This is a genomic window from uncultured Alistipes sp. (genome assembly GCF_902388705.1).
Lineage (GTDB): Bacteria > Bacteroidota > Bacteroidia > Bacteroidales > Rikenellaceae > Alistipes.
The window spans coordinates 1-57,671 of the sequence record NZ_CABMQJ010000010.1 but is presented as its reverse complement, the minus strand read 5'-3'; the positions used below and the strand labels follow the sequence as shown (position 1 = coordinate 57,671).

The 57,671-nt window shown below is 57.2% G+C and carries 30 protein-coding genes and 1 tRNA gene (1 of these 31 running past the window's edge); 17 read left to right on the top strand and 14 right to left on the bottom strand.

The features are described 5' to 3' along the window. Together QZT71_RS05145 and QZT71_RS05140 are read right to left on the bottom strand one after the other, a co-directional pair. Positions 1-1,755, bottom strand: partial view of a RagB/SusD family nutrient uptake outer membrane protein gene (locus QZT71_RS05145; RefSeq protein ID WP_295913405.1) — the 5' portion only. Its footprint begins 39 nt before the window's first position; the window shows 1,755 of its 1,794 coding nt (coding positions 1-1,755); its start codon is at positions 1,753-1,755; its stop codon lies off the left edge, out of view. Positions 1,756-1,767: 12 nt separating this feature from the next. Continuing rightward, the gene (locus QZT71_RS05140) at positions 1,768-5,010 is read right to left on the bottom strand and encodes a TonB-dependent receptor (RefSeq protein ID WP_295913403.1); all 3,243 of its coding nucleotides are present in this window, start codon (positions 5,008-5,010) and stop codon (positions 1,768-1,770) included. 335 nt (positions 5,011-5,345) lie between these two features. Between QZT71_RS05140 and QZT71_RS05135 the strand changes: the two genes are divergently transcribed. After that, positions 5,346-6,278, top strand: coding sequence for an endonuclease/exonuclease/phosphatase family protein (locus tag QZT71_RS05135; protein WP_295913401.1), 933 nt, complete (start codon positions 5,346-5,348; stop codon positions 6,276-6,278). A 21-nt stretch (positions 6,279-6,299) separates the two neighbouring features. Beyond that, a complete protein-coding gene (locus QZT71_RS05130; protein ID WP_295913399.1) occupies positions 6,300-7,157 on the top strand; it encodes an endonuclease/exonuclease/phosphatase family protein in 858 nt (285 codons plus the stop codon). 201 nt (positions 7,158-7,358) lie between these two features. On the opposite strand, the gene QZT71_RS05125 is transcribed toward QZT71_RS05130, so the two are convergent. The 4 genes from QZT71_RS05125 to QZT71_RS05110 all read right to left on the bottom strand — a co-directional run bounded on the left by QZT71_RS05125 (position 7,359) and on the right by QZT71_RS05110 (position 13,755). Further along, on the bottom strand, positions 7,359-8,141 hold the full coding sequence (locus tag QZT71_RS05125; protein ID WP_295913397.1) for a glycerophosphodiester phosphodiesterase family protein: 783 nt from the start codon (positions 8,139-8,141) through the stop codon (positions 7,359-7,361). A gap of 71 nt (positions 8,142-8,212) precedes the next feature. Then, the gene (locus QZT71_RS05120; RefSeq protein WP_295913395.1) at positions 8,213-9,682 is read right to left on the bottom strand and encodes an MFS transporter; all 1,470 of its coding nucleotides are present in this window, start codon (positions 9,680-9,682) and stop codon (positions 8,213-8,215) included. Between the two features lie 14 nt (positions 9,683-9,696). Next, the gene (locus QZT71_RS05115) at positions 9,697-11,037 is read right to left on the bottom strand and encodes a sn-glycerol-1-phosphate dehydrogenase (RefSeq protein WP_295913392.1); all 1,341 of its coding nucleotides are present in this window, start codon (positions 11,035-11,037) and stop codon (positions 9,697-9,699) included. Between the two features lie 93 nt (positions 11,038-11,130). Then, the gene (locus tag QZT71_RS05110; RefSeq protein ID WP_295913390.1) at positions 11,131-13,755 is read right to left on the bottom strand and encodes a fibronectin type III domain-containing protein; all 2,625 of its coding nucleotides are present in this window, start codon (positions 13,753-13,755) and stop codon (positions 11,131-11,133) included. Between the two features lie 494 nt (positions 13,756-14,249). Here QZT71_RS05110 and QZT71_RS05105 point away from each other — a divergent pair, with 494 nt between their 5' ends. Genes QZT71_RS05105 through QZT71_RS05095 form a run of 3 tightly spaced genes read left to right on the top strand, consistent with a single transcriptional unit; the run spans position 14,250 to position 20,433 of the window. Further along, a complete protein-coding gene (locus tag QZT71_RS05105; RefSeq protein ID WP_295913388.1) occupies positions 14,250-17,537 on the top strand; it encodes a TonB-dependent receptor in 3,288 nt (1,095 codons plus the stop codon). 11 nt (positions 17,538-17,548) lie between these two features. Further along, positions 17,549-19,333, top strand: coding sequence for a RagB/SusD family nutrient uptake outer membrane protein (locus tag QZT71_RS05100; RefSeq protein ID WP_295913385.1), 1,785 nt, complete (start codon positions 17,549-17,551; stop codon positions 19,331-19,333). An 11-nt stretch (positions 19,334-19,344) separates the two neighbouring features. Next, complete coding sequence (locus QZT71_RS05095) at positions 19,345-20,433, top strand: hypothetical protein (protein ID WP_295913384.1); 1,089 nt, start codon at positions 19,345-19,347, stop codon at positions 20,431-20,433. 66 nt (positions 20,434-20,499) lie between these two features. On the opposite strand, the gene QZT71_RS05090 is transcribed toward QZT71_RS05095, so the two are convergent. Together QZT71_RS05090 and QZT71_RS05085 are read right to left on the bottom strand one after the other, a co-directional pair. After that, on the bottom strand, positions 20,500-21,867 hold the full coding sequence (locus QZT71_RS05090) for a hypothetical protein (protein ID WP_295913382.1): 1,368 nt from the start codon (positions 21,865-21,867) through the stop codon (positions 20,500-20,502). Between the two features lie 204 nt (positions 21,868-22,071). Further along, positions 22,072-22,836: a DeoR/GlpR family DNA-binding transcription regulator gene (locus QZT71_RS05085; RefSeq protein WP_295913380.1), complete on the bottom strand. Its 765-nt coding sequence runs from the start codon at positions 22,834-22,836 to the stop codon at positions 22,072-22,074. Between the two features lie 244 nt (positions 22,837-23,080). Here QZT71_RS05085 and QZT71_RS05080 point away from each other — a divergent pair, with 244 nt between their 5' ends. From QZT71_RS05080 to QZT71_RS05055, 6 genes are all read left to right on the top strand, one after another. Continuing rightward, entirely contained in the window at positions 23,081-23,782 is a 702-nt protein-coding gene (locus QZT71_RS05080; protein ID WP_295913378.1) for an L-ribulose-5-phosphate 4-epimerase, read from the top strand. A gap of 562 nt (positions 23,783-24,344) precedes the next feature. Beyond that, the gene (locus tag QZT71_RS05075; protein ID WP_295913376.1) at positions 24,345-27,938 is read left to right on the top strand and encodes a glycoside hydrolase family 38 C-terminal domain-containing protein; all 3,594 of its coding nucleotides are present in this window, start codon (positions 24,345-24,347) and stop codon (positions 27,936-27,938) included. Between the two features lie 276 nt (positions 27,939-28,214). Continuing rightward, entirely contained in the window at positions 28,215-30,356 is a 2,142-nt protein-coding gene (locus QZT71_RS05070) for a hypothetical protein (protein ID WP_295913374.1), read from the top strand. A 34-nt stretch (positions 30,357-30,390) separates the two neighbouring features. Further along, the gene (locus QZT71_RS05065; RefSeq protein WP_295913372.1) at positions 30,391-33,564 is read left to right on the top strand and encodes a glycosyl hydrolase; all 3,174 of its coding nucleotides are present in this window, start codon (positions 30,391-30,393) and stop codon (positions 33,562-33,564) included. Continuing rightward, positions 33,561-35,579, top strand: a complete 2,019-nt coding sequence (locus QZT71_RS05060) for a beta-L-arabinofuranosidase domain-containing protein (RefSeq protein WP_295913370.1) — start codon at positions 33,561-33,563, stop codon at positions 35,577-35,579. The genes QZT71_RS05065 and QZT71_RS05060 overlap by 4 nt, the downstream gene beginning before the upstream one ends. Before the next feature lie 35 nt (positions 35,580-35,614). Beyond that, positions 35,615-38,884, top strand: a complete 3,270-nt coding sequence (locus tag QZT71_RS05055; RefSeq protein WP_295913368.1) for a glycosyl hydrolase — start codon at positions 35,615-35,617, stop codon at positions 38,882-38,884. 106 nt (positions 38,885-38,990) lie between these two features. Here QZT71_RS05055 and QZT71_RS05050 read toward each other — a convergent pair whose 3' ends face one another. Beyond that, positions 38,991-39,398 carry a hypothetical protein gene (locus QZT71_RS05050; protein ID WP_295913366.1) on the bottom strand — a complete coding sequence of 136 codons (408 nt, stop codon included), beginning with the start codon at positions 39,396-39,398 and terminating at the stop codon, positions 38,991-38,993. Between the two features lie 12 nt (positions 39,399-39,410). Beyond that, the gene (locus tag QZT71_RS05045; protein ID WP_295913364.1) at positions 39,411-42,230 is read right to left on the bottom strand and encodes a M6 family metalloprotease domain-containing protein; all 2,820 of its coding nucleotides are present in this window, start codon (positions 42,228-42,230) and stop codon (positions 39,411-39,413) included. Positions 42,231-42,608: 378 nt separating this feature from the next. Here QZT71_RS05045 and QZT71_RS05040 point away from each other — a divergent pair, with 378 nt between their 5' ends. Genes QZT71_RS05040 through QZT71_RS05025 form a run of 4 tightly spaced genes read left to right on the top strand, consistent with a single transcriptional unit; the run spans position 42,609 to position 49,829 of the window. Then, complete coding sequence (locus tag QZT71_RS05040) at positions 42,609-45,923, top strand: TonB-dependent receptor (RefSeq protein WP_295913361.1); 3,315 nt, start codon at positions 42,609-42,611, stop codon at positions 45,921-45,923. Between the two features lie 22 nt (positions 45,924-45,945). Beyond that, complete coding sequence (locus QZT71_RS05035; protein WP_295913359.1) at positions 45,946-47,886, top strand: RagB/SusD family nutrient uptake outer membrane protein; 1,941 nt, start codon at positions 45,946-45,948, stop codon at positions 47,884-47,886. Between the two features lie 22 nt (positions 47,887-47,908). After that, entirely contained in the window at positions 47,909-49,114 is a 1,206-nt protein-coding gene (locus QZT71_RS05030; RefSeq protein WP_295913356.1) for a DUF4959 domain-containing protein, read from the top strand. A 28-nt stretch (positions 49,115-49,142) separates the two neighbouring features. Further along, positions 49,143-49,829 carry a DUF4998 domain-containing protein gene (locus QZT71_RS05025; protein WP_295913350.1) on the top strand — a complete coding sequence of 229 codons (687 nt, stop codon included), beginning with the start codon at positions 49,143-49,145 and terminating at the stop codon, positions 49,827-49,829. Between the two features lie 337 nt (positions 49,830-50,166). Here QZT71_RS05025 and QZT71_RS05020 read toward each other — a convergent pair whose 3' ends face one another. Beyond that, a complete protein-coding gene (locus QZT71_RS05020) occupies positions 50,167-52,110 on the bottom strand; it encodes a glycoside hydrolase family 97 protein (protein ID WP_295913348.1) in 1,944 nt (647 codons plus the stop codon). Between the two features lie 435 nt (positions 52,111-52,545). On the opposite strand from QZT71_RS05020, the gene QZT71_RS05015 reads away from it, so the two are divergent. Both QZT71_RS05015 and QZT71_RS05010 read left to right on the top strand, forming a co-directional pair. Next, a complete protein-coding gene (locus tag QZT71_RS05015) occupies positions 52,546-54,480 on the top strand; it encodes a beta-L-arabinofuranosidase domain-containing protein (RefSeq protein ID WP_295913346.1) in 1,935 nt (644 codons plus the stop codon). 503 nt (positions 54,481-54,983) lie between these two features. After that, entirely contained in the window at positions 54,984-55,706 is a 723-nt protein-coding gene (locus QZT71_RS05010; protein ID WP_295913343.1) for an AraC family transcriptional regulator, read from the top strand. A gap of 42 nt (positions 55,707-55,748) precedes the next feature. Here QZT71_RS05010 and rhaM read toward each other — a convergent pair whose 3' ends face one another. From rhaM to QZT71_RS04995, 3 genes are all read right to left on the bottom strand, one after another. Continuing rightward, positions 55,749-56,063 (bottom strand): L-rhamnose mutarotase, encoded by a 315-nt coding sequence (gene rhaM / locus QZT71_RS05005; RefSeq protein WP_295913339.1) that lies wholly within the window; start codon positions 56,061-56,063, stop codon positions 55,749-55,751. A gap of 188 nt (positions 56,064-56,251) precedes the next feature. Beyond that, positions 56,252-56,333: transfer RNA gene (locus tag QZT71_RS05000), tRNA-Leu, on the bottom strand. A gap of 69 nt (positions 56,334-56,402) precedes the next feature. Continuing rightward, complete coding sequence (locus QZT71_RS04995) at positions 56,403-57,017, bottom strand: signal peptidase II (RefSeq protein WP_295913335.1); 615 nt, start codon at positions 57,015-57,017, stop codon at positions 56,403-56,405. Between the last annotated feature and the right edge of the window lie 654 nt (positions 57,018-57,671).

Below are 57,671 nucleotides of genomic sequence, written 5' to 3'. Positions count from 1 at the left end.
GCGAACCTGCGACGGAATCGGGTAGAGGTACATGTTGTCGTTCCAGGTGCGCGAGGTTTCGTTGTAGAACATTACGTATCCGTTGTTCGGGTCGTCGGTGAGCTGTTTCACGCTCTGGGCGCCGGTCAGGAATACGGCGATTCCCTTGTGCGGGCCCGAATACTTGGTGTCGGTCGTGAAGTAAGCGTCGTCCGTGCCGTCGCCGTTCATGTCCAGCGGCGTGTCCAGTGCCGGAATGTACGTTCCCGTCCACTCTGCATCCTGCCACAGGCTGCCGCAGGCCCAGCGTTTGAGGTCGATCAGGCGCATTCCCTCGAGGCAGAGCTCGATTGCGCGGTCGCGGCGTATCTCGAGAAGCACGGGGTCGGTAATATCCGGGTAGTAGGTCTTTTGCAGGTAGGAGTCCACGGTCGTGGGTTTGGCGTCGAGCGCCCCGCCCGTGATGCCTGCGCGGCGGCGCAGTTCGCCGATCGTCGCTTTCCAGTCCGCATCGGTCAGCGTCCCGAGTTCGGCTTTGGCCTCGGCGTAGTTGAGCAGCACCTCGGCGTAGCGGAAGATCGGAATGTCGTTGTCGTTGGTGCGGCCGTCGTCGTAGGATACGTCGTCCATGACGTATTTGGTGAACTGGTAGCCCGTCAGGGTATGTCCGGTGAAGTTTGCCGACGTCGGTACGTAGTTGCCTTTCGAGTCCTTGCGGGTGTAGTCGTATCCGCGGATGGTCTGGTTCAGGCGCAGGTCGCGGCCGGTGGTTTCCTCGATGAAGTTCTTGTACGTCCCGTCGGCTTTTTTCTCGTTGTAGAACGTGCCGTCGATGTTGAGGTACGTCTTGGCGAAAGGCCGCGTCATGCAGAGGTGCGGCCCGTAGGTCGAAGAGTTGAGGTACCAGTTCTGTTCGCCCAGCTGGAGCACTTTGTCGAGCGATACGGCCAGCATCACCTCTTCGGTCACCGTGTTGTCGCTGATGAACAAGTCGCGGTAGGCGCCGCGGCCGTTGGCGTAGGCCGTTCCCGTGTGGATTTTGTAGGGGCCGTCGTCCATGACCGTTTTCGCCGCTTCGGCTGCCTGCCGGAAAAGCTCGTCGGCCGGGATGGTGCACCCCTTGACATAGTCCGTGTTCGCATGGTACTTGCGCCACGAGGCCTCGAACAGGCAGACGCGCGACTTGAACAGCAGCGGCGTCCATTTGTTGACGGTGTTCGAGTTGCCTGTAATGCCGCTCGTGGTGATATTCGCATAGGCGTAGTCGAGGTCTTCGATCATCTTCGTGATGATCACGTCGCGCGTATCCCGTCCGGCGTAGAGGCGCGGGTCTTCCGGCTCGAGCGGCTCGTCGATCCACGGCACCTCGCCGTAGGTTACGAGTTTGTCGAAATAGAAGTAGGCCCGGAAGAATTTCGCGATGCCCGTGTAGTTGTTGCGAATGGTTTCGCTGACCCCTGCGTCGGTGTTGTACTTGATGAAATAGTTGACGTTGCGCAGGTCGCCCCAGCTCCAGCTGGTCGAGGTTTCGGTGGTATAGGCGCCCGCCTCGTAGGTGCCGATGGAGTTCTTTGCCCCGTAGTCGGAGGTAAGGTCTTTTTTGAACGCATTGTCGTAATTCGGCAGTTTGTTGTAGAACGAATATACGTAGTTCTTCATACCTGTTTCCGACCCGAAGATCATTTTGCGGTCGGCCGTCGCCTGCTGGTTCTCGGTCAGGTCGCACGATGCGAGGAGCAGGGCCGCGGCAGTGATTATATAGCGTATTTTTTTCATGGTTGGTGCGTATTAGAAAGTGACATTCAGGCCGAGGCTGTAGGTTTTCATGCTCGGGTAGTTGTAACCGTCGCCGGTCGTGGTGATTTCGGCGTCGTTTCCGTAGATGTTGGCAACGTCGATGTCCCGGGTGTGACGGTACATGGGCGACCATGTCCAGAGGTTCTCACCCGAGAAAAAGACGCTCACTTTCTTCAGTCCGATTTTCTTGAGCCATTTCGCCGGCAGGTTGTAGCCGATTTGCAGGTTCTTCAGGCGGATGTACGACACATCCTGCAGGTAGCGCGTGTTGGCGTTGCTGCCGCCTTTGTAGAACGGTGCGTAGTAGCCGGTGTAACGCGGCAGGTAGGCGTTCGGGTTGTCCTCGGTCCAGTAGTTGCCCTCCTGCCAGCGCGGCATCTGCGCATAGGGACGGTTGTACTGGCCCCAGATGAACGACGACTCGTTGGCCGGGTACCAGTCCTGCTTGCCGACGCCCTGGAAGAAGATGTTGAAGAAAATGTTGTTCCAGTCGGCGCTGAAGCTGATGCTGTAGATGTAGCGCGGCTCGGTGTTGCCGATGATGCGGCGGTCGCCGGGGTCGTCGGCCGTGTTTGCGCCGCGGTCGATATAGCCGTTGCCGTTCAGGTCTTCGAACTTGATGTCGCCCGGATAGAGTTTGTATTTCTTGTCGGTCTGCATCAGCGGGTTGTAGTATTTCTGGCCGTTCTCCTTGGCTTTGGCTTCGGCGGCGTTGATGGCAGCCTCGTCCTGCCACAGCCCGTGCGACGTGAAGCCCCAGATTTCACCGATTGTCATGCCTTCGTAGTAACTGGGCGCATTCGAAGTGCCGAGGTTTTTCGTCGAGTTGTTGTACTTGTCGATTTTCGATTTGTAGTCGACCAGTGTGGCGCGGATGCTGTAGTTGAACGGTTTGCGGGCCAGTTTGAATTGGTCGCGCCATTCGATTGAGATTTCATAGCCTTTGGTGGTCATTTCGGCGTAGTTGCCCTTGGGCGAAGATGCGCCGTAGACGTCGGGCAGCGTCGGGCCCACGGTGTACATGTCCTCGGTCTTGCGGTTGTACCAGTCGGCGGTGATGTTCAGCCGGTTGTTGAAGAATCCGAGATCGATGCCCACGTCGATTGTCTTCGACGTCTCCCAGGTCAGGTTGTCCGGAATAGGGCTCGGGACATCCGTGTAGCGGACTTTGGTGCCGTTGATGATGCGGCCGTTCGAGAACGAGAATACCTCGTCGTAGGTGTAGGCCGACACGTTGCTGTTGCCGAGCGAACCGTACGATCCGCGGAGCTTGATGTTCGAAATCCATTTGGGGTCGACCTTGAACCAGTGCTCGGAAGTCATGCGCCAGCCTGCCGATACCGAGGGGAAGAACGCCCAGCGTTCGTTCGACGGGAACTTCGAAGAACCGTCGTAGCGTCCGTTGACTTCCAGCAGGTAGCGGTTGTCGTAGATGTAGTTCAGGCGGAAAAACGTGCCAACCGAACGCCATTTTGTCCAGGCGCCGGTGATGCTGCGGTTGTCCGTACCCATCGCGAGGTTGATGTTGTCGACCGTTTCGGTCAGCAGCTCGTCGTTGTAGGCATAGAGGTTCTTCATCTTCGACTCCTCGTAGTTGTAGCCGACCATCGCCTTGAGGTAATGCTTCTGGGCGAACGTATTTTCATACTCGGCATACTCGTTCGTCGAGAGGTAAATCGTATTCTGGCTCAACTCCGAGATGTAGGATTGGGTGCCGGCCAGCGTTTCCTCGACGCCCGCGATCTTCGAGAACGGCGTACGCACGCGTTTGATGGTGCGGTAGTAGTTCTTGTTGCGGTAGGTGAAGTCGCCGTTTATGCGCAGTTTGTTGTTGAAGAAGGTAGCCTGCGCGCCGATCGTATTGTTCACGTAGTCGTTGATATAGGTGCGCCGGCTGTTGCCGTAGAGCAGGTCGCCCACGGAATAGACGGCCGACATGGTCATCGTGCCGTCGGGGTTCCATATCGGCGACGAGGGGTGTCCTTCGTCGGCGATGTTGCGCCATATGTTGCCGTTGCCCTCCGAATAGGTCACCGGGTTGTAGTATTTGTTGCGGCTGATGTCGAAGTTGTTGGTAATCTTGAGCCACGGTTTGATTTGGTAGCCGATTTTCAGGCGCGTGTTTAGCATCTTGTACTCGTCGGTGTTGTGCGGGCTGTCGTACAGGCCGCCGTAACCGTAGTAGCGTCCCGAGAGGTAGTAGTCGAACTTACCCTCGGAGCCCGATACCGACACGTTGTGCGTCTGGGCGAAGACGTAATCCTTGTAAATCATGCCGATGTAGTCGGTCTTGTCGTTGAAGTAGACCCAGCGCCCTTTGGTCGTGCCCCACTCTCCGTTGCTGACGACCGTGCCGAGCTGCCCGTTCTCCTTGCGGGTCTTGTACTCGGCGAGCCATGCGGTCGAGAACTGCTGCGACTTGTTGATGCCCGAGGGATTCGAGTGGTTGTAGTTGTAGTAGGCGTTGTAGAAGTGTTCCGACCAGGTGTAGCCGTCGGATTCGTAGTCGGGAACGCTCGTCGGCACCTGGAACGAGAAGTTGGCCGAATAATTGACCGTGGTCTGGCCTTTCTTCGCGCTCTTGGTGGTGATGAGCACCACGCCGTAGGGAGCGCGTGAACCGTAAATCGCGGACGACGCGGCATCTTTGAGCACCGACACCGACTCGATGTCGTCGGGGTTGAGCATCGCAGCATCGCCCTCGACGCCGTCGATGAGCACGAGTGCGCTGCCGCCCTGCCCGATGGAGGTCGTGCCGCGGATGTTGAACGATGCCGAGCGGTTCGGTTTTCCGTCGGTGAGTTTGAGATTGAGGTTGGGGATTTGTCCCTGCAGCATTTGCGCTACGTTGGAATTGGGACGTCCGGCGAATACTTCGCTGGTGACTTGTTCCACGGCGCCGGTGAGGTTGGCTTTCTTCTGTGTGCCGTAACCTACGACGATGACTTCGTCGAGGGCCGTGGCCTCTTCCTGCAGAACGATGTCGACGGTTGTCCGGTTGCTGATAGCAACCTCCTGGGGCTTGTAGCCGATGAATGAGAACTGGAGAACGGCGTTGTCGGCCGCATTGATCGAATAGTTACCGTTTGCGCCGGTAACGGCGCCTGTTTGTGTGCCTTTGACTACGACGGAAACTCCGGCCAGCGGAATCTGCTGGTTGTCGGTTACCGTGCCGGTGACGGGGCGCTTCCCCCCCCCTCCTGGGCCTGGGCTAACGTTGTTACCGTCAGGCACATCAGGCAGACGAAAATTTGTAAGTGTTTCATCATGAATCAAGTGGTTTTAAGTGGTTTTTTGTTGGGCGGTCATTTGGTGGTTCGCTACTTGTTTTTCTCCATAGGCAGACTGGTTTTGATGGTTAATGCGGATCCGTTCCGGACCCTGATTAACACAAATATATATTTTTTTTATCAGAATGTATCGAAGTTTTTAAGAAAATATATATCTTTAAATCGAAATTTCGAAGCAAAAGGTGGTGTTTTCGTAATTTCGAGTCGTAATATACGGCTTTCAACGCATTCCGACGGGCGGTCAGTGCAACCGGGTATTCCCACTAAAATCCTACTACAATGAAATCACGAATTTTTATTGCAGCAGCCTGCCTGCTGTGCAATGCTGCTGCCTGCTCGTCGTCGAATAACAACTCCGGAACCGAACCCAAACCCGGGAACGGCGGCGGGACAATCCATGAAACCGTTTTGCAGAAATACCCCGAAGCGGGGGAGGTGAAGGTGATGAGCTTCAACGTGCGCTACGGCTCCGCAAGCGAAACGAATCCCGCCAACAATTGGGATTTTCGCAAGACGGCCTGTGTGGATTTGATAAAAGACCAGAAACCGACGGTCGTCGGATTTCAGGAGGCGGTTTATAATACGCAATGGCTCTATTTCAAAGCGCAACTTGCCGACGCGTACGACGGATTCGGCGTCGGACGCGACGACGGGGCGCAGAAAGGCGAGTGCATGGGTATCCTTTTCCGCAAGGCCGATGTCGAGAAAATCGACGGCGGCACGTTCTGGCTCTCGGAAACCCCCGACAAGCCCTCGAAAGCGATTGGTTGGGGCGCAGGCCATTACCGGTCGGCCACATGGGGCCTCTTCCGGCTGAAAGCCACGGGCAGGCGGTTCTGCTATATCAATACCCACCTCGACCTGGTCGCCGGGGCCCGTGCGAAAAGCATGGAGCTGATTCTGGCCCGCTTCGCGCAGTACAATCCCGACGGACATCCGCAATTGCTGACGGCCGACTTCAACACCACGTCCGGCGATGCGATTTTCGCGGAATTGAAAAAGAGCATGGGGCTCGCCCGCGACGATGCGCCCGAGGGGCATACCGACTTTAACGGCACCTACAACGGCTGGGGTGCGAAAACGGGTATCATCGACCATGTGTTTTACACGAAAACGCTGGCGGTAAAGGAGTACCACACCGTTACCGAAAGCTACGGTTCGGTCGCCTACGTGTCCGACCACTATCCGATTTATGCAATCATCGAACTTTAAACATCAAAAACAAGACTTACCATGAAAAAGAACCTCTTTTTATTGATATGTTCGCTGACGCTGCTGCCGCTGGCCGGCTGCGCGCGGCAAAATTCCGGAAAGGGAAACCGTATCCGGGTGATTTCCTATAACGTCCGTATGAGCGGGCAGCCCAAAGTCGACCTCGACAATTTCTGGGACAACCGCAAACAGGCCTCCGTCGACATGGTCGAGAAGGAGCAGCCGACCGTTATGGGCATTCAGGAGGGGTGCCCCGACCAGATTGCGTTCCTCGACGCCAATCTGCCGCACTACAAACGCATCGGCGTCGGACGCGACGACGGCAAGGCCGGGGGCGAAATGATGGCGATTTATTACGACACGAACAAGGTCGAAGTAGGGGAGAACGGTACGTTCTGGCTCTCGGAAACGCCCGGTGAGGTGTCGCGCGGCTGGGACGGGGCTTGCAGGCGTACGTGCACCTGGGGCATTTTTACGGTGAAAGCCACCGGCAAAAAGTTCTGTTTCTTCAACACCCATCTCGACCATAAAGGCAAGCAGGCGCGCGCCGAAGGGCTGAAACTCATCGTGGCGAAAATGGCCGAACTCGTGCCCGCGGGAATGCCGGTGTTCCTGTCGGCCGACTTCAATTCGGAAACGGGCAATCCCATTTTCGACCCGCTGAAAGCGGTGATGAAAGATGCCCGCGAAACTGCCCGGAAAACAGACCGGGGCACGACTTTCAACGGATTCGGGAAACGCGAAGGGCAGGTCGTGGTGATCGACCATATCTTCTACGACAATGCCCGTGCCGACCGTTTCGCCGTCCTGCGCGGCGATTACGGCGCACCCTATATTTCGGATCATTATCCCATCGTCCTGGACGCCCGGCTGGAATAGCAGGCGCAGCCGGAACCGCTCGGCAGGCGGATGCGTCCGTGTTTTGGCGGGCATGCGCTGCGTGTGAAATGCTATCCCCCGCAATCGCCGGATTGCGGGGGATAGTTGTGTACGGGGATGTGCCTGCGGCACCGGGACAAATCCGGGCCGTCTGGATTATACCCCGGCCTGTGCCGGGTGCGGAGCCTTCCCCGCGCGGGGCTACGGCCTGTATTTCCGGATTACCTCTTTCGCCATGACGGGATCGTCGGAAGAGACGAAGTCGACGTTGTGGCGGATTCCCCACTCGATGATATCGGGTTGGTTGGTCATCCAGAGCGTGACCTCCAGGCCCAGTTCATGGGCCCGCACGATCCACTCGGGACGGTTCATCAGGATATTCAGGTTGTAGGAGAGCCCGGCGTATCCCTGTGCCTTGAGCTGGTCGGGCGTCAAATCGCCGTTGACGTAAATGACCTTCGCGCCGGGTTGCAGCCGCATCAGCTCGCGGCAGACATGCTGGCTGAACGACAGGTATTCGGTGTGTCCGGCCACGCCTGTTTCGCGCACGAGCGCGACGATTGCCGCGACGGCTTCCGTTTCCCGTTTGGGGGTGGCGTGCTTCTTGATTTCGAGGACGAGCCTGGTGTTTTCGTCCTGCTGCCCCTGCCGCAGGAACTCGCGCAGGGTCGGAATCGGCTGGCCGTTCTGCACGCGGTGGACGGCGATATCCCGGTAGTTGCTCTTTTGCACATGGAGGTGTTCCTTGCCTGCCTTGTCCTCGAGCCAGGGGCCGTGGAAAACGATCAGCGAGTCGTCGGCCGTGAGGTTGACGTCGAATTCCACGCCGTAAACTCCGAGTTTCTGTGCGTTCCGCAGGCTCGATACCGTGTTTTCCGCCGAGCCTTTTTTCGCGTGGTATCCGCGGTGGGCGACCACTTTGGTCTGGGCTGTCGCTGTGAAAACACAGGCTATGGCAGCCAACGTACATAAAATCTGTTTCATAATTCGGTTATTGGGTTGTGTTTCATGTGTCAATTTACTGAAAAACGGTTGTATCCCGTACCGGCCGGCGCTTATTTTTCCGGGGTTTCCTGCGTCTGCCCGTAGCCGTCGGCCCCGGCATTCCACATCAAAAGCAGGATGCCCATGCCGACGAGCGCCATGACTATCATGACGATGTAGGCGTAGCTCCATCCGAAATGCTGGGCGACGAACCCGAATCCGATGCCCGACACGATTGTGCTCAAGTAGCCGAACAGGCTTTTGAATCCGTTGGCCGTCGCGGCTGCCTTTTTGGTGGCCTGGTTTGCGGCTGCGATGCCTATGAGCGCCTGTGGGCCGTAGATGCAGAAGCCTGCGGCACAGAGGACGACGAAGAATACCCATACGGGGGTCGTCGGGGGCAACTGCCAGAAGAGGGCGATGAAAACAGCCGTGGCGAGCATGCAGAAAACGCATGTCCGGTGTGCCCGCCCCTTGAGCCAGCGGTCGGTGGCCCATCCGGCGAAGAGCATCCCGACGGTTCCGGCGATTTCGAACATGGCGACCAGCCAGCCGGCATTGGTCATGCTCACGCCTTTCGACTGGCTCAACAGGGACGGCCCCCAGTCGAGGACGGCGAAACGAACCGTGTAGACAAAGAAATTGGCGAAGGCCAGTATCCACATGATGGGGTTTCGGAAGACCTGCTTGCGGATGAACGCCTTTGCCTCGGCTGCCTGCGCCTGTTTGCTCGCAGCGGCTTTCGAGGCGGTTTCCGTGCCCTCCAGCTCGGACAGGCCGACCGACGAGGGTGTGTCGCGCAGGGTCATGAAGAGGGCGACGGAGCCGATGAATGCGATTCCGGCCGGAATCCAGAAGCACCAGCGCCATGCGCCGACGTGTGCCGCCGAAGTCATTACGCGCTGCATGCCTTCGGCATCGTCGGGCGAGATGTGCAGGTTGGCGGCGATAGCCGCCACCACGTCCGCATTGCCGCTCATGTCGGTGCCCATGTGGCTCATGATGTATCCGCAGAGGATGATTACGGCGCCTGCGCCAACGGTGTGCGACGTGTTCCAGATCGACATTTTGGTAGCCAGTTCGCGCGGCGGAATCCAGTGTGTCAGCAGCCGCGCGCAGGGCGGGAAGCCCGCTCCCTGCAGCAGCCCGTTCAGCACCCACATGATTCCCATGAAGAGAATCAGGTAGTTGGTGAACGGCACGCCCTGGTGCACGCCCGTTATCCAGTAGGAAACATCCTCGCCGAATCCGAAGGCGAAATTGGCCAGTGCACACAGCAACAGGCCGATCGACATGTAGTAGCGGGCGTTCTTGCGGTCGGCGAACATGCCGTTGATGAGCTGTGAGCATCCGTAAACCAGTCCGTGGAGTGTCAGGAAGATTCCCAGTCCGGTTTTCGAGATGCCGAGGTCGGCCTCCATGCCGGGCATGGCCAGCGAAAAGTTCTTGCGCAGGAAGTAGAACAGCGCGTAGCCGAACATGGTACCGATGAGGGTCCGTGTCTGCCAGTATTTGAAGCGTTTTTTCTGTTCGGGTGTCATGGTTTTCCGGCTTGTCATTTGATTTCCCAGATGCCGCCTCGGCCGAAGAGCCGGTCGAGCCATTCGTCCATGTAGCCGCACCGGAATGCGATGTCGATGTTGGTGAAACGGCTGCGCATGTAGGGAATTTTGATGAACGTATCACGCAGCCCGGCCCGGGAAACCCCGATTTGCTCCGGCTCGTACGGAGCGCCGACCAGGCGCAGCCTTTCCCGGATTTCCGTGAACGGGAGTATCTGTCGGCGGAGGCTTTCACGGAGTGCAGGCCACTTTTGCCGCAGAGCCGTCAGCTGGTGCCGCAGCCCCTCTTTGTCGACATATTTGCCGCGGGTTTCCTTGATGCCCCGGGCGATGAAGTCCGCGCGACCGTCGAATACGTGGGCTATTTCGCGTTCCACCTCCTCCCAGGGCTTCCATGCGGCGACACGGGCTTCGACGTCGAGCTCTTCGACCGGCGTTGCGATGAGCAGTTCCAGGAATGCCGTCGAGGCGAGGGTGCCGATGCCGACCTTGAATCCGTGCGATACCGGTTTGCCGTCGTGCGTGAGGTGTTCCATGTCCCAGTAATGGCTGAACTGGTGTTCAGCGCCCGATGCGGGGCGGCTCGACTGTACCGCCTGCATGGCGAACCCGCTCAACAGCAGTCCCTCGGCCAGTTGTCCGACTTTGCGTACGTCGCCCCTGCGGATGCCTTCCGGGTCGGAAAGCGCTTCGCGCAGCCCGTCCTGCACTTCGTGGAATGCGAATTCGTCGAGTCGCTCGACGCCGAGGGCATCGGCAATCAGCCAGTCGGCCCCGGCCGGGATTTTGGCTATCAGGTCGGCATATCCCGAGGCGGACATCTCTTCGGGCGCAGCGGCCGAAATGCCCGGGTCGAGCACCATGCCGTAAGGCGCCGGGCAGTCGAAGGTCTGTTTGTTGCCTTCGTATGTGATCGACGAACCGTAGGCCGTGTATCCGTCCATGGAGGCCGCGGTTCCCACGCACATGTAGCGGCGGCGGCAGTGCGAGGCGACGAATTTCGTGAGGTCGTTTATTACGCCCGAGCCGACCGCTACGGGAATGGCGTCGGTTTGCCGGAGCCGCTCTTCGAGTATCTCGACGTATTTCCATTCGGCGTAAAGTGCCGGATCGGTGAAGACGAAGGGTGTTTCCTGCGGGATGCCGGCTTCGCTGAACAGTTTTTCGGTTTGCCTGCCGGCTACCTTGAATGTGTTCGTGTCGGCGACGACAAGGGCCCGCTGCCCGGGAAAAAGGTTTTTGAACATTTGCGCCGCCTGTGGGATTGCGTCCTCGCCGAGAACGAGCGCCTTGGTATCTGTCGTTCTCGACAGAGCACTTTCGATTTTATTCATGACTGTATCCTTGCGGATTTTGACGGGGCGGGGAGGTGTGCTCCCCGCCCGGCGTCGGGTTATATAATAAGTGTATGGGTTTCGTAGCGTTCGTTACCGGGTGACTTTGATGTCGTCGAGCCAGATGCGGTTTTTCGAACTTACGAATTTTGCCTCCTTGCCGCTGGCGATCAGGATGCGCGTCGTAGCGTCGGCGCCCGTGATCCGTACGGTGTGTTCGGTGAAGATAAATGTCCCTGCGGCATTAGCGCCCGATTCGGCAGGCGTCCGGTTGGCGAGCACCATTTTGCCGTCGCTGTCTGCGCCCTCAATCGAACCGGCGCCGGAATAAATCGCTACCGTCACGTTGAGGCCCTCGCTCGCCGAGACTTCGAGCGAGCCGCTCGACGCGTTGGGTACGGCGTAGGGGTGTGCCTTGAAGGTGAGCGTTACGTCGGTCGCGCTTTCGAGCTTTGTCAGCGCCGGAAGCGTCAGCACGCCGTTGGCCGACCCGGTGCCGTATTTTATGCAGCCGCAGCAGGGGTATATCTTCGTGTTGTAGGGCAGTGCTGCGGCATTGACAGCCAGCGTCGCCCAATCCTCGCTCCACGCACCCCAGTAGGTTTCGCGGTAGGCGGCGTTTGCCGTCGTCGGGCCGAAAACGTCGGTTGCGTTCAGGGTCGGCATGCATGCCGCGGCTTCCTCCGTAAAGTTATCCCTCGCCGTGTCGAAGCTTTTGAGGGCCAGGGTGGAGCCGAGGTATGCCGGGCTTGCCCCGAAAGAGACGTTGGCGTAGTCGCCGGCTATCCACATGTCGTTGAAGTCCTCGTAGAAGACGACTCCGGCCATGTCGGGCGCCGCAGCGCTCGTAACCCGGCATGTTCCCCATTCCGAGTCTTTGAAGTCGGCGGGGGAGGTTGAAACGAGCTGTACGGCGCAGGTATAGTCTGTCGAAAGGGCCGCTTTGCCGAATGTGAACCGGTTGGCGCGGTACTGGGCGGTATAGGTGACGCGGTCGTAGCGGCGCAGGACTTCGCCCGAGGCGTTGCGCAGTTCGATGTTGAAGATACGCTGGGGCTGGTCGGTCATGTCGGCCGTCCATTCGAAAACGAGCAGGCCGCGTTCGGATTTGAACAGCTGTACCGCGGGCGTGGGCAGTGCCGGGAGGTTAAGGAGCGTCGTGGCGCTGACCGGCTCCGAAACCGGAGAGTCGAATGCCGCATTGTCCTCGTAGAGCGCCTGCACCGTAAAGAGGTATTCCGTGTTTTCGGCCAGTTCCCCGAATGTATATTGGGTGTCGAGTACGGTCTGGGCTATCGTGAACTGCGGCCGTGACGCCTCGGCGAGCGTTACCCGGTAAGCGGTGGCGTTCGCGACGCCGTCCCAGGTGAATGCGAGCGAGTTGTCGGTTGCCGTACTTTGGATATTCCCCGGCGTGGCCAGCGGTTCCTTGAGGGCCTTGGCCTCCGAGATGACGATATTGCGCAGCGTGAAGCGCGAACCCGAAGTCGAAAGGTTGGCCGCCGACCAGCGGATTTTCGTCGCACTCGTCGCGTCGCGTACGATACAACTCATCTTAATCCATTCGTGGGTGGCGGTGGGCAGCGTTCCGCCGATCACCGTTCCGCCGTCTATCGCCAGGACATTCACTTCGCCGGGGTCGTTCTGCCAGCGGAAGAACTCGAATTCGACGGTGATGTTGGCCGTGCCGTCGAGTCCGTCGAGCGCAGGGGTCTGTATCCAGCCGCCGACGGAACCCGTGCCCATCTTGATATAGCCCGGGTGTTCGTATACTTTCGTTCCCGTCCACCCGTTCAGGCCGCGGGCCGCGCGGAAAGCCGCCAGCCCCTCCTTGTAGGCGGCGTTGGTGGCGAACAGGTCGACCGACCCGGCATCGCCGTAGTTGCATGCGACCATGTACGTGTCGTAATTTTCGGCGTTGTCATCTTCGGCGGTAATTTCGAAACCGCGGTTCGATTTCACGCCGGGTTGCTCTTCGAGGTAGTAGCCGCCCCATTTGAACCGGGAGCCGGTCATCAGCAGCAGGGTGGTTTCGTCCATCACGTCCGTCGTAATCTCCGATTCCTGCGCCAGTTGTCCGCCGATATGTATTTGGACGCAGACTGCCAGTTCGCCCATGGTCGACGGTGTGCCCGAGAACGGAGCCGAGATCGTGCCGTCGCCCTCCTGTTCGATGGTCGTTTCGTATGCGGGCAGTTCGATGCCGGGGGCGGCCTCGCCGGAAAGCCGGGCGGTTATGCGGATTTGCTCGCCGCCTGACGCCTTGGTGTAGGGAATGTCGAGTGTGGCGCGCGTTGCCGAGTTGATGCGGAGTGCGCCGGATATGACCGGTTCGCCGACTCCGAAGAAACCTGCGTCCTGGTGCGCTGCGATTTCCAGCGAACTGTCCGACGAGCGCAAGTAGATGACTGCGTCGCGCGCGGCGCCTGTGTTGTGTGCCGCCGTTACATATACATATTGGTAGGCCGTGCCGTCGCCTACCCCTTCGGCGGGAGAGAATGAAAGCCATTCGGCGTCGCTCGAAACGGTCCAGCGGCCGTCGTTGCGCACCGAGAAACTTTGTGTCGATTTGTTGTAGGCGAACGACAGTTCGTCCGTGTTGCGGGTCAGTCCGGAAACCTCGGGGCTCTTTTCGCAACCGCCTGTCCCCAGCAGGAGTATCGCCAGTAAGGGAATCGGCGCCGCGTTTCTGCGGAATTGTTTCAAAATGTTTCGCATAAGGTTCGTAAGGTTTGTTTTCGTTGGGTGATAATGCATGTGCAAAACGAGTTGCGTACGCCCCGTCCGGGCATACTTTCCTCACACGACACGTTGTTTGGGGATGACTTGCATGGCAAATATATGTCAAAAATTTCATTTTGCATAATTTAATGCGATAAAAATGCATTTAAAATTGTTTAAAAACGAAAAATTGATTTGAAACGAAAAATATTACAGTGAAAATTTGTGTTAAACGAAAAATAATTATAATTTTGTTTCACATCGATGCGGAATGACCGCCGCCGATGAATGAACCTATATCGATCGAACCAACTAAAAACCCTGAAGAGATGGATTAAGCCCACAATCAGCCTCGCACACCGATATATTATTAGGGGAAAGATGACTTGCAGCGTTCTTTCCTGCGATTCGACCAGGCGCCGCCATGCGGAAGCCCGGTTTGTTATTGCCGGAAAGACACTGTGAACGAACAACTAAAACCTAGATGAACTATGAAACAGAGTTATACACCCAGTGAATCCGCATTTATCGGTCGCTGCCGCCGCATGTTGCTGTTTGTGACGCTGATGCTCTGCTGCATCGCGCTGCCGGCGGCTGCGCAGCAGAGAAGCGAGGTGGCGGGTACGGTGCGCGACGAAGCCGGGGCTCCGCTGCCGGGCGTTGCGGTGACCGTGTCGGGAACTTCGCGCGGTACGACCACCGACGGGGAAGGCCGGTTTTCCATCCGGGCCGACGCTGCCGACAAGTTGAATTTCAGTTTCCTCGGTTACAAACCCTATGTGACGCAGGTCGGTACGAAGACTGCGCTCGACGTCCAGCTGACGGTCGACAATACGAACCTCGACGAGGTCGTCGTAATCGGTTACGGCGTGCAGCGCCGCCGCGATATCGTCGGTGCAGTCGAAACCATCAAGGGCGATTTGATTGCCGAGCGCAAGACCGCGAATGTTTCCCGCGCATTGCAGGGACAGGTTCCGGGCCTGACGCTCACTTTCTCCGACGGCAAGCCGTCGCGAAACGCGACGATCCGCATCCGCGGCGTCGAGAACAGTATCGGAGCGGGCGGCAGCGCACTGACGCTCGTCGACGGCATGGAAACCGACATGAACACCGTGAACCCGAGCGATATCGAGTCGATTACGGTGCTCAAGGACGCCTCCTCGACCGCCGTATACGGAGCCAAAGGCACGTTCGGCGTGATTCTCATTACGACGAAGAAACCCGATTCGGGCCATGTGAGCGTGACTTACGACGGCAGCTATTCGATTTTCACGCGTACGGTAGAACCGCGTACCGTCAACAACGGACTGGCCTGGACGGATGCTTTCCTGGAGTCCTACAAAGGACGTTACAATGCCAATCCGTCGAGTATCAACAATGCCATGAATCCGTTCACCTCGAGCTGGTACAACGAACTGGTGAAGCGCAACTCGGATAAAAGCTACGAGAAATGGGATGTCAATGCGCAGGGCCGTTACGAATATTTCGGCAACTACGACTGGCACGATATCGTCTACAAGGACTGGACGTCGGGACAGCAGCACAATGTCAGCGTAAGCGGCGGCGGCAAGGTCGCGAAGTTCCTCGTTTCGGGCCGCTATTTCCAGCAGGACGGTATTTACAACTACGGCAAGGAGGATTACAAGCAGTATAATATCCGCGGCAAGGTGAATATCCAGGTTACGCCCTGGCTGACGCTGGACAACAGCCTCGACTTTATGAAGCGCAAGATTTACCAGCCGCGAGTGGCCGAGGGCAATCAGTTGATCCAGCGCCAGATGGAGATTGTGGGCGCGCCGATGATCGGCGCCCGTAATGCCGACGGCACCTGGACGCACGCTGCCACCTACATCGGCATTGCCGGTTTCGAGGAGGGTACTTCGTGGGAGAAGTACGGCAAGAACGATGTGCACGAAACGGCGACCCTGACGGCCAGCCTGATTAAGGACGTGCTGGTCGCTAAGGCCGATTTCGCCTATTTCTACAGCCATACCGACCGCAGCCGGGCGCGCAATCTGAGCACCTATTACGAGGGCCCGGAGTTGAGCGCCACGCAGCCTGCGACTTCGCAGTACCGCGACTACGACTACGATACCGACCGGTGGACGGCATCCGCGACGCTGACCTACACCCCCAAACTCGGCGATGCGCATTCGCTGTCGGTTATGGGCGGTTTCAATGCCGAGGAGGAGACCGTCATGCGCACCTACCTCTATCGCGAGGGGATTATCATTCCCGACAAGGTCAATCCGAGCCTGATCGACGGCGACCAGATTATCTGGCAGGACAACGGCAGCTACTCCGCGTCGCTGGCTGGTTTCTTCTACCGTCTGCACTATGCCTACAAGGGGAAATACCTCGTGGAGGCGAGCGGCCGCTACGACGGCAACTCGAAATTCCCGACCAGCCAGCGCTGGGGGTTCTTCCCCTCCGCCTCGGTGGGCTGGCGCATTTCCGAGGAGGGCTTTATGGCCGCATCCCGGAGCTGGCTCGACAACCTCAAGGTGCGCTTCTCCGCCGGAACCGCGGGCAACGGACTTATCAGCGACGCCTATGCTTACCTGCCGCTTATGGAGCTGAATACTTCGAACGTGGTGAGCGGCGGCTCGACGTTCCGCTATACCCGGGCGCCGGCGCCCGTTCCCCGAAGCCTGACCTGGGAGAAAGCCACCACGTATAACCTCGGCCTGGACTTCGAAGCCCTGAACGGCCGTTTGAGTTTCGTGGCCGATATTTACCGCCGCAACACCTCCGATATGTATGTCGTGGGTGCGGAGCTTCCTGCGGTCTACGGCAACCAGGCGCCCAAGGGCAACTATGCCGACATGCGCACCGACGGCTGGGAGGCCAGCGTTTCGTGGCGCGATAACTTCCGCCTTGCGGGCAAGGATTTCCATTACAGCATCCGTGCGGCGGTATGGGACAGCACGAGCAAGATTACCAAATACACCAGCAAGACCGGAACGCTGCCCACGATCTACAAGACGAATTACTACGAGGGCATGACGCTGGGCGAGATATGGGGCTATAAGGTGCTCGGGCTGTTCGAGAGCGACGATGAGGCCGCAGGCTGGGCCGACCAGAGCAAGTTCCAGTATTTCGTGGGCGGCTGGAAGAAAGGCGACCTGAAACTGGCCGATCTGGACGACAGCAACGCCGTCGACAACGGCTCGAATACGATCGGCGACCACGGCGATTTGGTGAAAATCGGCAATACCTCGCCCCGCTATTGTTACAGCATTACCACTTCGTTCAACTGGAACGGCATCGGTTTGAGCATGATGTGGCAGGGCGTGGGCAAACGGGACTGGTATCCGGCCAAGGATTCCGGCTATTTCTGGGGCAAATACGGCCGTGCGTACGGATTTTACCTCCCGTGGCAGGATCAGAACAACCGCTACACCGATGACAACGGCAATACCTCGGCTTACTGGCCCCGCCTGCGCGGTTACCAGGCCGAACATTCCAACGGTATCATGTCGAATGCGAACGACCGCTACCTGCAGGATGCGAGCTATATCCGCCTGAAGAACCTGACGCTCGACTATACCTTCCCCAAACGGATTGCCCGGAAACTGCATATGCAGTCGCTGCGCATCTATTTCGTCGGGGAAAACCTCTGGACTTATTCGCCGTTGCAGAAATACGCCAAGAACTTCGACCCCGAAGGAATCAGCGCCGGCGATGCCGACTTCGGCAGCGTCGCCGGAACCAACGGCGACGGATACGGCTATCCCGTCATGCGAACCTTTACGTTCGGCGTCAACGTCACATTCTAATACAGAGCACCATGAAAAAAATAATGCATAAAACGGCTGCCGCCGCACTTCTCTGCCTGCTGGCCTCCTGCGACTCGTTCCTGTCGAAAGAGCCTTTCGCGGAGCTCGGCGCGGACACCTATTTCACCAACGAAAAATCGCTGCAGTTGTATGCCGATGGTTTCCTGCAGGAGATGATGCCTTCGGCCGAAACCCTTTTCCGCGGCGACTGCTGGTCGGATTTGGTCGCAACGTCCAGTTCGACCGACTACCTGACCGTGCCCTGGTCGTCGAGCCGGCAGACCGGGTGGAGCTATTCGAACTGGTATGATTTGTTCAATGTCAATTATTTCCTCAAACACATGTACGAAGTGTCGGGCGTGCGCGAGGAAACCCTGAAACACTACGAGGGCGTGGCCCGTTTCTGGCGCGCCTGGTTCTATTACAACAAAGTCCGCACGTTCGGCGCCGTGCCGTGGTACGACGAACCGATCGATGCCGAGGACGATGCGGCGCTCTACAAGGCGCGCGACAGCCGCGAATACGTGATGCGCAAGGTGCTCGAAGACCTCGATTTCGCCGGCACCTATTGCTCTGCGGCTTCGGCCTACACCCAGACTGCGCAGATCGACAAGTGGAAAGCGCTCGCGTTCAAGTCGCGCGTATGCCTGTTCGAGGGTACTTACCGCAAGTACCACACGGTGGATCCCTCGACGGGGCAGCCGTGGACGAGCGACGAGTCGGAGGTCTATCTGCGTGCCTGTGCCGATGCCTGCGAAGAGCTGATGAGCGACGGCCCCTATTCGCTCGTGAGCACGCCGTCGGGGGTGCAGACCCAATACCGGTCGCTCTTTATTTCGGAGGAGCTCAACCGGCAGGAGATTATCTGGGGGCGCGAATACAGCACCAGCCTGGGAATTTACCACACGGCGACGTGGGTGTTCACCTCCCCGACGCAATCCCGCTGGTCGATGACGCGCGCGTTGGCCGACATGTACCTCAATCTCGACGGTTCGCGCTTTACCGACAGGGAGAACCACGACGAGCTTCCTTTTGTCGACGAAACCGCCGGGCGCGACTACCGGATGATGCAGAGCATCGTGACGCCGGGGTATATGAAGGAGGTGGCGGGGGAAAAGGTGCATACCGCACCCGACATGTCGGTATCCCTTACCGGGTACCAGCTCATCAAGTGGTGTTTCGACGACGATCTCCACTCCGGAACCCGCAGCAATAACAGCCTTTCGATTCTGCGCTACGCCGAGGTGCTGCTGAACTATGCCGAGGCGATGGCCGAGCTCAACGGCGGCATTCTCGAGCCTTCGGTTTGGGAGCGTACGATCAAACCGCTGCGCGAGCGTGCGGGCGTTGTGGGAACGCAGCCGCTGACGGCCGACCCTTACCTGGCTTCCTATTACAAGGTTCAGAGCAAAGACCTGCTCGAGATACGGCGTGAGCGCGCTGTGGAGCTGTTGTTGGAAAACCTGCGTTACGACGACCTGATGCGCTGGCACGAGGGCGAGTTGACCAAACGTGTCTGGCAGGGGATTTACATTCCGGCCGTCGGCACGCCGATCGATTTGAACGGCGACGGACAGAACGATTTGTGCGTCGTCGACAGCGATGCCGGAAGCGAGAACGGTGTATACTATATCGATTTGCGCGACGGTTCCTATACCCTTACCGGGGGAACCAGCGGCCTGTTGCAGTATAACCTCGACCGCATCTGGGAGGAGAAGATGTACCTGCGTCCGATTCCCCGGACGGCTACGGGTATCAATCCTGCGCTGGGCCAGAATTACGGATGGTCGGATTGATTTGTGGAAAAATGAAAAGAGTCTATTTTATCCTGTTGCTTGCCGTGGCGGCCACAACGGCCGCCACGGCGGGCAAACCGATTCAGACGAACGATGTCTGGCGGCATCCCGGGGCGGAGCGAACCAATTGCCGCCGGAACGTATGTATTCCCGATATAGAGGGTTACCGCACGCTCAAGTGCGATTTCCATGTGCATACCTGCTTTACCGACGCGCAGGTCTATCCTGCGGGACGCGTGAACGAAGCCTGGAACGACGGACTGGATGTGATTGCCATAACCGACCACTTCGAGATACGCAAGAACAAAGGAATGGAAACCGCCGATATGAACCTGCCGTATGAGATTGCTGCAGCCCGCGGCCGGGAAATCGGCATGCTGGTAATTTCCGGGGGCGAAATCACGCGTCACAAGCCTTTCGGCCATATCAATGCCCTGTTCCTGAAAGATGCGAACCGTTTTCCGCGCGACCGTACGCCGGAGAACGAGCAGGCGGCGCTCGACGAGGCTTTCGCGCAGGAGGCGTATATTTTCTGGAATCATCCGGGGTGGCCCGACGATTCGTGTACGCTCTATCCCATGCACGAGCGGCTGCTGCGCGAGGGGAAGATACACGGCGTGGAGATTTTCAACAGCAAGGAGCATTATCCCCGCGTGCTGCAATGGTACGAACGGATGGGCTTCTCGATGCTGGCCAATTCGGACATCCATTACATGAGCGGCCAGCAGTATCCGGACGGTGTGCTGCGCCCGATGACGCTTGTTTTCGCACGCGAATATACGGTCGAGTCGGTGCGCGAGGCCCTGTTTGCCGGGCGGCTCGTGGCGCTGTACGACAATACGCTGGCCGGGGCGGAGAAGTATATCCGTGCGCTGGTCGGGGAGTCGCTCGCCGTGCGTGTGATCGACGCCCGGAAAGGGACAATCGAACTGTGCAACAAATCGGATATCGAATACAGCATCCGGTATGGCGACTATATGTACCCGGTTGCTATTTACGGGCACCAGACCGTTCGGCTGAATATTCCGAAAGGTACGCGGGTGACATTCGTGAACTGCGTGCTCGGCTATGAAAAGTATTTCGAAACGGAACTTTGGTAGGTCCGCTTGGGTAATGAAAAATCCCGGCTGTACAAAACAGCCGGGATTTTTCATTGCGCCAGGGCGCTATTTCCCTTTGAGGTCGTATTGCAGGACGGCGACTCGCCGTATGTCGTCCGACGAGCGGGAGGCGAATCCGCAGTACAGTACGCCGTCGTGCAGTTTGATGCCTTCGGGTTCCATGAAGCCCGTCGTGGTGAGCCCCTGCCACGAGAGTGCATTCATATCGGCGATGGCGGCTACGGCATGGCGGCTTATGCGGTTGCCCCTGAAGTCGATTACCGTGACGGTGGCCGTCGACGGCGCGGCCCCGTCGTTGTTGTTGCCGGCTCCTTCGTAATAGTATATTTTGCCGTTTTTGACGTCGTGTCCCTGGTTGCCCTGCGTGCCGACGGTCAGCTGGCTGCTTTCCGGCATGACGATGGTCGCCAGCGGCTCCAGCTGCGAAAGGTCTTTTACGACGACGGTCGGGGTTTCGGAAACCTCTTTCTCCCCGCTGTTCATGCCGCCCCAGGTCAGGGCGAAGGAGAGTTGTTTGGGCGTTTCCGGCAGCGCCTTTACTTCACTCAACCGGTAGATGTAGAAGTAGCGTGCGGTATAGTTGCTGTTTACGCACCAGAAAAGTACGATGTCGTTGTCCGCATCGAGCGACGCCTGGAGGTTGCGGCGCCGGGGGAGCCAGTAATGTTCGTGGCATTCCGACGGTTTGAGGGTGCGGCCCGGGGTGTATTTTATGCGGGCGATGGTCTGCGACAGGCCGTAGTCGCCCGCCGAATTGCGTGTGCCGTAGCTGCCTGTCCATATGTAGGTGTCCGCTCCGTCCTGCTCGACGGCGATGTTGTTGCCGTGTCCCGCAAAGGGAAGCAGCATGTAGCTTTCATAGGCGGCATCGGCTTTTTTACGGACGAGGATGACGTTGTGGTTGTTGGTGCCGCGTCCGACCTGCGAACAGTACATATAGCCGTCGGCCCCCAGGTCGAAACTCTGCATGACCGAGTTGTCGCGGAGCATGTGGCCGCTCGTGTAAATCATGCTGCGCGACAAGGGGGAGTCGAGCATGTCCGATTTCAGGACGCGGATTGTCTGCGACGCCTGTTTGAGCTTGTCCGGGGTGCGGACGGAGAGGCGTGCCTCCCCGGGTGCTTCCCCGCGGATTATCCCGTCGGCGGATACCGGGGCGATCGCGGGGGCGGACGTGAGCCATGTCAGCCCGTACGGGTTGTCTTCGGTATAGGCTTCCGTGCCGGTGCCCGTATATAAATATAGGTCGGGAAGCGCCTGTTCACCGGTGTAGATGTCGAACGTGCGGTTGGTGAAGCGCAGGTTGTCGACAGCCGTGTCGCCGGGGCCTTCCCCGTCCGAGTCCGAGCCGCATGCCGCCAACGTGCATAGCGCGGATGTCAGCAGAATGCGGGTGAGTACATTGTTTTTCATTTTGTCGTTATTTGTAGGTTGTAGTTCGATACAAATATAACAAAATAAAAATTATGTTTAGAAACGAAAATGTAAAAATCTTCTGAAAATTACCGATTTTGCCTGAAACGTTCCTTTCCGCAACATGTGTGGCTCTAAAAAGAGGGTTATATGAAAAAAGAGGAATCCGCAGGATTCCTCTTTTTATTTTCGGATGCCGGATTGTCAGACGGTGATTACGTCGACTCCGGCCGCTTCGAGCGTGGCTTTGATTTGGGCCGGAAGCTGGTTGTCGGTGATCAGGATGTCGATGTCCTCGATGGAGCATATCCGGCCGAATCCCCGGCGTCCTATTTTTGAGGAATCGGTCAGTACGATGCTTTGCGAGGCCGATTTCATCATCTTCTGTGTCAGCGTCGCCTCCTCGACCGTTGCACACGTGATACCGAATTCGGGGTCGATGCCGTCTACGCCGAAAAACAGTTTCGAGCAGATCAGGTTCTGGAATCCCTGCGCTGCGTATTCGCCGCGCACGGAGAGGGAGTTGCCGTGCAGGACGCCTCCGAGCTGCAGTACCGTCACGTCGGGCTCGTCGCTCAACAGCATCGAAACCCGCAGCGACGGAGTGACGACGTTGAGGTGCCCGATGGGGTGTAATACCTCGGCGAAAGCGTACAGCGTCGAGCCCGATGCGACGATGATCGAGTCGTTTTCGTGGATCAGCTTCGAGGCCCGGACTCCGATTTTGTGCTTCGTTTCGCTGTTGATATGGCTTTTCACCTCGACGTTGACGTCTGCAACGTGTGGATTTATAGGGCTGGCGCTGCCGTGTGCGCGGTAGAGCAGCTGCTTGCTTTCGAGGAACCTCATGTCCTTGCGAATGGTGGCCCGGGTCACGTTGAGCTCGTCCGCCATGTCGGCTATGCGGACGAATCCGTGTTTGTTGAGCGTGTCAAGGATGTACTTGTGTCTTTCGGCTATGCTTAACATTTGCGCTTCGGTTTATTTTGCTGGTTTAATTTCATTTACAAATGTACGAATTTTTTATTGCAAACCAAAACAAACTCCTGTTTCTTTCGAAATGACACCCGTTTATTTTCGTTTGTGAGGCATTGGTGTGTATATTTTGGTTTGTTTTGCATGTATAAATTCGTTTCGTGTTTGATTGTTGTTGGAAAAATTTTCGTTTTGTGATTTTTATTCCTATATTTGTTGTGTCCTAAATAAACTGTCTATGGAGCTGGCTTTGCTGAAAGAACAAGTATTCCGTGCGAACCTCGCATTGGTCGAGCACGATTTGGTTATTTTTACGTGGGGCAACGTAAGCGGTATCGACCGCGACCGCGGATTGGTCGTTATCAAACCGAGCGGCGTGCCGTACGACCGGATGACGGCCGCGCAGATGGTCGTGCTGGATCTCGACGGGCATGTCGTGGAGGGAGCGCTCAACCCCTCCTCCGATGCCCCTACACACCTTGAAATATATAAGGCGTTTCCCGAGGTGGGAGGCGTCGTGCATACCCATTCGACCTATGCGACCGCCTGGGCGCAGGCCGAATGCGCGATTCCCGTCGTGGGAACGACCCATGCGGACTATTTTTACGGGGAGGTACCCTGTACGCGGAGTATGACGTGCGAAGAGGTCGCCGGGGAGTATGAGCGGCAGACGGGACTGGTGATTGTGGAAACTTTCAGCGGGCGGAACGCGATGCATACGCCGGCCATACTGGTCGCCAACCACGGGCCGTTTTCATGGGGCCGTACGCCTGAAGAGGCCGTGCACAACAGCGTCGTGCTGGAACAGGTGGCGAAGATGGCTTACGTAAGCCACTCCCTGAACAGCCGGATGCCGATGAACGATTTGTTGACGGAAAAACATTACAACCGCAAGCACGGGGCCAATGCCTACTACGGACAGAAGATAACGAAATACTGATCCGGGCGGTTTTATATGCTTTCTGCTACGGCCGTGCGCAGAAAACCCGTGCCGTTCCCGGGACAGGCGGGATGTTGTGTGAAAAATAAGTTCTCCCCCGTTGCAGTTATCTGCAACGGGGGTTACCGTGTTCGGACAGGACGCGGTTGCGCGGCGTGGCGGCTGTCGGCGGCCGGCTTTTGCATGTGCGGCTCTCCTGTCTTTTGCGTGCTTTTACATCGCTGCCTGATTACCTCGCTCTTCGGCGGCTTCTTTGGCATAGGGCCGGTGGTGTCGCCCTCGCCCTCCGGTGTGTTCCGGTTCCGACCCTATGCCCTTCACCGCGTATCCCCCGGATGCCTTCGTTCCGCGGTTCGGGGAGCTGGGGATTTTTTCGCGCCTGCCCTCGCTTTTTCCCCGTTTTCCGGGGAAACTGGCCTCAAAGAGGGGATATTTCCCCGATTTGTCAAAAGGTCATACTAATATGTCATTTAAAAATAATTTTGCCGGGCTGTTTTTGAGTAATTTCGGAACCTGAATGAAGTATAGTTTTTTATCTTGAATAGTCAAACCCAACCAAATCATGAAACACACCCTGTTTTGTCTGGTTTCCCTGCTCCTGCTGGCATCGGCGTCGGCGCAGGAGAAACCGAAAGCCTATTTAGTTTCCAACGCCCATTTCGACTCCCAATGGAACTGGGACGTACAGCGTTCGATCAGCGAATACATTCCGAAAACGCTCGACCAGAACCTGTTCCTGCTCGGGAAGTACCCGGACTACATATTCAATTTCGAAGGGGGAATCAAATATTCGTGGATGAAGGAGTATTATCCCCATCAGTACGAGTTGATTAAGAAATATATTGCCGAGGGGCGCTGGCACGTTACGGGCAGTACGTGGGACGCCACCGACCCGAATATCCCGTCCGCGGAGTCGTTTACACGCAATATATTGTACGGCCAGCGCTTTTACCGCAGCGAATTCGGGGTCGAGGGCACGGATATCTTCCTGCCGGACTGCTTCGGGTTCGGCTGGACGCTTCCCACGATTGCCGCGCATAGCGGACTTATCGGTTTCTCGACGCAGAAGCTGATGTGGCGCCACAAGCCCTTTTACGGCGAGAGCAAGGTGCCGTTCGAAATCGGCCTCTGGCAGGGTGTCGACGGTTCGCGAATCATGGCCGTGATGGATGCCCATAACTATACGACCAAGTGGCGTTACGAGGATTTGAGCCGGAGCGGGTATCTGGCCGGGCTGGCCGGACGGAGCCCCCTGAATGCCGTCTACCACTACTACGGAACGGGCGATACGGGCGGTGCGCCTACGATTGAGTCGGTGCGGGCGTTGGAGCTGGGTTTGCAGGGCAGCGGCCCTGTGGAGATTGTCAGCGCTACGAGCGACCGCCTCTACAAGGACTACCTTCCCTATGCGAATCATCCCGAACTTCCGGTGTGGGACGGTGAGCTGCTGATGGACGTGCACGCCACGGGCTGCTACACGTCGCAGGCGGCCATGAAGCTTTATAACCGCCGCAACGAACTGCTTGCCGATGCGGCCGAGCGGAGTGCCGTCGCTGCGGACTGGCTCGGCGCCGCGGCCTATCCGAAGCAATTGCTTACGGAGGCGTGGAAGCGCTTTATCTGGCATCAGTTCCACGACGATTTGACCGGAACCAGCATCCCGAGGGCTTACGAATTCTCGTGGAACGACGAATTGATTTCAATGAAACAGTTTGCAGGTGTGCTGACAACCTCCGTCGGCGCCGTTTCGCGCGCCCTCGATACGCGGGTGAAAGGCACGCCCGTCGTGATTTACAATCCGGCCGGGTTCCCCGTGTCGGATGTCGTCGAAGTGACGCTGCCGGTCGCAGGAGCGAAATTCGCCGTATACGACGACAAAGGCGCCCGGGTTCCGTCCCAGGTGCTCGACAGCCGGGACGGTAAAACCCGGCTGTTGGTGCGGGCTGCCGTACCGGCGTCGGGGTATGTGGTCTACGACGTCCGCAAGGGCGGTGGCGGCAAGGCTTCCCCGGCGCTGAAAGCGACGGAAACGGGCCTCGAAAACAGCATCTACAAGCTTACCCTCGACCGGAACGGCGACATCGGATCGATCATCGACAAGCGCAGCGGCAGGGAGCTCGTGGCTCCGGGCAAATCCGTGCGGCTTGCACTCTTTACCGATAACGAGTCGTTCAGCTGGCCGGCCTGGGAAATCCTGAAGAAGACCCTGGATGCCGAACCGCGTGCCGTTACGGGCGACGTGAAAGTTACCGTGGCTGAAAACGGGCCCCTACGGGCGTCGGTCTGCGTGGAACGTACCCACGGAGATTCGCATTTCCGTCAGTGGATTACCCTGACCGAGGGCGCGCAGGCCGACCGGATCGACCTTGTGAACGACATCGACTGGCAAAGTACGAATGCTTTGCTGAAAGCCGAATTCCCGCTCGCCGTGTCGAACGAAAAGGCCGTATACGACCTGGGCGTGGGCTCCGTGGCGCGTGGTAACAACACCCCGACCGCATACGAGGTCTATGCGCAGCAGTGGGCCGACCTGACCCATGCCGACGGCAGCTACGGCGTATCGGTGCTCAACGACAGCAAGTACGGCTGGGACAAACCCGCTGACAACGTGCTGCGCCTGACGCTGCTGCATACGCCCAAGACCAAGGGCGGCTATGCCTACCAGGACAGACAGGATTTCGGCCGCCATATCTTCACCTATTCCATCGTGGGCCACGACGGCGATTACCGTGCGGCGCAGACGGTGCAGAAAGCCGAGGTGCTCAACCAGCCCCTCACGGCGTTCGTCGCTCCCAAACACGGCGGTTCGCTCGGCAGGAGTTTTTCGTTCGCCTGCTCGCGGAACGACAACGTGGCGCTGCGCGCACTGAAACAGGCCGAGGACTCGGAGGAATACGTCGTGCGTTTCTACGAAACATCCGGAGTGCAGTCGCAGGATGCCGTCGTGGAGTTCGCCGCCGACATCGTCGCGGCCAAAGAGTTGAACGGTGTCGAGGATGAAACGGGGCCTGCCGATTTCAGCGGCCGTGAACTCCGTTTCGAAATAAAGCCTTTCGGCATGAAGACGTTCCGGGTGAAACTCGCCGCTCCCGCTAAAATGCTTGCTCCTGCGGCAACGGCTTGTGTGGAACTGCCCTGCAATGTCAAGACGGCCTCCTATAACTCGTTCCGTTCGGATGCGAATTTCGACGGCAAGGGCAACTCCTATGCGGCCGAACTGATACCCGGGCAGATCGAATACGGGGGCGTCGGCTTCCGCCTCGGCGACAGCGCCGCCGAGAACGGTGTCAAGTGCCGCCGCGACACGATCGCACTGCCGCAGGGCAATTACAACAAACTCTATCTGCTGGCCGCATCGACGCAGCACGACGTCCTTGCCGCGTTTACCGTCGACGGCAAAGAGCAGGAGGTGATCGTGCCCTATTACAGCGGTTTCGTAGGGCAGTGGGGACACACCGGACACACCGAAGCGTTCCTTAAACCCGCCGATGTGGCATTCGTGGGAACGCACCGCCACAACCTGGTTCAGAACAAGGACCTGCCCTACGAGTTTACCTATATGTTCTGTATCGGACTCGATATTCCCGCCGGCGCGAAACAGCTCGTCCTGCCGGACAATCCGCGTGTGGTGGTCTTTGCGGCGACCGTCGCCGACGATGTGAACAATGCGGTTGCGCCCGCCTGCGACCTGCTGCGCGTGGCGCTTCCCGCGAAAGGGGCCGATGCTGCGGAGGTGCTCCGCAAGAACCTCGTTTACGGGAAACCCGTTGTCGGGCGTTCGGGACAGGTCAACAGCTCGGAGCGGGCGGAGTGCGCCCTGGACGACGACATCTCGACCAAGTGGTGCGATTACAGCGATGCGAAGCCCAAATTCATCAGCATCGACATGCAGCAGGAAACGCCTGTACGGGGGTGGACTGTCATGCACGGCGGGCTGGAAGCGCTCGACTTCATAACCAAAGAATACAGCCTGCAGGTCAAGTCGAATCCCGACGACGAGTGGAAGACGGTCGATACGGTTTACGACAACACTGCACTGGAAACCGACTGGCTGCTGGCCGAGCCCGTCAAAGCCCGCTTTGTCCGTCTGCTGGTCACGAAACCCGACCAGAGCGAGGGCAATACGACGCGTATCTATGAATTCTCCGTATATTAACGGCATGCGGATGTGGTAAAGGGGGTGGGAACTGCCGTTAGTTCCCGCCCTTTTTTCGGTGTCGCCCCGCCCTGGGGGCGTGCAATTCGCAGTGCGCAGCCGGAAAACCGTTCGGTCAAAATACACAGACTAAAAATCAATTTATCCGGCTGTTGTTTTGAAAATAAAGGGCATTTTTGTATTTCGGAAAAATCGGTTCCGGCCGTGTTCCGTGTGGTTTCGGGCCGGAGTGTTCCGAACCGTTGTAATAGAATGCTAACTTAACCCCGATTCGATATGACTGTTGGAATCCTGTCCGGGCGCCTGTTCCGGAACGCCAAGGCGAATGCCGCCCTTTTGTTCGTATCCGCGTTGATGCTGGCCGCTCCTGTCCATGCCGCAAAGAAGATAGACCGGAAAGCGGTCGTGACGCGGCACAACCCCGAAATCCGCGAATGCGGCCTCCGGGGCCCGTTGCAGGTCGGGAACGGGGAGTTCGCATTCGGGTTCGACATCAGCGGACTGCAGACTTTCTCCGACAACGCGAATACGATGTCTAACTGGGGTTGGTACCGTTTTCCGCTGCCGCAGGGCCAGCGCCCCGAAGATTTCCGGGGCGCGGAATGGAATGCGCAGGGCCGCATGGTGCGGTACGACATTCCGAATCCCGGACAGGGCGAACTGCGCGACTGGATGGTGCGGAATCCCCAACGGATTAACCTCGGACGCATGGGACTTATACTGGTGAAAGACGACGGCACGCGCGCCGCCCCCGAAGACCTTGCCGATCCCGTGCAGCGGCTCGACCTCTGGACGGGCACGGCGACGAGCCGTTACAATATCGATGGCCGGGAGGTGACCGTGACCACCGTCGGGCATCCGGACAGGGATGCCGTGGCCGTCAGGATTACGTCGGAGAAGGTGGCCGACGGGACGATCGGCGTTTTTCTGCGTTTCCCGTTTCCGTCGAATGCGGAGTTCGGCAGTGCCGCCGACTGGAACTCTCCCGGCAGGCACCGGACGGAACTCGCGCCCGGCGATCACCGGGCCAGCTTCCACCGCACCCTCGGCGACACGAATTACGATGTCCATATAGCCTGGGACAACGGTGCCGTGCTGCGCGAGGTGCGGGAACACGCCTACGAGTTGTTTCCCGCGACCGACGCGCACGAGATAAGTTTCGTTGTCTGCTTCGACAAGGTTGTCGGCAACTCCGCAATCCCTACTTTTGCGCAGACTGTACGAGCGAGTGTCCGGCACTGGCAGGAGTTCTGGGAGAGCGGCGGCGCTGTCGACCTCTCGGGAAGTACCGACCCGCGCTGGAAAGAGCTCGAGCGGCGTGTGGTGCTTTCGCAGTACGTGATGGCCGTGAACGAGGCCGGATCGCTTCCGCCGCAGGAGAGCGGCCTTGTCAACAACGGTTGGTACGGCAAGTACCACCACGAGATGATTTGGTGGCACTGCACCCATTACGCCCTGTGGGGGCGTTGGGAGATGGCCTCCCGCATGATGGAGGTTTTCCCGGACAACCTGGAAACCTACAGGCGGAAGGCCGCCTTGCAGGGCTATGAGGGGGCTCGCTGGCCGAAGACCATCGGCGACCATGCATGGTGGGAGTGGCCGCTGGAAACCACGGCGCTGCTTATCTGGCAGCAGCCGCACCCGATTTTCTATGCCGAACTCGAATACCGGCAGCATCCCACGCGCGAAACGCTCGAAAAATGGCGGGACGTGGTTTTCGAAACCGCCGATTTCATGGCTTCGTATGCTCATTACAACGAGGCGGAAGACCGTTATATTTTGGGATACCCGTTGCAGGTCGTGGGTGAGAACGCCGATCCGCGGACGACAATCAATCCGACGTTCGAATTGAGCTACTGGCTCACCGGCCTGCGTATCGCCTGCGAATGGCGCGAACGGCTGGAGATGGCTCCCAAAGCGGAATACGAACGTGTGTGCGACAAACTTTCGCCGCTGCCCGTGCAGGAGGGCGTATATGTTTCGTGGGAGAATATCGAGCAGATGTGGACGCGTTACAACTGGGAGCACCCGGCGCTTATCGGCGCCTACGGCATGCTGCCCGGCGACGGGGTGGACATTCCCACGATGGAGCGTACGCTGATGAAAGTCCATCGCGAATGGAAACTGCACGAAACCTGGGGATGGGATTTCCCGATGCTCGCCATGTGCGCCGCGCGGCTCGGAAAACCCGAAATGGCAGTCGCATACCTGCTGGACTATCCGGCGTTCGATTTCGATGCCTGCGGGCTGGTCGGCGGCGGCCGAGCCCCGTTCCCCTATTTCCCGGGCAACGGCGGACTGCTGTACGCCGTGGCGATGATGGCTGCCGGTTGGGACGGTGCGCCTTCGGACAATGCTCCCGGATTCCCGAAAAAAGGGTGGACGGTCAAACACGAGGGGCTGTACAAGGCGCTGTAATGCCGAATGGACGAAACCTAAAAATGTCGATGATATGCGAATCTTTTCAATTGTTCTTTTTCTGTCGGTAATTGCCGGGACGGACGTTTCGGCGCAGGCCGATTTCAGCCTGGCTCCCGTGACGAAAATCACTCCCGGGGAGTTGGCCGGCAAATTCGCAGCGCCGCCCGGCGAGGCCGGAATGTCGTGCTACTGGTGGTGGCTGAACGGTGTGGCCACCAAGGAATCGATTACCCGCGACCTCGAGCAGATGAAAGCCAAAGGGTACGGCTCGGCTTCGATTATCGATGCCGGGGGATTCAACCAGGTGACCGGCAAACCCGAACCCGGCGAAGTGTTCCTCTCGCCCGGATGGATGGAGCTCTACCGGCATGCCGTGCGCGAGGCCGACCGGTTGGGAATTGCCCTCGCGGTCAATGCGACGAGCGGCTGGAATCCCGGCGGACCGTTTATTACGCCGGAATTGGCCCTGAAAAAACTGACCTGGTCGGAAACCGATGTCGACGGAGGCTGCCGGGTCGAGCTGGCGCTGGCGCAGCCGCCGACGTGGTATATGTATAAGGATGTCTGCGTGCAGGCGGTGCGAAAAGCCCCGGAAGGTACGCCGATGCGAGATGCCGCCATTCCGAACTGGTCGGCCAAGGCGTTTTTCAGCGGCCTGGGATTTCAGGAGATATTTCCGCTCGAAAAATTGAGCGCCGATTTTTATTACGACTCCGGTGCCGAACCCCTCCGGAAAGGGGAGATTCTCGACCTGACGGAGTTTTTCGACGGCAGGACGCTGAAATGGGATGCCCCTGCGGGCGAATGGACGATTCTCCGCTACGGCTGGACCTGCACCGGGGCCCATACTTCGACTTCGAGCGACGGATGGAGCGGCCTGTCGCTCGACCACCTGAATCCCGAGGCTTTCGAAGCATACAGCGACAACGTGCTGAAACCGCTGATCCGTGCGGCGAAAGAGGAGGGCAACAGCGTCAAGTTCCTGCTGACCGACAGCTGGGAAATGGGAGTCGTCAACTGGACGAACCGTTTTCCCGAAGAGTTCCGCAAATTCCGGGGATACGACCTTTGGAGTTACCTGCCGGTGATGACCGGCCGTGTCGTCGACAGCCCCGAAGTGTCGAACCGTTTCTTGCAGGATATCCGCCGTACGGTCAGCGACTGCATCCTGAACTACCACTACAAATTGTTCCGGGAACTGGCCAACGAGAACGGCATGCTGATAGACCCCGAGGCGGGAGGCCCGTGCTATACCCCGGTCGACGCGCTGGAAGTGATGGGCGCCTGCGACATTCCCCATGGCGAATACTGGGCACGCTCCACGTCGCACGTCGCTTCGGAACAGGCACGCCTGTCGGTGCGGCAGAGCGCCTGCGCTGCGCATACCAACGGCAAGCGGTTCGTCGAGGCCGAGGGTCCGACCAGCATCGGGCCGCATTGGGAACGCTCCCCGCGCGACCTGAAAGGGCTTGTCGACCGCATATTCTGTTCGGGCGTCAACCGCCTCGTATGGCATACGTTCACCACTTCGCCCGAGGAGTACGGAACGCCCGGAATCGAATATTTCGCTGGCACGCACCTCAATCCGAACGTGACGTGGTGGGAGCAGGCGGGGGATTTCGTCGGCTACATCGACCGCTGTTCGTATCTGCTCCAGCAGGGACTCTTCGTGGCCGATGTACTCTATTACAACGGCGACGACGTTCCCAACATGGTCTTCCTGAAAGAGGAAGTGACCGACCTGGAGCCCGGCTACGACTGGGATAAATGTTCGAAAGACGTGATTCTGAACCGCCTGTCGGTCGAGGACGGCCGGTTGGTGCTTCCGGACGGAATGTCGTACCGGATACTGGTGCTGCCCCGCCTCGAACAGATCGACCTCGACGTAATGCGCAGAATCGAGCGTCTGGTACTGGACGGCATGGTGCTCGTCGGCGAGCCGCCGCGGCGGACGACCGGGTTGGCGCATTATCCCGACGGCGATGGGGAGCTGAACGAAATCGTGAACCGTATGTGGCGGTGCAATGCGGGCAGCTGGCTGGACGGTGTCAACCGCACCGAGAACGTTTACGGCAAGGGCCGCGTCATCCGCGGGCAGAAGTTGAGCCATGTATTGGCGTCGCTCCGGGCACCTTCCGATTTCTCGTATGTGTCCGACGACCCGGCGACCCGGCTCGATTATATCCACCGGGCAACGGAACGGCAGGATATCTATTTCGTTACGAACCGCTTTGCGATGAACGGCATAAACGACTATTACTACCGCTACCTGCCCGTTGCGTACGACCGTTTCGAACAGGTGGAGTGCCGTTTCCGGGTGGCGGGGAAAAGACCCGAATTCTGGAATCCGCACACGGGCGAGATTACCCCCGTCGTCTGCTATTACGAGAAAGACGACTGCACGTACATTCCCATGCACTTCGCTCCCGAGGGCTCGGTATTCGTCGTATTCACGGCGGACGGCGCAGGCGGCGAGCACATCGTACGGGTCGACCGCAGCGGCGGGACGCTCTTTCCGCAGCGGCCGTCGGTCCGTTATCCGGCCGTCGGGTTCGAAAAGGCCGGGGAGGAGATTTATGCCGTTGTTTCCGACCCGGGACAGTATACCGTTTACTGGTCTAACGGGAATACCTCTGCCGTCGGGGCGGAAAACCTGCCTGCGGAGATGACCGTGGGCGGCGACTGGCGCGTGCGCTTCGATCCTGCATGGGGTCCGACAGAGCCCGTGACTTTCGGCCGGCTGGTTTCGTGGACCGAATCGTCCGAACCCCTGATCCGGTATTACTCGGGAAAAGCGGTTTATGAAAATGAATTCGACCTGGATAAAAAGCAGATTCGGGATAAAAAAATCGTGCTGGATTTGGGCAATGTGCAGGATGTGGCCGTGATTCGCCTGAACGGCCACGAGTTTCCAGTTTCGTGGTGCTCCCCCTATGAGGTCGACATAACACCGTATGTCAGGGCGGGACGCAACAGCCTGTCGGTCGATGTGGTGAACCTCTGGCCCAACCGGCTGATTGGGGACGGCAAACTGCCGCCCGGGGAGCGGACGACCCGAAGCAATATCAGCAAATACGACGCTCCCGATGCCGGGAAGTACATGCGGGTTTCGGGCCTGCTGGGCCCGGTGCGGGTGCGGTTCTTCGAAAAGACGAAAATTACGCCGCAGGGCAAAAACCGAAAGACAAAAACCGATACGATATGAATTGTTTGAAAACACTGTTGCTGGCGTTCGCCCTTTTTCCCGCTGCGGGTTTCGCGGCGGGCGGGGATGCGGCGTCCTATGTCTGTAATCGGGCGCCGCTGGCACCGAAAGCCTATGCAGAACTGCCGCTCGGGGCTATCCGCGCACGGGGGTGGCTGCTCGAAATGCTGGAACGCCAGCGATCGGGTGCCACCGGACAGATGGATCGGCTCTATCCCGCGGTCATGGGACCGCGCAACGGCTGGCTGGGCGGCGACGGCGACCAGTGGGAGCGCGGCCCCTATTGGATTGACGGGTTGCTGCCGCTGGCCTATATCCTCGATGACGAGGAGCTTAAGGCCAAGGTGCGGCCCTGGGTGGAGTGGGCGTTGCGAAGCCAGCGCGAGGACGGCTATTTCGGCCCTGCGCAGGATTATCCCTATGAACCCGGCCTGCAGCGGGACAACTCGGCCGACTGGTGGCCGCGGATGGTGGTGCTGAAGATACTCCAGCAATACTATTCTGCGACGGGCGACGAACGGGTAGTCGGCTTCATGACCCGCTATTTCCGCTACCAGTTGAAAACCCTGCCCGAGAAACCGCTGGGACACTGGACTTTCTGGGCCCGTTACCGGCAGTGCGACAATTTACAGGCCGTTTATTGGCTTTACAACATAACGGGCGACGGGTTCCTGCTGGAGCTGGGCGACCTGCTGCACAGCCAGGGTCACGATTTTACCCGGATGTTCCTTTGTTCGGACGACCTGAAATGCTTCGGCTCCATCCACTGTGTCAATCTGGCGCAGGGCATCAAGGAGCCGGTAATTTATTATCAGCACCATCCCGACCCGAAGTATATCGAAGCGGTGAAAAAAGGGCTGTCGGATCTCCGGTTGCTGCACGGCCAGCCGCAGGGCATGTTCGGCGGCGACGAAGGCCTGCACGGCAACAATCCCACGCAGGGCTCGGAGTTGTGTTCGGCGGTCGAGTTGATGTATTCGCTCGAGAAGATGACCGAAATCACGGGCGACGTGGGGTTTGCCGACCACCTCGAGCGCATTGCTTTCAATGCCCTGCCGGCGCAGGTAACTGACGATTTCATGCACAAGCAGTATTTCCAGCAGCCCAACCAGGTGATGGTCACCCGCCATACGCACAACTTCTACGAGGATGCCAACCATGCCGGGACGGACATCGTTTTCGGTACGCTCTCGGGGTATCCCTGCTGCTTTTCGAACATGCACCAGGGGTGGCCCAAGTTTACGCAGAATCTGTGGTATGCCGCGCCCGGTAACGGGGTTGCGGCGATGCTCTATTCGCCCTCCGAAGTTACACTGGAAGCCGGCGGACGCCAAGTGACAATCACCGAGGATACGGCCTATCCGGTGGAGGAGGAAATCCGCTTCACGCTCCGGATTGCAGGGCGGAAAGCCGCCGTGAAATTCCCGTTCCACCTGCGGATTCCCGCCTGGTGCGAGGGGGCGGAAATCAGCCTGAACGGGGAGCGGATAGAGAATCCCCGCGGCGGCGCCATAGCCGTTCTCGACCGGGAGTGGCGCGACGGCGATCGGCTGGTGCTCCGCTTGCCGATGGAAGTGAGAACGAGCCGCTGGTACGAAAATTCCGTCGCTGTGGAGCGCGGGCCGCTGGTATATGCGCTCGCCATGCGGGAAAAGTGGGAGAAAAAGTCGTTCGGCGGCGCCGCCGCGCAGTTCGGCGATGAATATTGCGAAGTGACCTCTGCGGACAAATGGAATTACGGGATTGTCGCACGTGCTGCCGAGCACCCCGGAGAGCATTTTTTCGTATCTTTGGATAAGGAAAAACAACAGGGCCGCTTTTTCTGGAATCCCGACGGAGCCCCGGTGCGCATACGGATGAAAGCCCGCGAGATTCCGAGCTGGACGCTGTACAACGAAATGGCGGGACCCCTGCCGTATTCCGTAGGTGCGACCCCCTGTCCGGAAGAGGAGATTGAACTGATTCCGTACGGCTGTACGACGCTGCGCATTTCCGAGTTTCCGCTGGTGCGGTAACCGCCCGAGTGAGTTGTTTATTAATATCAGATACCATGAATTTCAAAAACAAAGCCCTGGCCGTGCTGTTTGCCGCCTTGGCCGCCCCGGCAGCCTTCGGGCAGGTGGCTGCCGTGCCGGATATGAACGAACTGCGCCGTCCGTTCGGGGCGGAAGATGTTTCCGCTTTCGCGAAACCGCCTGAAATCAACTATCCCCAGACGTGGTTCCATCTTATCGGCGGCAATGTGTCGGCTGCGGGAATCACGGAAGACCTCGAGGCGATAGCCGGAGCCGGAATTTCCGGTGTACAACTTTTCCACGGACAGTTCGGCGGCCCGTGGCCGGGCGTCGAGCCCCAGATTACGGCGTTGAGCCCGACGTGGGACGACGTGGTGAAGCATGCCGCAAGCGAAGCCCGGCGGCTGGGACTGCGTTTTACGATGCAGAACTGCTCGGGCTGGGCTACTTCGGGCGGCCCGTGGATCGAGCCGTCGAATGCCATGCGGCACCTCGTGTGGAGCCGCACGGATGTCGCGGCGGGGGATACGGGTGTGGCATTGCCCGTTGCGGCGGCCGGCCGGGAAACGTGGCGCGATTACCGCGATGTGGCGGTGCTCGCTTTTCCGACGCCGCTGGACGATACCGGCGATTTCCTGAAACCCCTGTCGGTCGAAAGCAACCGCGAGGCGCCGTGGAAAGAGGTGCTTTGCGCTGCGAACGGAAGCTTTGCACAGCTTCCGCCCTGCGACAGGGGCGACCCCGTACGGATTGAGGTCACGTTCCCCGAGGCGGTCGTCGTCCGTACCATCGAACTGCCGAGCATGAACAGCATCAACCATCCCCGCTGTTACGAGCCCGGGATAACCCTGACCGTCGAGGCTGTCGCTCCGGACGGAAGCGTTACGCAGGTCATGCACGGCGAGGTGCCCTCGGCCAATTCGCAGGACAATACGCCGGTTTCGTTCGCTTGTTCCGACGGCATTGCGACCGCTAAATACCGGATTACAATCGTAAATCGGTACGATATGACGCTCCGCTCGCTGAAACTCTATACCGCGGCGCGGAAGAACTGCTGGGAATCCGAGGCGGGGTGGACGCTCCGCAACCTGGAGCGCGCGAATGCTCATCCGGTACAGAATCCGGCCGCATATGTTTCCCGGGAGCGGATTGTGGATATTACGGCTTCGATGAAGGACGACGGTACGCTGGACTGGACCGTTCCCGAAGGACGCTGGACGATTCTGCGCATCGGGCATGTCAACACCGGGCGGCGGAATTCGCCCGCCCCGCCCGAAGGAACGGGGTGGGAGTGCAACAAACTCTCGCCCGACGGTGCGAAAGCCCAGTTTGCAGGGTATATCGGACGTCTGAACGACGGCCCGCTTGCCGGCGGGCTTCTCGGCGGCATGCTGCTGGACAGCTGGGAGTGCGAAACGCAGACTTGGACAGCCGGTATGGAGGCGGAGTTCGCAAAGAAGAACGACTATGAATTGCGCAGTTGGCTGCCTGCCGTTCTGGGGTTCGTGGTCGGCGACCAGGAAACTACGGCCCGCTTCCTGCGCGACTGGCGGGGAACGATTTCCGACCTGTTCGTCGAGAATTTCTACGGGACGATGGCCGGGCTGGCGAAAAAGAGGGGACTGACCATCACCTACGAAACGGCGGCGGGCGACGTGTTCCCGGCCGACATCCTCGAATATTATAAATATGCCGACGTGCCGATGTGCGAGTTTTGGCAGCCCTTTACCGACGGGTTCGTCGGGTCGCTGAATTTCAAACCGATAAAACCGACGGCCTCGGCCGCCCGATTCTACGGCAAACCCCGCGTTGCGGCCGAGGCTTTCACGTCGTTTTCCCATACGTGGGACGAACATTGGAGCATGTTGAAAGAGGTGGCCAACACCAACCTCGTCGAGGGAGTTACGCATCTTGTCTACCATACCTATACGCACAATCCGCAGCGGCCGTTCCTGCCTCCCGGCACTTCGTTCGGCGGGCCGGGCATCGGTACGCCTTTCCTGCGCGGGCAGACCTGGTGGAAGCATATGCCCGCCATCAACGACTATTTCGCCCGTTGCAGTTATATGATGGAGCGCGGCCGGCCCGTGTCGGACATCATCTGGTACCTGGGCGACGAGTTGAGTCCGAAGCCCGATCAGGATCCCGATTTGCTGCGGGGCTACAAATACGACTACTGCAATCCGGATATCCTGATGAACCGCCTCCGCGTCGAAGACGGACGGTTCGTAACGCCCGACGGCATCGAATACAGCGTGCTTTGGCTGCCCGATAACTGCCGGATGCTGCCCGAAACGCTCGAAAAGATACTGGCTTTTGTCCGCAGCGGCGCCACCGTCATCGGCGATGCCCCGCAGGGGCTTGCGACGCTTAACGGCGGTAAAGCGGCGCAGCGGCGTTTCGACAAGGCCGTGAAAGGTATCTGGGGCAGCAATGTCCCGGGCGTGCGGAAAGTCGGCCGCGGCCGGGTGATCTCGGGCCTGCCCGTCGCCGAAGCGCTTGCCGCGGCGGGCATTGCTCCCGATGTCCGCGGCGATGCGCTCTGGGCACACCGCCGCACGGAGGGTGCGGACTGGTATTTCGTATGTCCGCAGAAAGGCGCGGGCTTTTCCGGCACGATGGATTTCCGTTGCACGGGCCGCGCCGAGATATGGAATCCTGCGACCGGTGAAAGGCGCCTCGCCGAGGCTTCGGCATCCGGCGGACGTACCCGCGTGATGCTGGATTTGCCGCAGTCGGGGGCGTGTTACGTCGTGTTCCGGCGGGATGCGGATACCTCGGAGCCGCTGCGTCCGGATATGACACGGTGGGTGGCGCTGGGTGCAACGCGGCTGCATGACTGGACACTGCGCTTTCCTGCGGGCTGGGGTGCTCCCGGGGAGTTGAAACTGTCGGAACTCAAACCCTGGAAAGAACTCGATATTCCGGAGGAGGGGCGGGCGTTTTCCGGGACGGCCGTTTATGAAACGACGTTCGAGATGCCCGAAACCGGGCGTAATCTTTCGTATGTGCTCGATTTGGGCCGGGTCGAGATGATTGCCGCGGTTACGGTGAACGGTTGTCCCGTGCAGACGTTGTGGGCGCCGCCGTACCGCGTGGAGATTACCGATTATCTGCGCCCCGGAAAAAATACCCTCGTCGTCGACGTGACGAACACCTGGTTCAACCGGCTGGTGTACGATGCCGGGAAGGCCCCGGAAGAGCGTAAAACCTGGGTGATACGGTGGCCGTCGCCCGACGAGCCGCTGCGTGACGGCGGGCTTCTCGGGCCCGTGCGTGTGGATGTCGTGAGCATGCCCGAATAACCTGCCGCCGGGAGCCGGCGATGAAAAAGCCCGGAGCATAGGCTCCGGGCTTTTTTGTGCGGGTTGCCGTCGTGCGGGAAGACGGCGCCGATTCGTTGCCGTCCGGTTATTCGAGCCGGAGTATGAGCCCGATTTTTGTTTCCGCGTTCCACAGCCAGACTTTGCCCTGATCGTGTTTCAGCACCAATGCCTGCATCTGCTGTGAGGGGAAGCTCGATATGCCGTGCGTTTCCACGGTTACGGATACGTATTTGTCGACGACGGGATCGGCATCCAATGTACAGGATATGTAGCGGCTTTGCGACGTATTCTGGATGCGGAAGCTCCGGTGACGGGTGTTGAACGCAAGTTGATAAATGTCGTTGTCGTAGATGAACAGGTTGTTTTCGTTGTCGTACACGCCAGGTACCTCCTTTTTCAGCAGCGCGTACGAGTGGCCGGCATCGACCTCGTTATCCTTGCAGGCTGTCGCCGCAACAAGGACGGCAACCGTAAAAATGATTTTTTTCAGCATGGTCGTGGTGTTTTATTTCGTGATTTCCAATTCTTTGATAAGTACTTCTGTCGAACCGTCTTCGCGTGTGATTTCCGCCCGTAATTCGCACGGGCCGGATTCGGTGAAGACGTGCTCGTCCTCGTCGAGTGCGGTTCCGTTTAGTTTCCAGACGATCTTGCAACCCTCCTCGTCGATATTCGAAGCGACGAGCGGAATGGCTTCCCCGATGCCGAACCTTCTTTTGGTCAGTGGAATTACGGGATATTCCGAGGTGAGCGGATTCGTCAGAAAACCGAACTCGACAGGCGAGGTTTCCTCATGGCCTGCCGCCGCAACGGTGCCCTCGTACTCGGTGTCCGGCAGCAATCCTTTGATGTAGAGTGACGTCGCGGTCTGAACGGGGGCCGAGAGGTAGTCCGTGTCGCCTTTGCGGCGCCAGCGCACCTGCCATTGGGTATCGGGGTTGTAGCCGGGCCATGAAATTTTGGCTTCGCGTTGGTAGGGGAGGATGTCGACCATGCCCGAATTCATTTTTACGTATATCCGGCATTCGCCCTTGACTTCCGGATTCTGGACGGAGGTAGCCGTAATCAAGGCCGAGCCCGTGGCGTTCGCAGTCAGTTTTCCCTGTTTGTCTACCGCAACGATTGCGTCGTCGCTGCTTTCCCACGTCACGCGGCGGTTTTGGACATTGATCGGGAGTATGTTCGCATGCAGGGCGAGTTCGTCGCCCACGGCCATTTCGAAAGAGGGAGCGTCGAATTCGATTTTTTCCACGGGAACATCCACGTCGTCGAACAGGACGATCGATATCACCCAATTGATTCCCAGGTCGTTGGTCATGTGCCACGACTTGCCGTTGTCGGTCGATATCAGGCCTCCCTTGCCGTTGACCTGCGGCCCGTGGTCGGCTGTGGAAGGCCATCCCGCCGCGGAGTGCAGCAGATAGCCTACTTTCAGGCTCTTGCCCTGTTCGATCCGAATGTTTCGGGAGGAGAGGTCGACCGTCGTCAAGCCGTCCGTAACGATATTTTCCATCGGTTCGCAGTAAACCACCTCATCGTCTATGAAAACATACAGGTCGGCGACGTTGCCTTCCCCGCCCAGCTGGATGTTGACTTTCTGGAGTGCATTCCCGACATACGCCGAAAGATCGCTGCTGTCCCAGCCGGCCGCCCTGATTTGGTTCGGAACGAAAAAAATCCCTTGGAAATTCTCTCCTTGATACCACTTCAGCTTCGTTCCTCCGACCTCGCCGGTCGCTTGCAGGGTGATTTCCCGGAAATTGTCGCCCCGGACGACATCGACGTATCCGGAGTAGATCAGGTACCCCTCCTTGTCGGCCTGTAATTGGTATTTACCGGCTGGAATGTCGGTGAACAGACAGGTTCCGGAGAGTCCTGTGTCCCCGCTTATCCGCTGCCCGGTCGCTGTCAGGCCGCGGGTTACCAGAGCCGACTGCCGTTCGGATTCTTCTACGGGCATAAGGCTCACATACGTGTTAATCATCAGTTTGCCTTCGCTGTTTTTCACCGTCACGCTCAACGACGCCGTGTTGGTTTGTTTCACCGAGAACGTTATGTTGCCGTCGGCCTGCTGTTTGATATTTGAAATTTCGACTCCGACCGGAAGCCCGGCCCAGGTTCTGAATTCCGGATGTGTTTTGGAGTTGAGTTCCGTCACGTTCCGGCTTCCGGGATAATACATTCCCGCACGGTAGGATGCCGGGGCGTTTTGATTGTCCGCCTCGACGAGTTCGTGGCACGGGTGGGAGGGGGCGCCGTTGGGGGCGTTCATGCCCCACATGCCCATTGCCGTATTGGAGCGGGTGCCGCTGCCGTCCGGCCATGTCACGATGTTGTCGGAGCGGTCGATGTGCCATACCAGCATGCCGCCGAATTCGAAGAACGAATCCCACGGCGTGATGTCACCGCCGTTGCTGCGGTTCGAAAAGAGGAAGTATTCGTCGGGGTTGTTCGTTTTCAGCAGCAATCCCTTGTTTCTGGCGAGCGGCTCGAGCGTATATTCACCCTCCCGATCAATCACTTCGTAGTCCAGCCAGCCGAGCATCAGCCGCTCCATGGCGTTGAAATTTACCGGGATGGTGCCTCCGTTGAAGGTGCCGTCGCAGTAGATCGAGAATTTACCCAGACGTCCCGAATAATCGTCGGTCAATCCCAACGTATGTCCGAATTCGTGGAGAAACGTGGAGTAGGCGCCCCGTATGGTTTCGGTAGCCATTTCCTGGGAAATGGCGTAGCTGTCCACGAGTTTGCCGTCGAGCACCAGGCCGCCGCCCGCTACGCCCGAAGCGTGCGGCCAGGGAGTCGGTATGGAGGTGTCGTTCGGCCCCGAGTGGAACAGATAAACGTTGTCGACCTTGTCGTCGTGGTTGTAGTCGAATTCCGAGAAATCGACTCCATATTGTTCCTTTGCCATTTTGCAGGCTTCGATGACCAGTTTTCCCACGTCACCGTCGTTTCCTTCGCCGGGCTGGGGCTTGCCGCCGTAGTAGCCCATGGATTTGGACAGGGTGAGGGGCCCTACCACGACGAATTGCGGCCGGAACTTGCCGCCGGAGTTGTCGATCAGAAATTGGCGGGCACTGCCCACGCAGCCGATACCCGTGTAGTTTTCGCCGTTGAGCATTCGGTCGTACTCCCGGTTGGCATCCGGGGTGTAGAAAGGCCTTTCTTTCGTTTCCACGAGCAGGATGAGTCGTTTGACATCCCCCTGCCAGACCACCTTGTTGATGGTCGGTTCCCACGTCGCGGCGGTACATGCCTGCCGGAGCCCGGAAACAAATAACAGAAGAACAAGCGTCTTGCGGATTAAGTCGATGGTTTTCATGTCGGTTTGTAATTGTTTGTAATAATAGGATTAAGTGTGTCCGGTGAAAAGGACGCCGCGCCGGGTGCCTGCGGTGCCGAAACGGCTTTCAGCAAATTTAATCGGAAGAAAGTTTGCGCATAGAGCGGGATTTGTTATTTATGCATGGCGTTTTGGCATTCTTGAAACCCGCTTTCAATTATTATCATTTTCTTACAGTCAACCGTCATTTGGCATATTATCCCGAGGTAACCGAACCTTTAATTTTGTAAAAAACAATTTTAAAGCACCTGCCTATGACCTGATGAACCCGACACTTTTTCCGTACTGTAATGCGTCCGGCTGTCTGACCGGACTTTTCAACGCTAACCTATATTAATTATTAACCCTATCAATGTTATGTCTAAAAATCGCATTTATGGTGAAAGATTTACGAATGTTGGTATGATTTTCCGCCAGACGGGCAAGCCGTGGGGGCGCAGGACGGGTCTGCTGCTCGTGTCGGCCGTTTTCTGCCTGTCGTCCCTGTTTGCGGCAGAACCGGCATCGGGTGCACCCCGCAGCGGCAGTGCTGCAGCTCCCGCCGGTGAAGCGGCTCCGAATTCATTCTCTCCTTCTCAAAAGGATATTACGGTTACCGGTTCCGTCGTGGACGAGGACGGCGGACCGTTGTCCGGCGTGACCGTCGTTGTGAAAAATTCCGGCGCGGGCGTTATCACCAACAGCAACGGCGAGTTTTCGATAAAGGCTCCGGATGCAAATTCCGTCCTCGCTTTTTCTTTTCTGGGATATGAACCCCAGGAACTGGTCGTCGGCGACCGGCGTATTCTCACGGTTATCCTCAAAGAGTCTGCACAGGAGCTGGAGGATGTCGTCGTCGTAGGTTTCGGCACCCAGAAAAAAGAGAGCCTTGTCAGCGCCATAACCACTGTCAGGCCGTCGGAACTGAAAGGCCCGACGAGCAACCTGACGACGATGATCGGCGGTCAGATTGCCGGTATGATTTCCTACCAGCGCAGCGGCGAGCCCGGACAGGACAATGCCGAGTTTTTTATCCGCGGCGTGGGTTCGTTCGGTGCCGGCAAGGTCGACCCGCTGATTCTGATCGACGGCATCGAATCGTCGAGTACCGACCTGGCCCGGCTCCAACCCGACGATATCGCCGATTTCTCGGTACTCAAGGATGCTACGGCATCGGCCGTTTACGGCGCACGCGGTGCCAACGGCGTTGTCCTGGTCAATACCAAGAGCGGCCGGGAGGGGAAAACCCAGTTCAATTTCCGCGCTGAAAACTCCATTTCGACCAATACGAAGAATTTCCGTTTTGCCGACAACATCACCTACATGGAACTGGCGAACGAGGCGGTGCTCACGCGTAATCCCCAGTCGCCGCTGACCTATTCGAAGGACAAAATCGAGCAGACCCGTCGCGGTGCAGACCCGGTGCTCTATCCGAACAACAACTGGATCGACCAGCTGATTAAGCCCTCGACCATGAACCAGCGTTTCAACGCGAACCTTTCGGGCGGCGGACGGGTCGCACGCTTCTATCTGGCCGGGACATTCAACATCGACAACGGCGTGCTGCGCAACGACAACAAGAACGATTTCAAGAACAACATCAGCCTGAAAAACTATTCGATTCGCTCGAATACCGACCTGCAGTTGACCAAGACTACGGTGGCTACCGTGCGTGTCTACGCCCAGTTCGACGATTATAAAGGCCCGATAGGGGGCGGCGAGAATATCTTCAGGTCGGCAATGGCCGCCAACCCGGTCGCTTTCCCCGCCGTCTATCCGCAGAGCTATTCGCCCAATACGACGCATCCAATGTTCGGTAGCGCGCTGACACCCAACTCGACGGAGGTGCTTTACAAGAATCCCTATGCACAGATGGTATCGGGTTATCAGGTGAATAACTCATCGACCATCAATGCGCAGATCGAATTCAAGCAGGATTTCGGTTTCTGGGTTCCCGGACTTACTGCGCGTGCCATGGGATATACCCAGCGTTACTCGTTCTTCACGACCTCGCGGCAGTACAATCCGTTCTTCTACAAGGCGAATGTCACCTCGCAGGGGGTGGTGCTCGCACCTTTCAACGACGGTAGCAACAACTCGATCGGTACGCCGGGTACCGAGTATCTCAACTACAGCGAGGGCGAGAAGAAAGTCAGCACCGCATATTACGGCGAGGCCGTGATTAATTACGACCGCACATTTGCCGACCGGCACAAGGTGACGGGCATGCTGATCGGTACGATCCGCCATTCGATCGTCGGCAACGCCGGATCGCTGGAGGCATCGCTTCCTTCGCGCAACCTGGGCCTTTCGGGACGCTTCACCTACGGTTACGACTCCCGTTACCTGCTGGAATTCAACTTCGGTTACAACGGTTCCGAGCGTTTCGCCCCGAACAAGCGCTGGGGATTCTTCCCCTCGATCGGCGGCGGCTGGGTAATCTCCAACGAGAAATTCTTCGGTTCGCTCAAGAACGTCGTTTCCGAACTCAAACTCCGCGCCTCGTACGGCTTGATAGGCAACGACCAGATAGGCCGGGCCGAAGACCGCTTCTTCTACCTCTCGCGGGTCAACCTGAATGAAACGGGCGACCGCTCGCAGGTTTTCGGCGAGAATTTCCTGTATTCGCGGCCGGGCGTACTCATGGAGCGTTACGCCAACTATGAAATCGGCTGGGAGGAGTCGCGGCAGCTGAACGTCGGCCTGGACATGAATATCGCCGGGGTGAATATCATCGTCGAGGGGTACAGGCAGAAACGTACGAATATCCTGCTCGACCGTACCTATATTCCCGGTACGATGGGCCTCCACGCCACCGTCCAGGCGAACACGGGCGAGGCCGAATCGCACGGTATCGACATTTCGGCCGATTACAGCAAATTCTTCCGCAGCGGCATTTGGACGACTCTGCGGGGTAATTTCACCTATGCGAAAAATAAAATCACGGTATACGACGAACCCCAGTATCCTGCCAACGAATACTACCGTTCGCGTGTAGGGTATCCTTTCGCCCAGACCTGGGGCTATGTCGCCGAGCGCCTTTTCGTCGATGACGAGGAAGTCGCCAACTCGCCGACTCAAAAATTCGGGGATATCCCGGTTGCTGCCGGCGATATCAAGTACCGCGATATCAACGGTGACGGTCAGATTACCGAAGCCGACAAGATTCCGATCGGTTTTCCGACGACTCCCGAAATCAACTACGGCTTCGGCGGCACGATCGGTTACAAGAATTTCGATTTGAGCCTCTTCTTCCAAGGTTCGGCCCGCTCTTCGATTTTCATCGGTCCGGGCGACATCTCTCCTTTCGTGATGAAGACGGGCGCCGGGGAGAACGGCAACCAGAACGGTCTGCTGCGTGTGATTGCAGACAATCACTGGTCGGAGGACAACCGGAATCTGTATGCATTCTGGCCGCGTTTGAGTGACCGTATCAATGAAAACAATACGCAGGTGTCGACCTGGTGGATGCGCAATGGTGCGATGCTTCGCCTCAAATCGGTGGAAATCGGATACAACCTTCCCGAAAAGGCGGCGCGTAAAATCGGCATGTCCAAATTGAGGGTTTACGTGAACGCGACCAACCTGTTCGCCGTCAGCAATTTCAAGCTGTGGGATCCCGAAATGGGAGCCAATGGTCTGGGATATCCGCTCCAGCGCGTGTTCAATATCGGCATTACGCTGGGATTATAATGGGAATTAAAAATCGAGTAATATGAAAAGAATCAAATTCCCGATTCGGGAAAAAATAAAAGCCTGCGGGATTGCCTGCTGCACTTTGCTGGCTGTTTCCTGCAACAGTTTTCTGGACATCGTGCCGGACAACATACCCGTTATCGACCATGCGTTCACCAACGCGATGGAGGCGGAGAAGTTCCTTTTCACGTGTTATTCCTACCTGCCCGGTTCCGGTGAGCCGTCGGGCAATATCGGCATGACCGCCGGTGACGAGATCTGGCTGAACATGCCGAACCACGTGGCTTCTCCGGCCTGGGACTACATTGCCAAAGGTGTGCGCAGCGCCGACAGGACGCAGCCGAATTTCTGGAGCGGCAGCGACTATACCTATCCGTTGTTCATGGCCATCCGCGACTGTAATATTTTCCTCGAGAATGTCGAGGATACCTCCAAGGTCGCCGACCTCACCGTGGACAAGCGCGCCCGCTGGATTGCGGAGGTCAAGTTCCTGAAAGCTTTCTATCATTACTACCTGCTGCGCACTTACGGTCCTATTCCGATTGTAGACAAGAACCTGCCGGTGTCGGCCTCGCCCGAGGAGGTGCAGGTGAAGCGCCGGCCGTTCGACGAGTGCGTCCGGTATATCGTCGACCTGCTCGACGAGTGCAACCCCGATTTGCCGTCGGTTATCGCTAACAAACAGTCCGAGCTGGGACGTATTACCAAGCCCATCAACCGTGCCCTGAAAGCGAAAGTGCTGCTGTTGGCAGCCAGTCCGCAGTTCAACGGCAACAGCGATTATGCCAATTTCCGGAACCACGACGGAGAGTTGCTCTTCACGCCGGATCCCGACCCCGACAAGTGGGCCCTGGCGGCAGATGCAGCCAAGGAGGCGATCGAAAGCGCCGAGAGTGCCGGACACGAGCTCTTTTATTTCAAGGACGCTCCGTTCGAAATCTCCGAAACGACCAAAACCCAGTTGAGCATCCGCCAGGCGATTTGCGAACGATGGAACAAGGAGGTCGTCTGGGGCCGTTCGGGGGGCCGCGGGCGTGCCGGGGCTGCGTTGCAGAATGCTTGCATGCCGTTGCTCGACGGAGGTATGAATATCAATACCGTCCGGGGTTGCATTGCTCCTACGTTGGCGATCGTCGAAGAGTTTTATACGAAGAACGGCGTGCCCATCGACGAGGACAAGACACTTAATTTCACCAAAATCAATGAACTGCGTACGGCGACGGCCGATGAGCGTTATAATTTCGAACAGGGCTACCAGACGGCCCGGATTAATTTCGACCGCGAGAACCGTTTCTATGCCGACATCGGTTTCGACGGCGGCAAATGGATAATGGAATACCATCCGTCGCGTTCGGATGTCGACACCTATGTGCTGAAAGCCAAGAGAAATCAACTGGGTGCAGGCGTGGTGAACGGTGCGACCTCCTCGACCGGTTACTTCACCAAGAAACTCGTACACTGGGAGTCCGGTTTCGGAAATACGACGACCGGCGTAGTCGAATACGCATGGCCCGAAATCCGCCTTGCGGAGGTTTACCTGATGTATGCCGAAGCGCTTAACGAAGCGGAAGGACCGGTAGCGGACGTGCATTTCTACCTGAACGAGGTGCGTAAACGCGCCGGGTTGGGCACCGTCGAGGAGTCGTGGAAGAATTATTCGAAGAACCCGACCAAACCCAATACGAAAGAGGGCATGCGCGAGATTATCCGCAGGGAACGCCTCATCGAATTGGCACTCGAGGGACACCGTTACTGGGATTTGCTGCGGTGGAAACTCGCTACCGACTATTTCAACAAGCCGATCACGGGATGGGACATCAACCAGTCCCAGGCGGTGGCCTATTATCAGGTGAAGACGATTTACAACCGTTCGTTCGTTGCACCGCGCGACTATTTGAGTCCGATCGACACCAAGGAGTTGAACGTAAATGCCAATCTGGTGCAGAATCCGGGCTGGTAATTAACCGGAAAAATTGAATGATATGAAAACATCTATTTTTGTAATCGCACTTTTTGCAATTCTATCCTCGGGTTGCAGCGAGGACAAGCTGGAGCCGATGGGACATAATTCGACTCCTCCCGGCACGGTATCCGATATCCGGGTCGAAAATCAGCCGGGACAGGTGAAGATCACCTACAAACTGCCCGCCGACCAGGATTTGTTATATGTCAAAGCCGTCTATAAGCTCAATTCGGGCGCGACGCGCGAGATCAAGGCTTCGTATTATACCAATACGATGACCCTCGACGGATTCGGCGATACCGATACCCACGACGTAAGCGTGTATGCGGTCAACCGGAGCGAAGTTGCTTCGGAACCCGTTACGGTGCAGGTGAAGCCGCTCGAAAATCCGATATGGGGCGTCCGGCGTAGCCTGAATATCCTGCCTGATTTCTCCGGCATGCAGATCAATGCCGAGAATCCGACGCAGCAGGTCGTGGCGATTGAAATCATGCAGAAGGATTCGCTGGGCAAGTGGCAGTATGTCGAGGGCGTCGAATCGAGCCAGCCGCAGATTCAGGTGTCGAAACGCGGGCTCGATACGCTCGACTACGAGTTCCGCTTTACGGTGCGCGACCGTTTCCTCAATTACACGGATACGCTTTATGTCGAAGTCAAACCGCTGTTCGAACAGATGCTCGATAAATCCAAGTTCCGTGCTTATAACCTGCCGGGCGATGCGCAGCCGGAACAGCCGGGCTGGCTCGAAATGGACCGTATGTGGAACAATATCTACGATTACACCAACCACGAACGCTGGCTGACGAGGCTCGATACCGGCAATCCCGAGAAGCCCCAGGTTTCGACCTTCGATATGGGCGTTGCAGCCAAGTTGAGCCGTCTGACACTGTTCAACTGGCGGTATGAAGTCGACGGGCAGCCCATGTTCTATTATGGCGAGCATATGCGTTATTTCGAGATATGGGGCACGATGAATCCCGATCCCGACGGCAGTTTCGACAACTGGGTATTGCTCGGGTCGTTTGAGAACAAGAAACCTTCGCAGCTCCCCTACGGGCAGCAGTCCCGCGAGGATCAGGAGGCGGCAATCAAGGGATTCGATTTCATTTTCCCGCTCGAGAACCTGCCGAAAGTACGTTACGTGCGGATTAAGCACATCCAGAACTGGGGCGGCGATACCCACTACGGTATCGAGGAGATCGACTTGTTCGGCGACCCGCGGTAATTATTATCCATTTAACGTATTGACCGAAATGAAAAGAAAAACCGTTATAAATGCACTGTTGACGTGCTGTGTGGCGTGCGGGCTGCTTTCCTGTACGGACATGGACGAATACAAGAAGATTTCCGGGGACAAGGAGATAGTCTATCCCGGGAAAATACAGGACGTGACCGTCTATTCGGGCGACAGCCGGTTGGTTGTAGAGGGACTCTGCAACTCGGATCCCAAGGTTACGAACTGCCGCATCTGCTGGAATCTCGATGCCGATTACGTAGATGTTCCGGTGGATATGTCCGGTGGGTCATATTGGCTGAAAAAGGAGATCGCCCTGCCGGAGAACTCCTACAATTTCAATATTTATACCTATGATGCCGAGGGCAACCGCTCCATTCCGGTGAGCGTTACGGGCAAGAGTTACGGGGAACAGTACAAGGCTGCTATCAGCAACCGCCTGGTCAAGTCTTTTTCCGTGCAGAACGGTCGGCCCGTCATCGAATGGTGGGAAATCGACACGACTCTCGGGGCGTTTGCCACCGAGGTGGTGTATACCGACAACCAGGGCGCTGAAGTGAAAGTGCAGGTGCCTGTCGAAGAAATGTCGACCGTCCTGGACGGCTATGACATGACTTCGGAGGTGGAGTATACCACGCTTTACAAACCCGATGCGCTTTGTGTGGACGAGTTTCGCTCCGTTACCGGCAAACTGTTGCTGGAGTAAACTCTGTCGTATGGTGTGAAGGGCGGCCGCGATTTTCGCGGCCGCCCTTATTTTATGGGACAGCTTTTGGCGTGAGAGCTTGTTTACACAGGTGCCTGCATTGGGCTCGTTGCGCCGGGCATTTGCAGGGCAGTGCTGCCCGTTTTCCGGAACGACTGCCGCGTGGCGGTTCCGGTTTTCCCGAACGGGAGGGGCCAGCTGCCGGGTTTTCTGATGATGTCGTGTCGTCTGCCGGTGGGATTGGATTTTCTGTATAGGTGGAAATCATGGAAAGCAATCACCCCGGAAAATCCAATCTCGGATTTTCCGGGGTGAGGTGCATATCGTGTGCGTAGGATTATTCGACTACCGCTGTCCAGCCGCCGTTGCGTGCCATTTTCAGCGTAAGCTTGTCGCCGGCGGCGACTTCGCGTTCTATCCGTCGGTAGTCCATCGCCTGCCTGAAGGCATTGGGGCCGTCCTCGAAACCGGTCAAGTCGTACCTCCTGCCCGGAGTAAGAAAATCGAGCGGGATTTCGAGCTCGAGGCCCTCGTTGCTGCCGTTTATGGCCCCGATATACCATTTGCCGCCTTTGCGCTTGGCTACGACCGCATGTTTCCCGGCGACGGAATTCAGCGAGCGGGTTTCATCCCACGTGACGGGAACCTGGCTGATGAAACGGGTGCATTCGTCGTTGCGGTAATAGAGCGTCGGATTGTCGGCCAGCATCTGCAGCCCGGTTTCGAACAGGACGAAAAGTGCCATCTGGTAAGCCCGCGTGCCGATGCTGGCCGCGTTGGGACGGTTGCCGCAATACGATTCGGGCTGCATGGAGAGCATGGCTCCCGGGGTGTAGTCCATCGGGCCTACGGCGTTGCGGATAAAGGGAAACCAGACCGAATTGGCCGGTGTGCAGCCGCCCATGTTTTCCATGCCCCGGACGCCTTCGTAGGCCAGTACGTTCGGGTATTTGTACTCCAGCCCTGCCGGCTTGAACGAGCCGTGGAAAGCCACGACCATTTTATGACGGGCCGCTTCGGCCGCGACCCGTTCGTAATAGTCGACCATCCATTGGTCGCTGCGATCCATGAAGTCGATTTTTACGCCTTTCACACCCCATTTGCTCAACTCTTCGAACATTCCGAAATTCTTCTCTACGGTCAGCCATGTCATCCACAGGATGATGCCGACGCCTTGCTCCCTGCCGTAGCGGATAAGTTCGCGGACGTCGACCGCAGGATTAGGCGTGTAGGGGTCGCGCGTATCGCGGGCCCAGCCTTCGTCCATAATGATATAGGGGATTCCGTATTTCGCGGCGAAATCGATGTAATACTTGTAGGTTGCCGTATTGAATCCGGCGACGAAATCGACATCCGGCCCGTAGGGCGACGCGGCGTTCCAGAACTCCCAGCTGACCTGTCCGGGTTTGATCCATGAGGTGTCGCCGAACGCCTGCGCTTCGGCGAGCCGGGCGGTCATCGTATTTTCGACGAATTGTCCGTCGTCTTTTGCGATGACGAAATAACGCCACGGGAATGCCCGCGTTCCCGCTGTGCGTGCGATGTAGTCGGCCTCCTTCAGGATACGCATGCTCCTGTCCCCCGACTCCTCCGTTTGCAGCGGGACTTTCGGGAATGTGCCCGCCATGCCGTTTTCTCCCGTTCCTGAAAGGAACATGCAGGGATAGTCGGTCAGCGAGGATTCGCTGATCAGTATTTTGAATCCCTGCTTGGTGTCGAGCAGTACCGGCAGTACGGACATCCGATCGCCGGGCAGCCAATCCTCGGTCGCGACGATGCTGTACGGCTCCTCGTAGGCTGTCCGGAATCCGCCGGTCTGCTGCAATACCGCCGAGTAGTGGCCGGGAAAGTTCAGGGTGAAATCTTCGGAGAGTACCTCCGTGTCACCTTTGAACGAGGTGACGAAGCGGTAGGCCATGCCGTCGTCGTAAGCCCGGAACTCCACGGCCCACCCGCCCCGGAAGTCGAGCCGGAGCGTGTTGCAGCGGTCTGCGATTTTCGCGAATTTGAAAGCCACGGCGGGTGTGAAGCTGCGGTCTACGGAGCCGCTTTTGTGTCGGATGAGTCGCGGCTCCCGGCCCAGGACACCGTCGCGCAAGTGCAGCCCCAACGTATTGTTCTCCAGCAACAGCCTGCCGCTGCCGTAAACCGAATATCTTATTTTTTCCGCCACATCGACCGTGACGGTTATCTCCCCGTCGGGGGATTTCAGTTCGAAAGTCTTGGCCTGCAGGACGTATGCCCACAGAAGCCCGGCCACTACGAGGATGGTTTTCAGCATGTCTGGTTTCTGTTAGAATTTGTTTTGTCTGTCGTTGCAAAAATGCCCTTTAATTGCGGAATACCCCCTGTGGAATTTGATTTTTAGGCATGGTATTCTGACCGGAATGCGGAGTGTCTGTGTTTGTCCATCCGAGTTTTACGGGACGTGTCCCGGACGAGGTTGTAATTGTGTTGCGTGTGTCGTTTTGTGTCGGGATGCGTCTGCCCCGCAACCGTATTCGTGCCGGGTTTGCCTGTGCTTGCCGGTACTGTTTGTGCCGGGAGTGGGATATCGGTGCCGGGTTGTCTTGTCATTGCCTGTCCCGACAATGTCAATTCGTCCTGCGATAAAATCATTTTCGGTTATCTTCCGGCGTGGCCGTTATCTTATTTTTGTGCCGACTATCGGAACGGCGGTGCCGTTTCTCATAACTAACGTTTTTATTCGGATTACATGAAGAAAATCATTGCAAGCATCATCCTGCTGGGATTGTGTACGGTTACGGAGGCGCAACCCGATTATTCGGTATTGCAGGAAACGGGCATCGGACAGGTCAGGCCGGCCGGTTGGATGAAAGAGGTGCTGATCGCCCAGAGCCGGGGGTTGAGCGGCCATATCCGCGTTGCAGGCCATCCTTTCGATAAGGAGGGCTGGGGCGCCGCCGAAGAGAAGAGGATGGGCCATTGGGCCGATTATGAGCAGACCGCGTATTGGGCTGACGGCGCTTTGCGGCTGGGTTATTTCGTCGGTGACCGGGAATTGACACAGCAGGTGCGGGATTGGATCGATTACCAGTTGCAAAATGCGCGGCCCGACGGCTTCCTCGGCCCCGAGTTGGATAACCTTTGGCCCCACGTGGTCTTTTTTCGGGCGATTATGGCGGAATACTCCGCGACCGGTGACTCCCGGATTATCGAGGCGTTGTCGCGCCACTATAAAAATGCGGAGCGCAGCAAGTTGTTGATAAAGATCGACGGATACGATTTCGATTTCAACGAACGCACCATGCTGCATATCGAAATGCTGTGTTGGCTTTATCAGAAAACCGGGGATACATTCTTCCTGGACAAGGCCGAGCAGACCTATAAAACGTTCTGCGAACTGGGCGGCCCTTTCACGATGCAGGCTTTCGCCTCGGAAGAGGTGCCGATCGTCCATTCCGTAAGCTCCTCCGAAACGCTTAAAATTCCCGTTATTCTTTATATTAACACCGGGAAAAAAGAGTACCTGAATGCTGCGTTGCACGGGCTGAAAAAGGTGTATGCCTATCACGGACTGGCTGACGGGGTACCTTCCGGAAACGAAGCGCACGACTGGAACCGCCCCAACGAAGTGCATGAAACCTGTGACATCAGCGATGCTCAATGGATGCTGGGGTATTTCCTGCAGGCTACCGGGGATGTGCATTGGGCCGATCTGATGGAGCAGATATGTTTTAATGCTGCCATGGGAGTCGTTACGAAAGATTTCAAGGCCTTGCAGTATTACGGAAGCCCCAACCAGGTCATCGCCCGGGAGAATTCGAGCCCTTGCACTTATATCGGAGGACAGGATCGCATGGCCTACCGTGTCGCACACGGCCCTGCCTGTTGCAATGGCAATATGACGCGCATGATTCCCCTGTTCTGTTCACGTCAGTGGATGAAGAAGGGGGAGGACGGCATTGCCGCTGTACTGTATGCGCCCTCGGATTTTAAAGCGCAGGTCGGCGCGAAAGGCCGCGAGGTCACGATCCGCGAAGAAACAAATTATCCTTTCGACGAGCATATCCGTTTTACAGTGGATGTCGCCCGTCCCACCGAGTTCTCCTTCTGGCTGCGTATCCCCGAATGGTGTCGGGATGCTTCGATCCGTGTCAACGGCCGGCCGCAGCATCTGTTTTGCGGAGCAGGCTCTTTTACGGAAATACGCCGGACGTTCCGGCAGGGCGACGTTGTGGAACTGTGCCTGCCGATGAAACCTCAATTTGTGGAGATGCCCTATAACGGCCTGTCGGTGTACAGGGGGCCCTTGTTGTTCGCACTGAACGTGACGGCCGATGCGAAAATCATCGAGAAGAGGATGTTCGACGGAATTGAATTCCGTTCGTATTTCCTCACGCCCGTTTCCGAATGGAATTACGCCCTTACGGACAGAAGCCGTATCGAAGAGGTGAAAAGCGGGGATTACACCCGGTTGTGGGATCCGGAAAAGACACCGATACGGCTGAAAGTGCACGCTGCGAAAGTGTTGAACTGGCAGTTGTACCGCGGCGTTTTCACTCCCGATATCCCCTCCGTGATAAACATGGGCGAAGAGCGTGCGGTCGAATTGATACCGATGGGCGCCACGTTGTTGCGCATCTCCGTATTTCCTGACTTGCGTAAGATTCCGGTTTTGGATATCTGACCCGGGGAGGAGGGATTTCCCGTCTTTCAGGGATTAGGGCTGTCTTTTTGGTGCCATTCCGTTTTATGGAACGGAATCCGGCAGACCGTTCCACCGGGGGCATTTTGTTTTTTGGGAGCAGAAAGATTGTCTTTCTGCTCTTTTTTATCGAACGGATGGAATACTTTGCGGCTGTGTTGTTTGGAAGTCCGACCATTGCCTGCCGGATAAAGGCGGCGGGTGTTTTTGCGGCCGAATGTTCGACGTGCCGGTGTGCCGAATCGGAAAAATGTTTATATTTACACCGATTTATGCCTTTTTATGGGGTGAATCAATCCGATGACAATATAGAATATGTCGAAAACAACTTCTTTCAAATATCTGATCAGCAGTGAACGGGATAGGTCGTGGGGGATAACCGTGGACAATGTCGGGGAGTATTATATCGAACCCGGGTATTCGATTTACCCCCCCCCTCGGCAGGGCATCCGGACGACTATTTTTTTAACATTCGCAGGGGCCGTGTGCTCGATAATTATCAGTTGGTTTACATTTCGCAAGGGCGGGGCTGGTACCACGAAACGCCTGAAAAGCGTGTTGAAATCAAGGGCGGGTGCATGCTCACCATCCCGCCGTATACGTGGCACAGTTACTATCCGGACAAGAAGGACGGATGGCAGGAGTATTGGATCGGCTTCCGCGGTTCGCATATAGACGATCGGTATAATAACGGCTTCTTTAACCGCAGCAAAACCATTCACAAAATCGGCCTTCGGGAGCATGTCATCGACCAATATAAAGAGGCCCTGGAAATAGCATTCAAGGAAAAGACGGGCTGCCAGCAGGTTTTGGCGTCGATTGCCAACAGCATACTGGCCTATGTCATCTATTACGACAGCAACGACTGTTCCGCCAGCAATTCCGGCGCCGAGAAGATAGACCGGGCCCGGAGCATCATGCGCGAGAACATGCTTGAAAATATTACGCCCGAAGAGGTGGCCGAACGGATTAACATGAGTTACTCCTGGTTCCGAAAAACATTCAAGGAATACACGAATGTTTCTCCGGCACACTATATCACGCAACTGAAACTGCAAAAGGCGAAACTGATGTTGCTCAATTCGCAGATGAGTATCAAGGAGATTGCATTCTGCCTCAAATACGAAGACGCTGCCTATTTCTCGGCAATATTCAAAAAATACGTAGGATGTTCTCCGTCCGAATACAAAGTTGCATGTAACGGTTGAGTGTCGACGCCGGCGCGGCTGCGGGCGCCGCTCCGTCCGTATCTATTCCATGTAGAACATTTCCGGGAGTTCGACGGTAACGGGGGAGTTGTCCGGATTCACGTCGATTATGTCGGCCATGTAGTCCCACCATTTGCGCACCAATTCGTTGGCGCCCATCTCCTGGGAGCCGGCTATTCCTCTGTTTTTCTGTACGCCTACCAATGTATTGGTATCCCTGTCGAGGAAAATCGAATAGTCGTATACACCTTCCTGTCGCAGTTGTTGAGTCAACTCCGGCCATATTTTGTCGTGTCGTTTCCGGTATTCTTCTTCCATGCCCGGTTTCAGCCGCATTTTAAATGCTTTCGATTTCATGTCGTAAAATTTTAAGCAAAATTAAGTTAAATGCCGCTTGTTTCGTCAGGGCGAATTGATACGATGACATGGAAAAATGGGCGTATTCTTCAGTGCTTTTTTCTATACTGTAAATGTTGTTTTTGCCGGGATGGTAGCGAGATAAAATAAAAAACCCGTCAGAGAAACTCCTCTGACGGGTTTTACCGTGCCCAGGACAGGAATCGAACCTGCACGCCTTGCGGCACACGCACCTGAAACGTGCGCGTCTACCTATTCCGCCACCTGGGCATTATTGGAATTGCGGTGTGCAAAAGTAACACTTTTTTCTGAATCACCAACAAATTTTGTGAAAAAAATCTACTTGCTCAAGAATTTGTACTGAAACAGAAGTATATAGACGACTGCGACCGATATGTAGGCATCCGCCAGGTTGAAGATTGCCCCGAAAAAGTAATTGTTGCTGTCGACCAAAAAATTCAGGAATCGGGGTACGCCGTTCCACTGGAACAGCGGGAAGTAGAACATGTCGACGACTTTGCCCATCATGAATCCCGCATAGTGGCCGCCGAAGTGTGCGACCGTATACGGAGTCGATTCGGAAAAGAGCAGTCCATAAAATGCGCTGTCGATGATATTGCCGAGGGCTCCCGCCATGACCAGCGCCAAACCGACGATGACTCCTTTGGGTGTGTCTTTGCGGCGGTGGGTGAGGTGGTACATCAGCCAGCCGATAAAGCCCACCATAACGAGCCGGAAAATCCCGAGCAGCAGTTTCCCCCAGTCGAATCCCCCTTTCGTTGCGATATGCATGCCGAAAGCCGCACCGTTATTCTCGATGAACCGCAGTTGGAACCAATCCGGAAAGACTATGATCGATTCGTCGAGGTGCATGTGGGTCTTGACCCAGATTTTGAGCGCCTGGTCTGCTATGAGCAGCACCAGAATGAGCAGCGATATTTTTTTTAAGTTCACGTCCGTTGGGTAATTGTTGAATAATCTGACGCAAAAATAGTAAAAAATCTCTGTTTTGCAGGTTTCGTTCCGATTTTACCACCGGGCCCGAAGTATATTCCGCGCTGCGGTTCGGGAGAAACAGGTGCTGAACTGCTGTTGTTGCGGATGCTTCCTGCCATAAGGGCGTGCATTTGCTCCGGTGTTATTTCTGCTGCTTTATTATATATATAGGTGGAAAAGTCATTTTTGAAGAAATTTAAGATTTTATGCAAAAAAGATGCAAAAAAACTTGCAGGTTCGAAAAAAGTCGCTACCTTTGCATCCGCGTTTAAGAAAAACGGTTGTTCTTACAAAGACTGAAAGTTTACAATAAAGGAGCTTGAGGCTCTCTGTGAACAGGTTTTTTCGAAATTCGCAAAGTTCTTGAAAAAAGATTTGCAGGATTAAAAAAGATGACTTATCTTTGCAGTCCTTTCGCATTGTAAAATGCGTGATTTTTTCAACTGGTTCTTTGAATTACTGGTTATATTTTGAGAGAAAAAGAAATGTAGTATTTATCTGTCAATTTCCTTTTATAAGGATAAACGAATAGTCAGGACTCTAACAAAACATTTATAATTTTATACAATGGAGAGTTTGATCCTGGCTCAGGATGAACGCTAGCGGCAGGCC

Coding starts and splice junctions, on each gene's coding strand:
- QZT71_RS05105 (WP_295913388.1), top strand. CDS start 14,250: ATGAAACAGAGTTATACACCCAGTGAATCCGCATTTATCGGTCGCTGC.
- QZT71_RS05090 (WP_295913382.1), bottom strand. CDS start 21,867: ATGAAAAACAATGTACTCACCCGCATTCTGCTGACATCCGCGCTATGC.
- QZT71_RS05030 (WP_295913356.1), top strand. CDS start 47,909: ATGAAAACATCTATTTTTGTAATCGCACTTTTTGCAATTCTATCCTCG.
- QZT71_RS05055 (WP_295913368.1), top strand. CDS start 35,615: ATGAATTTCAAAAACAAAGCCCTGGCCGTGCTGTTTGCCGCCTTGGCC.
- QZT71_RS05045 (WP_295913364.1), bottom strand. CDS start 42,230: ATGAAAACCATCGACTTAATCCGCAAGACGCTTGTTCTTCTGTTATTT.
- QZT71_RS05075 (WP_295913376.1), top strand. CDS start 24,345: ATGAAACACACCCTGTTTTGTCTGGTTTCCCTGCTCCTGCTGGCATCG.
- QZT71_RS05020 (WP_295913348.1), bottom strand. CDS start 52,110: ATGCTGAAAACCATCCTCGTAGTGGCCGGGCTTCTGTGGGCATACGTC.
- QZT71_RS05120 (WP_295913395.1), bottom strand. CDS start 9,682: ATGACACCCGAACAGAAAAAACGCTTCAAATACTGGCAGACACGGACC.
- QZT71_RS05110 (WP_295913390.1), bottom strand. CDS start 13,755: ATGCGAAACATTTTGAAACAATTCCGCAGAAACGCGGCGCCGATTCCC.
- QZT71_RS05115 (WP_295913392.1), bottom strand. CDS start 11,037: ATGAATAAAATCGAAAGTGCTCTGTCGAGAACGACAGATACCAAGGCG.
- QZT71_RS05065 (WP_295913372.1), top strand. CDS start 30,391: ATGCGAATCTTTTCAATTGTTCTTTTTCTGTCGGTAATTGCCGGGACG.
- QZT71_RS05100 (WP_295913385.1), top strand. CDS start 17,549: ATGAAAAAAATAATGCATAAAACGGCTGCCGCCGCACTTCTCTGCCTG.
- QZT71_RS05050 (WP_295913366.1), bottom strand. CDS start 39,398: ATGCTGAAAAAAATCATTTTTACGGTTGCCGTCCTTGTTGCGGCGACA.
- QZT71_RS05080 (WP_295913378.1), top strand. CDS start 23,081: ATGGAGCTGGCTTTGCTGAAAGAACAAGTATTCCGTGCGAACCTCGCA.
- rhaM (WP_295913339.1), bottom strand. CDS start 56,063: ATGAAATCGAAAGCATTTAAAATGCGGCTGAAACCGGGCATGGAAGAA.
- QZT71_RS05060 (WP_295913370.1), top strand. CDS start 33,561: ATGAATTGTTTGAAAACACTGTTGCTGGCGTTCGCCCTTTTTCCCGCT.
- QZT71_RS05095 (WP_295913384.1), top strand. CDS start 19,345: ATGAAAAGAGTCTATTTTATCCTGTTGCTTGCCGTGGCGGCCACAACG.
- QZT71_RS05025 (WP_295913350.1), top strand. CDS start 49,143: ATGAAAAGAAAAACCGTTATAAATGCACTGTTGACGTGCTGTGTGGCG.
- QZT71_RS05085 (WP_295913380.1), bottom strand. CDS start 22,836: ATGTTAAGCATAGCCGAAAGACACAAGTACATCCTTGACACGCTCAAC.
- QZT71_RS05070 (WP_295913374.1), top strand. CDS start 28,215: ATGACTGTTGGAATCCTGTCCGGGCGCCTGTTCCGGAACGCCAAGGCG.
- QZT71_RS05035 (WP_295913359.1), top strand. CDS start 45,946: ATGAAAAGAATCAAATTCCCGATTCGGGAAAAAATAAAAGCCTGCGGG.
- QZT71_RS05135 (WP_295913401.1), top strand. CDS start 5,346: ATGAAATCACGAATTTTTATTGCAGCAGCCTGCCTGCTGTGCAATGCT.
- QZT71_RS05130 (WP_295913399.1), top strand. CDS start 6,300: ATGAAAAAGAACCTCTTTTTATTGATATGTTCGCTGACGCTGCTGCCG.
- QZT71_RS05040 (WP_295913361.1), top strand. CDS start 42,609: ATGTCTAAAAATCGCATTTATGGTGAAAGATTTACGAATGTTGGTATG.
- QZT71_RS05125 (WP_295913397.1), bottom strand. CDS start 8,141: ATGAAACAGATTTTATGTACGTTGGCTGCCATAGCCTGTGTTTTCACA.
- QZT71_RS05015 (WP_295913346.1), top strand. CDS start 52,546: ATGAAGAAAATCATTGCAAGCATCATCCTGCTGGGATTGTGTACGGTT.